The organism is Pseudomonas sp. HR1, from assembly GCF_030175875.1.
GTDB lineage: Bacteria > Pseudomonadota > Gammaproteobacteria > Pseudomonadales > Pseudomonadaceae > Chryseomonas > Chryseomonas oryzihabitans.
The window spans coordinates 677,533-734,104 of record NZ_JASNRF010000003.1 but is presented as its reverse complement, the minus strand read 5'-3'; the positions used below and the strand labels follow the sequence as shown (position 1 = coordinate 734,104).

The following is a 56,572-nucleotide window of genomic DNA, read 5'->3' as shown; positions in this document are numbered from 1 at the left end:
TGCTGCGACCCTGCACCTGGCCGCGGGTCGCGATCACCGGTACGTCGGCGGGCAGTACGGCATCCAGCGCCTTCTGGAAGGCCGGGCCGTCGCTGACGAACACCAGCCCCGGCTGCAGCAGACCGCAGACATGGCGCAGCTTGGCGTGGTCCTGGGACAGCAGCGCATAGCCGGGTGACACCGGGCAGAAGGGAATGCCGGCATAGAGCGCCGCCATGGCCAGTTGCAGGTGCTCGGGGTCGTTGCCGGAGAGAATCGCCAGCGGACGCTCGGCGCAGAGGCCGAACTCCAGCAGCGCGGCGGCCAGCTGGCGCACTCGCTGCAGCATCTCGCCATAGGAAAATTCGCGCCAGGCGCCGCCGGCGTCCCGCGCGGCGAAGAAGGTGCGGTCCGGTGCCACCGCGGCCCAGTGCAGCAGGCGTTCCAGCAGCCGCGGCGGCGGTGGGGTCAGGGCTTCCTGGGAGGCCATGTAGAGCAGCCCCCCGCGCTCTTCCACCGTGACCCCGGGGTGGCCCAGGGTCACCGGGCGATAGCGCAGCGGCTGATCGGCGGGCGCGCGGGTTTGCGTGACGTGACTCACCTTGAATTCTCCTCTGGGCTGGCGCCCGGAGGCGCCTCTTATTGTTGTTGCAACAGGAGCTAGGGACTGCGGACGCTAGATCGGGTAGTGACGTGGCCCCGTCTGCAGCGTCACCCAGCGCAACTGGGTGAAGTGGTCGATGGAGACGCGCGAACCGAAGCTGCCGTAGCCACTGGACTTGACGCCGCCGAAGGGCATCTGCGCCTCGTCGTGCACCGTGGGGCCATTGATGTGGCAAATGCCGCTCTCCACCCGCTGGGCCAGCGCCAGGGCGCGGGCGGTGTCGCGGCTGAAGATGGCGGACGAGAGACCGAATTCGGAATCGTTGGCCAGGCGCAGCAGGGCTTCGTCGCCCTCGGCACGGATCACCACCGCGACCGGTCCGAAGGATTCCTCGGCATAGAGCTGCATCTCGGCGGTGACGCCATCCAGCAGGGTCGGCTGGAGGATGCTGCCGTCGAGCTGGCCACCACAGACCAGCCGGGCGCCCTTGCCCACGGCGTCGTCGATCATGGCCTTGATGCGGGTGCCGGCGCTGGCGTCGATCAACGAGCCCAGCACCGAGTCGGCTGCACTGGGATCACCCGCCTTGAGAGTGCGCACCTTGGCCGCCAGGCGCTCGACAAAGGCGTCGGCGATGCGGCTGTCGACCAGCAGGCGCTCGGTGGACATACAGATCTGCCCCTGGTTGAAGTAGGCGCCAAAGGCTGCCGCGGCGACCGCGGCATCCAGGTCGGCGTCTTCCAGCACCAGCAGCGGCGCCTTGCCGCCCAGTTCCAGCACGGCGGGCTTCAGATGGCGCGCCGACAGCTCGCCAACGATGCGACCGACCCGGGTGGAGCCGGTGAAGTTGACCCGCCGCACCGCCGGGTTGGCGATCAGCCGTTCGACGATGGCCGGGGCATCCTCCGGGGCGTTGGTGACCACATTGACCACGCCGTCGCCCAGCCCGGCGTCCTGCAGCACCTGGCCGATCAGCCGGTGCACGCCCGGACTCTGTTCGGAGGCCTTGAGCACCACGGTGTTGCCGCAGGCCAGCGGCATGGCCAGGGCGCGGGTCCCCAGGATCACCGGCGCGTTCCAGGGCGCGATACCCAGCACCACGCCACAGGGCTGGCGCAAGGCCATGGCGAAGCTGCCGGGAACGTCGGAAGGGATGACTTCGCCCTGGATCTGGGTGGTCATGGCCGCCGCCTCGCGCAGCATGTTGGCGGCCAGGTGGACATTGAAGCCGTACCAGTTGGCCATGGCCCCGGTCTCCCCGGCCAGGGCGACGAATTCGCCACTGCGCGCCGCCAGGCCATCGGCTGCCGCCAGCAAACGGCGGCGGCGCTCGCCCGGCGGCAACGCGGCCCAGGCGGGAAAGGCGGCCTGGGCCGCAGCCACCGCGGCGTCGGCATCGTCCAGGGTGGCGGCGGCCACCGTGGAGACCACCGCGCCAGTCACCGGATGGCAACGCTGATAGCTGCGACCGTCGCCGGCCGGGCGGCTGGCGCCGCCGATGAGCAGGGATACCTCGACCATGACGCTACCTCTTGTTGTTGTATGTGGGGCGGTGGCGATCTAGCGCTTGTAGGTCTGCAGACCGGGCTTGATGCTCTTGTCGTCGAGGAACTGCTTCATGCCCTGCTCGCGACCGCCTTCCGGATCCTGCAGGCGCGACTGGTCGAGCTTGGCATAGAGGTAGTCCTCGTTCTGCTCCCAGGTCAGTTCGCGGCAGCGCTTGAAGCCGACCTTGGCGGCGCGCAGCACCACCGGATTCTTGTCCAGCAGCTCGCGGGCCAGGGCGGTGGTCACCTCGCGCAACTGGTCGCGCGGCACGCTCTGGTTGACCAGGCCCATGGCCGCGGCCTCGGGACCGCTGAAGGTCTTGCCGGTCATCACATAGTAGAGGGCGGTGCGATGGCCCACGGTATCGGCCAGGGCCTTGCTCACCAGGTTGCCCGGCGGGATGCCCCAGTTGATCTCGGACAGGCCGAAGGTGGCCTCGTCGGCGGTGATGGCCAGGTCGCAGGCCACCAGCGGACTGAAGCCGCCGCCAAAGCACCAGCCGTTGACCATGGCGATGGTCGGCTTGGCGTACATGCGCAACAGCTTCCACTGCCACTGGGAGGCTTCGCGGCGAATCTTTTCCTGCAGGATCTCCGGGCCGGCATCGGTCTCGCGGAAGTATTCCTTGAGGTCCATGCCCGCGGTCCAGGCCTCGCCGGCACCGGTCAGCACCAGCACGCCGGCACTGGCGTCCTGCTCCAGGGTCTCCAGCACCTCGACCATCTCGCGGTTGAGGGTGGGGCTCATGGCATTGCGTTTTTCCGGACGATTGAGCGTCACCCAGGCGATACCGTCCTCGATGTCCACTTTGACCGTCTGCCAGCGTCCGTCGTAACTGCCCATGGCGTGTGCCTCTTGTTGTTGGGTGGGTATGACACTGAAGCTACGCCAGGGAATTAGTTAAGTCAATTAACTATTTTTGGCAAAACGATGACCCTGCCAAAAGCGGTTAGCCCAGCGCCTTGCTCGCCGATACGCTCAGGCCCGCTGACGTCGGCCGTCCTTCGGGGCGGGTCAGCAGGAGCAGCAGCCCCGCCGCGACGAAGACGCCAGCAAAGACCAGGTACAGCCGCAGCGGCGGCCACCCATGGTCGAGGAGCAGTCCTGCCACCACCGGCGAGAGAATGGCGCCCAGGCGACCAATCCCGATACCCCAGCCCACCCCGGTGGCGCGCACCTCGGCGGCATAGGCCAGTGCCGGCAGCGCATAGAGTCCGGCGACGCAGCCATTGGCAAAGAGCCCGATCAGCAGGCCCATGGCCAGGGCGCCCAGGTAGGAACTGCCCATATGGGCGAAGGCCACCAGCAGCAGCGCGGTGGTCAGCATGAAGCCGCCCAGCGCCCGGGACAGCGGCAGGCGAGCGAACAGCAGACCCACCAGGGCGGCGCCAAAGATGCCGCCCACGCTCAGCAGCACGCCACCGGCCACCCCCTGCTGCTCGGAAAGCCCCAGGGTGGTCAGCAGCTTCGGCGTCCAGCTCATGATGAAGTAGAAGCCGAACATGGCCAGAAAGAACAGCGTCCACACCAGCAGGGTGGTCCGCCGCAAGGCCGGAGCCAGCAGCCGGCCAACGGTGCCGGCGGCGCCGGGGCTTGCCACCTGCGGTGGCAGCGCGGCGAGCTCGGGCTGCCCGAGTCGCCGGGCCAGGCGATTGACCTGTACCAGGGCCCCGAACGGCCGCCGCGTGAGCAGAAAATCCAGCGATTCCGGCAGACCAAGGAGCACCAGTGGCAGGGCGCCCAGGGTGATGAGGCCACCCGCGCCGAAGACCGCGCGCCAGCCCCAGTGCGACAGCAGCCAGACCGCCAGCAAGCCACCCAGGGTCGCTCCCAGCGCATAGCCCATGCCCTGCAAGCTGACCGCCAGGCCCCGCCAGCGGCGCGCCGAATATTCGCTGGCGATCACGTTGCTGCTGGCCAGCACTCCCCCCACGCCCAAGCCGGTAAGGCCGCGCAGCAGTGCCAGTTGCAGCGGCGACCCCGCCAGCGCCGAGAGCAACATGCCGCTCCCCGAGAGCAGCAGGCAGACCAGGATCAGCCGGCGGCGCCCCCAGCGATCGGCCAGCGGCGCCAGCAGCAGCGAACCGGCCGCCATGCCGACCAGGCCGGCGCTGAGCAGCAGCCCGACCTGAGCACCGGAGAGTCCCCACTCGCGGGAAACCGAGGCCGCGGTAAAGGCCATCACCAGCACATCGAAGCCATCGATCATGTTGAGCAGGATGCACACCAGCACGGCCAGGTACTGGAAGCCGCGCATGGGCCCCCGGTCGACGATCTCGCGCAGATCGGTCATAGCCCACCTCGCGCAACGAACAGGTGACGGCGACCGCGCGGGACGCGCCCGGGATTGGACGGAAAGACAGCGAGGCGTACTGACATGGCGAGCATCCTTGGGTTCTTGTTGTTGGAATCTCAGCCCGCTAACGCTGGCAAATATGGATCCAATCCACAAGATGCCGCTTTCCAATCGAATCCAGGCGCCAGCCTCTGTCCTGCCCGGAAAGCGCTGGCCGATCAAGGCTATTCCCTTCCCTTAAGGCCCAGATCACTGGCCAATTACTGGGCGATTATCGAGCAGCAATCGCCCTCGACGACCTGGCAGCCGCATTGACACCCCTAAAGACCTCAATCGATTATTGGATCCAATACACAACAACAAGAGGTCTCGTTCATGTACCCGAAGAACGCCTGGTACGTCGCCTGCACCCCCGACGAAGTGCAGGACAAGCCCCTGGGCCGCCAGATCTGTGGCGAACCCCTGGTCTTCTATCGTGACGCCAAGGGCCAGGTGGTGGCCCTGGAAGACTTCTGTCCGCACCGCGGCGCGCCGCTGTCCCTGGGCTTCGTCCGCGACGGCACCCTGGTCTGCGGCTATCACGGCCTGGAGATGGGCTGCGGCGGCAAGACCCTGGGCATGCCGGGGCAGCGGGTCGGCGTCTTTCCCGCGGTGCGCCCCTATGCCGCCGTCGAGCGGCACGGCTTCGTCTGGGTCTGGCCGGGCGACCAGGCCAAGGCCGATCCCGCGCTGATCCCCCACCTGGAATGGGCCGAGAGCCCGGACTGGGCCTATGGTGGCGGCCTCTATCACATCCAGTGCGACTACCGCCTGATGATCGACAATCTCATGGATCTCACCCACGAGACCTATGTCCACGCCTCCAGCATCGGCCAGAAGGAGATCGACGAGGCGCCGCCGGCCACCCGCGTCGAAGGCGACGAGGTCATCACCAGCCGGCACATGGAAAACATCTCCGCCCCGCCCTTCTGGCGCATGGCCCTGCGCGGCAACGGCCTGGCCGATGACGTCCCGGTGGATCGCTGGCAGATCTGCCGCTTCACCCCGCCCAGCCACGTCATGATCGAGGTAGGCGTGGCCCATGCCGGCCATGGCGGCTACGACGCCCCGGCGGCGGTCAAGGCCGCCAGCGTGGTGGTGGACTTCATCACCCCTGAGACCGAGACCTCCATCTGGTACTTCTGGGGCATGGCGCGCAACTTCAAGCCGGACGATGCCGAGCTCACCGCCAGCATCCGCGAGGGCCAGGGCAAGATCTTCGGCGAAGACCTAGAGATGCTCGAACGCCAGCAGCAGAACCTCCTGCGCTATCCCGAGCGCGGCCTGCTCAAGCTCAACATCGACGCCGGCGGCGTGCAGTCGCGGCAGATCATCGACCGCCTGCTGGCCGCCGAACAGGCCGCCACCGGCATCCCGGTCCGGCAGATCGCCTAGGAGACCTCCCATGCTCGACCTGATCGTCACCGCCGTGCAGCGCGAGGCGCCCACCATCCTGGCCTTCGACCTGGCCCGCGCCGACGGCGGCCCCCTGCCCGGCTTCGCCGCCGGCGCCCATCTGGAGATCGCCCTGGGCGACGGCCTGCTGCGCCACTATTCGCTGTGCGCCACGCCCGAACCCGCCCCGACCCGCTATCGCATCGCCGTGCTGCGCGTCCCCGACTCCCGCGGCGGCTCCCAGGCCATGCATCGCCTGCAGGTGGGCGATCGCCTGCTGGTCAGCGAGCCGCGCAATCTGTTCGCCCTGGTGCCGAGCGCGCGCCGCACCCAGCTGCTGGCCGGAGGCATCGGCATCACCCCCCTCCTGGCCATGGCCGAGCAGCTCTATCAGCAGGGCGCGCGTTTCACCCTGCGCTATCTGGTGCGCGACCGCGAACACGCGGCCTTTATCCCCTGGCTCAAGGCGCGACCCTATGCCGAGCAGGTCAGGGTGCATTTCGACCAGCACGATCCGGCGCTGAGACCCAACTTCCAGCACCTGCTCGGCCCGGCGGCGCCGGACGACCACCTCTATGTCTGCGGCCCGGCCGGCTTCATGGCCGCGGTGGTGGACGCCGCCCAGGCCCAGGGCTGGCAACCCGGCCAGATCCATCGGGAGTATTTCGCCGCCGATCCCGCCGCCCAGGGCGAGCAGCGCCCCTTCGAGGTGGAACTGGCGCGCAGCGGGCGCCGCGTGCAGGTACCGGCCGAGCGCAGCGTGGTCGAGGTCCTGGCCGATATGGGGGTCGTCCTGCCGGTGTCCTGTGGTCAGGGCCTCTGCGGCACCTGCCTGACCCCGGTGCTGGCGGGCGAACCCGAGCACCGCGACCTCTTTCTCTCCGCGGCCGAGCACGCCGCCAACGACCGCTTCACCCCCTGCTGCTCCCGCGCCAAGGGCGAGCGGCTGGTGCTGGATCTCTGACGACCCGAGCCCACCTAGCCTCCCCCTCTCCCCCTGGGAGAGGGCCGGGGTGAGGGAACCGGCCTACACCAACACCCGCACCGCCCCCGCCTCCCCCTCTTCCCCACCGAACCAGCGTGCATAGCCCAGGGTCGCCTGGGCGTGCTCGCGCATGATGCCCTCGGCACGGGCGCCCTGGCCGCGCACCAGGGCATCGAAGACCGCATGGTGCTGCAGATGGGCGAAGTTGAAGCGGCGGTATTCGCGCTCGAGATTGTCGGCATCCACCGCCAGCGCGCTCACCGAGGCGAAGGGCAGATGCTCGTGGCGGCCCAGGGCCAGGCCGATGGCCGGATTGCCGCTGGCCGCGACGATGGCCTGGTGAAAGGCCCGGTTGAGATCGTGGTACTCCTCCAGATCCTCCAGCAGCACATGCCCCTTGGCGAACAGCAGATCGCCCCGGCGCAGGCAGTCTTCCAGCCGGGCGCGCGTCGGCGCGTCCAGGCCACGCTCGGCGGCCTGGCGCGCGGCCAGGCCCTCCAGCACCCCGCGCACTTCCACGGCGCCCTCCAGATCGGCACCGGTCAGCGCCCGCACCTGATAGCCGCGGGCACCGCTGCGCTCCAGCAGGCCTTCCTCGGCCAGGGTGCGCAGGGCCAGGCGCACCGGCATGCGCGACACGGCAAAGCGTTCGGCGGTGGGAATCTCCGCCAGGCGTTCGCCCGCGCCCAGTTCGCCGGACAGGATCATCTGCCGCAGCGCGGCCAGTACCCGCTGTCCCGGCTTGCTCATGGCTGTCCCTCTCCTTCATTGATCTCGGCCAGCAGCCACTGCCGAAAGGCCTGCAGCGACGGCAGCCCCTCGTTGCGCGGCGGATAGACCAGGTAATAGCTGCGGCGACTGACCAGCGCCGGCCCACAGGCCAGCAACTCGCCCTGGGCCAGTTCGTCCTCCACCAGTACCCGCGGCACCAGGCCGATGCCGATGCCGGCGCGTACCGCCTGGATCAGGTGCGAGGTCAGCTCGAAACTCGGCCCCGGGCGCATCGCCCGATGCGGCAGCTCGTGATGCCGGAACCATTCGCCCCAGGCCTGGGGATTGTTGGCCACGCCCAGCAGCAGCTGGTCGGCCAGGGTGGCAGGCGTGGCGTCCGGCAATTCCGCCAGGGTCGCCGGGCTGGCGATCACCACCAGGTGCTCGGCTTGCAGCGGATGGGCACGGAGCCCCGGCCAGTCCCCGCTGCCGACGCTGATGGCGGCATCGATCTCGCTGGCGGCGAAGTCCACCGCCTGGATGCGCGAATGCAGGTGCACCAGCATGCCGGGGTGGGCGGCATAGAAGTCGCCTAGGCGCGGCAGCAGCCACTTGGAACCAAAGGTCGGCAGCACCGCCAGGCGCAGGGTGCCCTGGCCGGAGGCGAAGGCCATGGCCTGCAAGGTGGCGCTGCGGATCTGCCCCAGGGCCAGGCCCAGTTCGCGACTGTAGGCGCGACCGACATCGGTAAGGACGATCTGCCGCCCCTCGCGGCGAAACAGCGTCAATCCCAGCAACTGTTCCAGGGCCTGCACCTGGCGACCGACGGCGCTCTGGGTCAGCGACAGCTCCTCGGCCGCCCGGGTATAGCTCTCATGGCGCGCCGCCGCCTCGAAAGCCAGCAGCAGCGACATGGAGGGCGTCAGGCGACGGTGATTCATTCAGGATCTTCCGGCATAGGCGGCGGAATCTTCGGTTGTGGCGCCGCCGCGCTGTGGTGAGAATGCCTACTATAGCCAGAAAAGGTCGACGCCATTCCTTCGCTCGCTGAAGGAGACGGCCGTCCGCCGCCAGAGAGCCCGCCTGATGAACATGATCGCCCGCCTGCCGGCCCCGGCGCCCCTTGCCGCCGCCTACACCGACTTCCTGACCACCCTGGCCGCCAGCGGCTTCCAGGGCGAGATCGCGCTGGATCATGCCAGCCGCACGGTCATGGCCACCGACAACTCCATCTACCAGCGCCTGCCCCAGGCGGCGGTCTTTCCCAAGGACAGCGCCGACGTCCAGCGCCTGGCCCGGCTGATGGGCGAGTCGCGCTTCCAGGGCGTGGTCCTGACCCCGCGCGGCGGCGGCACCGGCACCAACGGCCAGTCCCTGACCGACGGCATCGTAGTCGACCTCTCCCGCCACCTGAACCAGATCCTCGAGATCAACGTCGCCGAGGGCTGGGTGCGGGTGCAAGCAGGCGTGGTCAAGGACCAGCTCAACGCGGCGCTCCGGCCCCATGGCCTGTTCTTCGCCCCGGAGCTGTCCACCTCCAACCGCGCCACCATCGGCGGCATGATCAACACCGACGCCAGCGGCCAGGGCAGCGTGACCTACGGCAAGACCCGCAACCACGTGCTGGAGCTGGATGCCTACCTGATCGGCGGCGAGCGCTTGCAGAGTCGCCCGGTGGACAACGCCGAGCTGGACGCCCTCTGTGCTCGCGACGACCGCACCGGCGCCGTCTATCGCTGCGCGCGGGACATTGCCGAGCAGCAGGCCGAACTGATCGAGGCGCGCTTTCCCAAGCTCAATCGCTGCCTGACCGGCTACGACCTGGCGCACCTGATCGAGGCGGACGGCCGCTTCAACCTCAACAGCGTGCTCTGCGGCGCCGAGGGCTCCCTGGCCTTTATCGCCGAGGCCAAACTCAATGTCCTGCCGATTCCCAAGTATTCGGTGCTGGTCAACGTCCGCTACGCCAGCTTCATGGACGCCCTGCGCGACGCCCGCGCCCTGATCGAACTCAAGCCGCTGTCCATCGAGACGGTGGATTCCAAGGTGCTCCTGCTGGCCATGCAGGACATCGTCTGGCACAGCGTGGCGGAATATTTCCCCGAGGACGTCACGCGCCCCACCCTGGGCATCAACCTGGTGGAATTCAGCGGCGACGATCCCGAGGAAGTGGATGCCCGCGTCCAGGGCTTCCTCGAGCACCTGCGCCAGGATCCTACCGTCGAGCGCCTCGGCCACACCCTGGCCGTCGGCCGCAATGCCGTGACCCGGGTCTACACCATGCGCAAGCGCGCGGTGGGCCTGCTCGGCAACGTCCAGGGCGAGATCCGCCCGCAGCCCTTCGTCGAAGACACCGCGGTACCGCCCGAGCGGCTGGCCGACTTCATCGCCGAATTCCGCGCCCTGCTCGATGGCCACAACCTGCAATACGGCATGTTCGGCCACGTCGACGCCGGGGTGCTGCACGTGCGTCCGGCGCTGGATCTCAAGGACCCGCGCCAGGCGGCGCTGGTCCGGCCGATCTCCGACCAGGTGGCCGCCCTGACGCAGAAATACGGCGGCCTGCTCTGGGGCGAACACGGCAAGGGCGTGCGCTCGGAATACGCGCCGGCCTTCTTCGGTGACCTCTATCCGGCCCTGCAGGCGCTCAAGGGCGCCTTCGATCCGCACAACCAGCTCAATCCGGGCAAGATCGCCACCCCGCTCGCCAGCGGCGCCGAGTTGCTCAAGGTCGATGGCGTGACCCTCCGCGGCGAACTGGACCGCACCCTCGACGAGCGCGTCTGGCAGAGCTACGGCACCGCCATGCACTGCAACGGCAACGGCGCCTGCTACAACTACGATCCCGACGACGCCATGTGCCCGTCCTGGAAGGCCACCCGCCAGCGCATCCATTCGCCCAAGGGCCGCGCCGCCCTGATCCGCGAATGGCTGCGCCTGCAGGGCCAGGCCGGCATCGATGTCCTGGCCCCGGCGCCGCGCGGTGCGCTGAACTGGCTCAAGGCCCTGCCGCAGCGCTGGCGCAATGGCCGCCAAGCCGAGGCGGACTTCTCCCACGAAGTCTACGATGCCATGGCCGGTTGCCTGGCCTGCAAGTCCTGCGCGGGACAGTGCCCGATCAAGGTCAACGTCCCGGAATTCCGCTCGCGCTTTCTCGAGCTCTATCACCGTCGCTACCTGCGCCCGCTGCGCGACTACCTGATCGGCTCCCTGGAATTCAGCCTGCCGCTGTTCGCCCGGGCGCCCGGCCTGTACAACGCCGTGATGGGCGCGACGCCGATCCAGCGGCTGTTCGCCGAGCGCATCGGCATGGTCGACAGTCCCCTGCTCAGCCGCTTCGACCTGGTGCCGGTCATGCATCGGTGGCAGGTGCAGATCGCCACGCCGGAGCGGCTGCTGGCGCTGAGCGAGGACGAGCGCGCCAGGACCGTAGTGGTGGTACAGGATGCCTTCACCCGCTACTTCGAGACGCCGCTCACCGCCGCCTTCCTCGAACTGGCGGCCCGGCTGGGTCAGCGGGTGTTCCTCGCGCCCTATCGCGCCAACGGCAAGCCGCTGCAGGTGCAGGGTTTTCTCGGCGCCTTCGAGCGCACCGCACGGCGCAACGCCGCTCAACTCGCCAGCCTGGCCGGCTTCGGCGTCAAGCTGGTCGGCCTCGATCCGGCCATGACCCTGGTCTATCGCCAGGAATACGCCAAGGTCCCCGGCATCGCCCGGATGCCCGAGGTCCTGCTGCCCCAGGAATGGCTGCTACAGGTGTTGCCGAAAGAGCAGAAGGTGGTCGGCGACAAGGTCTATCGCCTGCTCGGCCATTGCACCGAGAAGACCAACGCCCCGGCCAGCGTCAGCCAGTGGCAGCAGGTGTTCGAACGCCTGGGCCTGGGCCTCAAGCTGGAAAGCACCGGCTGCTGCGGCATGTCCGGCACCTACGGCCACGAGGCACGCAACCTGGCGACCTCCAAGGTGATCTACGACCAGTCCTGGGCCCGCGCCCTGGCCGTCCCGGCGGACCAGGGCGAAGCCCTTGCTACCGGCTATTCCTGCCGCAGCCAGGTCAAGCGCATCGACGACCGCCGCCTGCGGCACCCGCTGGAAGCGGTGCTGGATGCGGTGCGGGGCTGAACGCTCCTGCCCTATCCCTGATCGCGGCCATGGGCCGCTCCTACAGCGGTATCCGTGCCTGTAGGAGCGGCCCATGGCCGCGATCAGAACCCTAATGCAGAAGCAGCCATATCGGCGGAGCACCGCGGCCATGATTAATCAGTAGCGTGGAAAACCGCGCAGCGTTTTCCACAGGCATGCGAACAGGCCTACGAGCAAAAACCCTCGACCCAAGCAAGCTACATAGAGAAGGAAAAACCCGAGAAAGCCCGACCAGATAAATCGCGCCCAAACGAAAAAGCGGCCACTAGGGCCGCTTCTCGATGGTTGCTGGCGTTCAGGACCAGACAACCTTTGAATGGCGCAGCGGACGGGACTCGAACCCGCGACCCCCGGCGTGACAGGCCGGTATTCTAACCGACTGAACTACCGCTGCGCATTACCTCGAGTGGTGGGTGATGACGGGATCGAACCGCCGACCCTCTGCTTGTAAGGCAGATGCTCTCCCAGCTGAGCTAATCACCCGTTTGCTCTCGAAGTGGGGCGCATTCTACGGACGGGTTTACGACCTGGCAACCCCTTTTTCAAAAAAATTTTCCCAGCACTTCCAAAGGCTTAGCGCTGCCCTCCGGCGCACCTAAGAAAGCGCGCATTCCCGACGACCATCGCGATCCGGGGTTGGCCTCCGGGGCGGGCGACGCGGATAATGCGCGCTTCGTTTTTGGGAGTGACACCATGTGGTTCCGTAATCTGCTCGTCTACCGTCTCACCCAGGAAGTCGCCTTCGAGACCGAAGCCCTCGAAGCCGCCCTCGCCGCCAAGCCGGCTCGTCCCTGCGCCAGCCAGGAATTGTCCACCTATGGATTCGTCGCCCCCTTCGGCAAGGGCCCGGACCTGCCGCTGGTGCACGAAAGCCAGGGCTTTTTCCTGATCGCCGCGCGCAAGGAAGAACGCATCCTGCCCAGCAGCGTGGTCAAGGAGGCCGTGCAGGAAAAGGTCGACGAGATCGAAAACCAGCAGATGCGCAAGGTCTACAAGAAGGAGAAGGAGCAGATCAAGGACGAGATCGTCCAGGCCTTCCTGCCGCGCGCCTTCATCCGGCGCCAGACCACCTATGCCGCCATCGATCCCAAGCAGGGCTGGATCCTGGTCGACGCCTCCAGCGCCAAGCGCGCCGAGGACCTGCTCTCCACCCTGCGCGATGCTCTGGGCTCGCTGCCGGTCCGCCCGCTGGGCGTCAAGCAGGCCCCCATGGCCACCTTCACCGACTGGGTCAAGGCCGGTGACGCCACCCATGGCCTCTACATCCTCGACGAGTGCGAACTGCGCGATGCCGGCGAAGACGGCGGCGTGGTGCGCTGCAAGGGTCAGGACCTCACCAGCGAAGAGATCCAGAACCACCTGGGCGCCGGCAAGCTGGTCACCAAGCTGGCCCTGGCCTGGCAGGACAAGCTGGCCCTGCTGCTGGACGACAAGGTCACCATCAAGCGCCTGAAGTTCGAGGACCTCCTGCAGGACCAGGCCGAACAGGACGGCGGCGAAGACGCCCTCGGCCAGCAGGACGCCAGCTTCGTGCTGATGATGATGACCCTGGCGGAATTCCTGCCACAGCTGATCGAAGCCCTGGGTGGTGAAGAATTGCCACAGGGGCTCTAAGCTCACCTCAAGGCCGGCGCAGACCGGCCTTTTTTCTGCCTATTGAAAAGGGAGTTTGCCATGCGTGCCCTGGCCGCCTTCAGCCGCTTCGTCGGCAATACCTTCGCCTTCTGGGTGCTGCTCGCCGCCCTGCTGGCGTTCTTCGCCCCCACGGTGTTCAAGCCGCTGAGCGTGGCCATCGTGCCGCTGCTGGGGGTGATCATGTTCGGCATGGGCCTGACGCTCAAGGTCGAGGATTTCGCCGCCGTCGGCCGTCACCCCTGGCGGGTGCTGCTGGGCGTGGTAGCCCACTTCGTCATCATGCCGGGCGTGGCCTGGGCGCTCTGTCAGCTGTTCCACCTGCCGCCGGAGATCGCCGTCGGCGTCATCCTGGTCGGCTGCTGCCCCAGCGGCACGGCGTCCAACGTCATGACCTGGCTGGCCAAGGGCGACCTGGCGCTTTCGGTGGCCATCGCCGCGGTGACCACCCTGCTCGCGCCCCTGCTGACCCCGGCGCTGATCTGGCTGCTGGCCTCCACCTGGCTGCCGATCTCCTTTGGCGGGCTGTTCTGGTCGATCCTGCAGGTGGTGCTGCTGCCCATCGCCCTGGGTCTGGTCGCCCAGCGTCTGCTCGGCCAGCGCGTCGGCGCCCTGGTCGAGGTGCTGCCGCTGGCTTCGGTGGTGAGCATCGTGGTGATCGTTGCCGCGGTGGTGGCCGCCAGCCAGGCGCGCATCGCGGAATCCGGGCTGCTGATCATGGCGGTGGTGATCCTGCACAACGGTTTCGGCTTCCTGCTCGGCTATCTCACCGGCAAGTTCTGCAAGCTTCCGGTGGCCCAGCGCAAATCCCTGGCACTGGAAGTCGGCATGCAGAATTCCGGGCTCGGCGCCGCCCTGGCCACGGCGCATTTCTCGCCGCTGGCCGCGGTCCCCAGCGCCCTGTTCAGCGTCTGGCACAACATCTCCGGGGCGCTACTGGCCACCCTCTTCCGCCGCTTCAAGGACGACGACGCGCGTCCCTGAAGTCTCGTGCCACACCTGCCGGAGCAGCGCCTGGCAGGTGTCCTCGGTGAAGGGCTGCGGCCGGGCGATGCCGTAGCCCTGGGCATAGTCGACCCCCAGGGCAGTCAGCGCCGCCACCACCGCCGGGTTCTCGGCGAACTCGGCGATGGTCTTCTTGCCGGTGAGATGGCCCAGCTGATTGATCGCCTCGACCATGGCGCTGTCCACGGCGTCTTCCAGCAGGTGGCGGACAAAGCTGCCGTCGATCTTCAGGTAGTCCACCGGCAGGTGCTTGAGGTAGGTGAAGGACGACATCCCGGCGCCGAAGTCGTCCAGCGAGAATCTCACCCCCAGGCCACGCAATTCGTCCATGAACAACCGCGCCGCATCCAGATTGGCCACGGCGCTGGTCTCGGTGATCTCGAAGCAGATGCGCGCCGGCGCGATCTGCCAGCGCTGCAGCTGCTGCCTGACGAAATCGGCCAGACCCGCCTCGCCCAGCGAGTGCCCGGACAGGTTGATGGCCAGGGTGTCGAGCAACCCGTCGGGCAGCTCGGCGAAGCGCGCCAGGGCCGCGGCGATCACCCAGCGATCCAGATCGGGCATCAGGCCATAACGCTCCGCGGCCGGGATGAAGGCGCCCGGCGCGATCAGCCGCTCGCCCTCTTCCAGTCGCATCAGCACCTCCACGTGGCGATCCGCGACGGTCTCCTGGCCCAGCCCCAGGATCGGCTGGAGATATAGCCGAAACCTGTCCTCGGCCAGCGCCCGGTGCAGGCGCTGCACCCAGGCCATCTCGCCATGGCGCTGATCCAGCTCCACATCGCCCGGGGCAAAGACCTGGATGCGATTGCGCCCCTTGTCCTTGGCCGCGTAGCAGGCCAGATCGGCCAGGCGCAGCGCCTCCTCGGGCGCCAGGGCCTGGCCTCCCAGGTGCACCACGCCGATGCTCAGGCCGACGCGAAAGCCCTGCCCGGCCGCTTCGAATTGCAGGCTACCGACGCAGCAGCGCAGGCGCTCGGCCACGGCCTCGACCTGCGCCGGCGTACGGCTTTCCAGCAGGACGCCGAATTCGTCGCCGCCCAGCCGCGCCAGGCAATCCTCTTCGCCCAGTTGCTGAGCGAGCAATTCGCACAGCTGGCGCAGCAGGCGATCGCCATGGAAATGCCCGGAGGTGTCGTTGACTATCTTGAACTGGTCCAGATCGATGAACAGCAGCGAGGCACAGGCCAGGTCCTCGCGGGCCAGCAGGCGCTCCAGCCGGGTCTCGAATTCGCGGCGATTGAGCAGCCCGGTCAGGGCATCGTGACTGGCCTGCCAGGCCAGATCATGCAGAAAGGCGCGCTCGCGGGTCTGGTCGTGCATCACCAGCACCACCCCGGTGCCGGACTCGCCCCGCGGCAGGGGGGTCACCGTCAGGGCCACCGGCACCCGGGTGCCGTCGATACGCACCAGCTGATGCGCCAGGGGCTCGTTGCCCGCCAGCCAGTCCTGACTGCGCAGGCGTTCGGCCAGCGGCTGGGTCGACGCCGGCTGGTCCTCGGTCTGGATGTCGAACAGGTGGGTGACGGGCGTACCCGCCGCCAGCCCCGGCCACGCCAGCAGGCGCTCCGCGGCCGGGTTGTGATAGAGCAGCCGACCCTGGGCATTCAGCGCCAGCACGGCATCGCCCAGGGACGCCAGGATGACCTGGATATGTTCCTTTTCGGCCTGCAGCGCCTGCTCGGAGCGCCAGCGCTGTTGCACCAGGCTGTGCATGCGCCAGATGGCCAGGAGCACCAGCAAGGCGCCGACCAGGACGTTGGCGATGAACAGGGCCGCCACCAGCTGCCGCGACGCCACCCCCAGGCGCTCCGAGAAGGCCACCGTTTCCGGCATCATCCGGTCGTGCAGGTCCAGCAGCTGGCGTTTCAGCGGAATCAGCGCCGGTCCCGGTCCCCGCAGCTTGATCAACTCGAAGCCGGTGCGGGCCAGGGCCTGGAATTCGTCCATGTAGGGATCGGTGATCTGCCAGCGGGCGATCACCCCTTCGAAGGGTTCCACATGTCGAGCCATCTGGAAGAGCGCGATGAGGCCATCGATGTCGTCCGGGCTGTTGCCTGCCAGGCGCAGCAGCCGCGCCGCTTCGGCCCGGTCGCCGGCACTATCGAGTTCCTGCCGCGCCGCCCGGTCGAGGTCGTTGACGCTGATGGACGCGAGGTAGGCGTGATAGAACTCGGGCCGCCCCTCGTCCAGGTAGGCGCCGAGCGCCAGCATGGCGTTGCCGAGGCTCTTGCTCCACAGGCTTTCCGCGGACACATAGGCGCGCACCGTCGACAGCAGCTGCAGGCTGACGATGGCGACCAGCGCCTGGCAGGACAGGATGATGACGAAGGGCCAGACGACCCGCAGCGTGCGCAGCGCAGAGGAAGACGACAGTGAAGACATACAGCGATCCGCAAAAGGAGACGGGCGAATTCTTGCCATTGAGCAGGCATGTCGGCCGTTTCGCGGAAAACTGTTGGCCCGGGAAGACAGCTACGCTGGATTACCGGCGCCAGATAAGCGACGCAGAGGGGGTGCCGCCCTACCGCTGCCGGCGGCTGCCGACGAACGGTAGTCGAGGAGCCACCGCTAGTTGAAGGACGCCTCCAGACGCGCCTTCACCTCGGGCCATTCGCGATCGGTGATGCTGTACATCACGGTGTCGTCCAGACGTCCGTCGGCCAGGCGCCGGTGATGGCGCAGCAGGCCTTCGCGGACCGCCCCCAGCTTCTCGATGGCGGCCTGGGACCGGAGATTGGTCGCGGCGGTCTTGAGCTGCACCCGCACCAGCTGCCAGTGCTCGAAGGCATGGCGCAGCATCAGGTACTTGATGTTGCCGTTGAGTCCGCTGCCATGCTGCTCGCTGTCGAGCCAGGTCCAGCCAATCTCGGCGGCGGGCAGCGCCGGCAGGAAGTCGGCGAAACGGGTGGTGCCCACCAGCCGGTCGGCGATGCGCACGGCAAAGGGCAAGGCGCGTCCTTCGCGCTGCTCGGCCAGGGCCTGGCGATACCAGTCCGGACGCAGGGGCCCGCTCAGGTAGTGCAGCGCTTCGCGATTGCGCTCGGCCAGGCTGACCAGCTCCAGGACGTCGCCTTCCGCCAGGGGGTCCAGGCGCAGCGCACCACGTTGCAGGGAAATGGGCTGCGCTTGGAACATGACGGTCTCTCGCTCTTGAATCAGCCCGCCAACCTAACAGGGCCGGCCGCCCGGCTCAACCCACTGGCATCCCCCAACGCACCAGAACTGACGTCTGGCACCCCAAGGTGCGACACTTTGTCCGGGCGCGATGGGCGCCTGGAACGTCTGGAGTCGCCATGTCCCTGCCCAGCGGACTGATCATCACCGTTACCCTCGGCTATCTGGCCCTGCTCTTCGCCATCGCCTTCTATGGCGATCGCCGGCCCCCGCTCAGGCCGCGCCTGCGGGCCTGGGTCTACAGCCTGTCGCTGGCCGTCTACTGCACCAGCTGGACCTTCTTCGGCGCGGTCGGCCAGGCCGCCGACCAGCTCTGGTCCTTTTTGCCCATCTACCTGGGCCCCATCCTTTTCCTGCTGCTGGCGCCGCAGCTGGTCAAGAAGATGGTGCTGATCAGCAAGAAGGAAAACATCACCTCCATCGCCGACTTCATCGCCTCCCGCTATGGCAAGTCGCAGACGCTGGCCATCGTCGTCGCGCTGATCTGCCTGGTCGGCGTTCTGCCCTACCTGGCGCTGCAGCTCAAGGGCATCGTCATCGGCGTCAACCTGCTGACCGGCATCAATGCCGAGTCCCTGAGCACCCGCGCCCAGGACACCGCGCTGTTCGTCTCCCTGGTGCTGGCGGTCTTCGCCATCCTGTTCGGCACCCGCAACCTGGACGTCACCGAGCACCACCGCGGCATGATGCTGGCGATCGCCTTCGAATCCCTGGTCAAGCTCGCCGCCTTCATCGCCGTCGGCCTCTGGGTCACCTATGGCCTGCACGACGGCTTCACCGATCTGCTCACCCGCTCGCAGCAGGCGCCGCAACTGCAGGAATACTGGCGCGAAACCCTGGACTGGCCGGGGCTGCTGATCCAGACCGGCGTGGCCTTCATCGCCGTGATGTGCCTGCCGCGCCAGTTCCACGTCACCGTGGTGGAAAACACCGACACCCGGGACGTCAACCTGGCGCGCTGGGTGTTTCCGCTCTATCTGGCGCTGGCCGCGCTGTTCGTCATCCCCATCGCCCTGGCCGGCCAGTTGCACCTGCCCGGCGGTGTGCTGCCGGACTCCTTCGTCATCAGCCTGCCGCTGGCCCAGGAGCGTCCCTGGCTGGCCCTGCTGGCCTTTCTGGGCGGCGCCTCGGCGGCCACCGGCATGGTGATCGTCGCCTGCGTCGCCCTCTCCACCATGATCTCCAACGACATCGTGCTGCCCTGGCTGCTCAAGCGCCGCGGTCAGGTCGAGAGTCCCCATGCGGTGTTCAGCCACTGGATGCTCACGGTGCGCCGCGCCAGCATCGTGGTCATCCTGGTCCTGGCCTATTGCAGCTATCGCTTGCTGGGCTCCAACGCCAGCCTGGCCACCATCGGCCAGATCGCCTTCGCCGCCATCGCCCAGCTCGGACCGGCCATGGTCGGGGCGCTGTTCTGGAAGGCCGCCAATCGCCGCGGCGTCTTTGCCGGTCTCACCGCCGGAGCCCTGCTCTGGGGCTATCTGATGGTGCTGCCGGTGGTGGCCACCAGTCTGCAATGGTCACTGGAGGCCTTTCCCGGCCTCGCCTGGTTCGAGCAGCCCGCGGGGGAGCGGACGCTGCAACCGACCACCGTCGGCGCCCTGGTCTCCCTGGCCGGCAACTTCCTGCTGTTCGCCCTGGTGTCGCTGCTCTCGCGCACCCGGGTCTCGGAATACTGGCAGGCCGGGCGCTTCATCGCCCAGTACGCCCTGCCCCGACCGCGCAATCGCGCCCTGCTGGCGGTCAAGCTGGAAGACCTGCGGCTGCTCGCGGCGCGTTTCGTCGGCGACGAGCGCGCCCGCCTGAGCTTCAGCCGCTTCGCCGAGCAGAGCGGCCTGACCTATCACCCGGGGATGAACGCCAACAGCGAATGGATCGCCCAGACCGAGCGGCTGCTGGCCGGGGTGATCGGTGCCTCTTCCGCCCGCGCGGTGGTCAAGGCCGCCATCGAAGGCCGCGACATGCAGGTCGACGACGTGGTGCGCATCGCCGACGAAGCCTCGGAGGTGCTGGAGTTCAACCGGGCGCTCTTGCAGGGCGCCATCGAGAACATCTCCCAGGGCCTCAGCGTGGTCGACCAGTCGCTGCGCCTGGTGGCCTGGAATCAGCGCTACCTGGAGCTGTTCGACTATCCCGACGGCATGATCCAGGTCGGTCGCCCCATCGCCGAGATCATCCGCTACAACGCCCTGCGCGGGCTCTGTGGCCCGGGCGATCCCGACGAGCACGTCGCGCGCCGGGTGGAGCGGATGCGCCAGGGGATTCCCCACACCTCGGAGCGGACCTTTCCCAATGGCCGGGTGATCGAGCTGATCGGCAGCCCCATGCCCGGACGCGGTTTCGTGATGAGCTTTACCGACATCACCGCCTTCCGCGAGGCCGAACGCGCCCTGCGCGAAGCCAACGAGGGCCTGGAGCAGCGTGTCGAGGAACGCACCCGCGAACTGTCCCAGCTCAACCAGGCCCTGGAGGAAGCCAAGGCTCACGCCGAAGCGGCCAACCAGTCCAAGAGTCGTTTTCTCACCGCGGTCAGCCATGACCTGATGCAACCTCTGAGCGCCGCGCGCCTGTTCACCGCCGCCCTCGCCCACCAGGACGGCCTGGCCCAGGAAGCCCAGGAACTGGTGCGCAACATGGACAGCGCCCTCAGATCAAGCGAAGACCTGATCGCCGATCTGCTGGATATCTCGCGCCTGGAGAACGGGCGCATCCTGGCGGCGCCGGCGCCCTTCTCCCTGGCCACCCTGTTCGAAGCCCTGGGCGTCGAATTCAAGGCCCTGGCGCAGAATCAGGGCACCAGCCTGCGCATCCGCAGCAGCCGCCTGGTGGTCAACAGCGACAGCAAGCTGCTGCGCCGGGTGCTGCAGAATTTCCTCACCAACGCCCTGAGATACGCCCACGGCCGGGTATTGCTCGGCGTGCGCCGTCAGGGCCAGCACGTGAGCCTGGAAGTCTGGGACAGCGGCCCAGGCATTCCGGCGGACAAGCTCGAGCTGATCTTCGAGGAATTCAAGCGGCTGGACAGCCACCAGACCCGCGCGGAAAAGGGCCTGGGCCTGGGCCTGGCGATCGCCGACCGTCTCTGCCGGGTGCTCGGTCATGAACTCTCGGTACGCTCCTGGCCGGGCCATGGCAGCGTCTTCAGCGTCAAGGTACCCCTGGCCCCCGCCCTGGCCATCCAGGCCGCAGCCGCCAGCGAGGCGGCCCAGCCCCTGGCCGGCGATCCGGTGCTGTGCATCGACAACGAAGACAGCATCCTGCTCGGCCTGCGCAGCCTGCTGGGCCGCTGGGGCTGCCAGGTCTGGACCGCACGCAGCCGCGAGGAGTGCGCGGCCCTGCTCGCCCAGGGCGTGGTGCCGCGGCTGCTCATCGTCGACTACCACCTGAGCGATGCCGACACCGGCCCGGATGTCGCCGAATGGATTCGCCAGACCCTGGGCCAGGACATCCCCGGCATCGTCATCAGTGCCGATGGCCGCCCGGAATGCCTGGACAAGGTGCGCCAGGCGCGCCTGGACTTCCTGCCCAAGCCGGTGAAGCCGGCTTCGCTGCGTGCCCTGCTGAGCCGTCAACTGGCCTTGTCCGGTTGAGCGAAACCGGGGCGGCTGAGCACGCTGCCGACCGGTCTTTCGTTCAGCGTCGATTAAGGTTGCCGAGGCCCAGCGAGACGGAACAATCCACAGCTTCTGTTGATAACTTTGTTGAAAACATGGTGGAAAAGAACCCGGAGCCTTGCTCTGCGGGCTCCTCAAACAAGTTGATCATTTTTTAATCACTTTAATAAGTTCAACATAATCAACAACTTAATTTAAAAGCAGGATTTCCGGCAGGCAAAACTCCGGGCGAAAGAGGGCTTGACAAGCGCTAGCACAACTTGTGCACAACTCCGGATGAAAATGACCAACGGAGACCTGTCAGCCGTCGCACAATTGTCAAGTATTCGTGAAACAAATTTTCGCGCCACCTTGCCGAGGGCAGTAGCCGGAGGCAGCCCGCAGGCTAGAGCCGACAGCCAGGACAGAGGGCAGGCCAAAGGCTAGCCTTGTCCTCTGCCGGTCATCGGGTAGACTGCCTGCTTTTGCTCAGGGCTGTCGTGGCGACGCCCACCCTGTCAATCAGGCATGGACGCGCCAGCCCTTCTGGAATCAGCTCAGTCACATGAACGTCTTCATCGCCGGTCAACACGGCCAACTCTCTCAGGCGCTGCAAAAACTGCTGGCCACCAAGGCCCAGGTAACCGTCATCGGCCGGGCCCAGGTGGATTTCACCCAGCTGGACGCGCTCCATGACCGCGTCCTGGCCGCAAAGCCCGATGTCATCATCAATGCCGCCGCCTATACCGCCGTGGACGCCGCGGAGAGCGACGCCGAGACCGCGACCCTGATCAACGAGCGGGTGCCCCAGGTCTTCGCCCGGGCGGCGCAGCAGCTGGGCATCCCCATGGTCCACTACTCCACCGACTACGTCTTCGATGGCACCAGGGAAGGCCGTTACCGGGAAGAGGATCCGACCTGTCCGCTCAATGTCTATGGCCGGACCAAACTGGCTGGCGAGAACGCCGTGCGCGAACACGCCGAACGCCACCTCATCCTGCGCACCAGCTGGGTCTATTCCTGGCAGGGCAACAACTTCCTGCGCACCATGGTGCGGCTGCTCAGCGAGCGCGACGAACTGAACATCGTCGACGACCAGATCGGCGCACCCACCTGGACCCGGACCATCGCCGACGCCACCGAGCGCCTGCTGGCCCACAGCAACCAGGACGATGGCCTCTGGGGCACCTATCACCTGACGGCCAACGGCACCACCTCCTGGTTCGGCTTCGCCGAGCAGATCGCCAAGCGCCTGCGCGAGACCGGTCAGCTGAAGGCTCGTCTCAATCCGATCCCCAGCAGTTCCTACCCTACCCCGGCGCATCGCCCCATCAATTCGCGGCTGTCCACCGAAAAGCTGGCAGCGGTGCTGGGGCAGCCGCTACCCGACTGGCAAGCGGCTTTCGCCCAGTGCTGGAGCGAGCGCGAACTTCAGGTGAGCGGCTGAAACGGGCCGTCGGTCATACTTCTGGGATCTCCTCCAGAACTACCCCCGCCCCTGGAAGTCAATGGCACTGACCCCGCTCACGCCAGTCAGGTACGTCATGGACAACCCTTTCCAACTCATCGCCGCGGCTTTCGAGCAAGACTTTCGGGTCAATTTCCGCATCGAACGCCTCGACGGCAGCGTCAGCCTGACGCTGTCCGACGATAGCGGCGTCAAGGTCAAGCGGTTGATCAGCAAGCAGCAATTGCATGACCACACCCGCCTCGCGCGCCTGATCGACAGCATCCGGCTGGGTATCGCCATCGACGAGGGCCATGGCGTCACGGCCCTGCTGGCCGGTGGCACTGGCGGTGCGCCCCGTCTGACCGTCGCGAACTGAGCAGGGATCCGCGCTATGCATACCATGGAAGGCTCCACCCCTCGTCTCTTGCAGGCGGCGAACGCCGCTCCGCTGCTCGACAGTCTGGAAACGGCGGCGCCCGAGCGGCAGCCGGCGCCCACCTCGCTGTATCAGCTGACCTGCGCCCGTCTCGACGAACAGCTGGCACCGCTCAAGGTCTGGCCGACCCTGCCGGATCGTACCGGACGGTTTTCCTTTACCCTGCTGGACAGGTGCGGACGCATCCTCTATCGCTCGCCGACCTTGCGCCAGGCGCTGTATCGGGAAGAAGAGCTGCTCAATGGTGTGATCGCCAATGCGCGGCTGGCTGCCGTGCAGGCCGGACAGGGCTTTCCGTCCTGGGGAGTGGTGGACGTCGCCTGCCCCATGTACCAGCTGCCTGCGACTCAACTTCCCTGCGCGGGATGCCGTCTGCTGAAGTGCAAGAGCTAACGAAGGCGTTGCGGGATTAACCCTAACTACTTGATTGCCATCTTTTAATCTTCAACGTCCGAGACCAACGAATGCCGAGGGCATCCGTACTGCAAGTCTCGCGCTGAAGCTTTGAAGCCGTGGTGTTACTCGGAATATCTCAGCATATTGGCGCCCGTGGCCCGCAGCACCGCCATGGATTGCGGCGCCAGCGCACCGGCCCGCAGCGACACGTCCTTGCGCACCTCGTCGATCACCGTTTTCAACAGCTGGCTCTCGCCCAGTTGCCGGGCGCTGACCACCCGGTTCACCCGCGCATCGTCACACTGCTGATCCTGCACCGTCAGCACAATACTGCCGTCAGGGCGAGGCGCCGTAACCGAGCATTTATAAGTACTGAAAGCGGCAGTCAGTCTATCTATGGCGTTTTCCATTCTTCCCCCTCTTATTTGTCTAGAAGTGCATGGACGATCAAATACGACGCAACTGACAGTGATAGAAACAGCAAAGTTCTTGCGTCTTACTTGAATAAGACGAGCAATGGCGCTAGCGCCTGATTTTGTGAGCCAGCTCTTCTAATCCGTATTAGGTACGGAACTTTTGGCGAGGCTGAATCGAAAAGGTATGACCATTCGTCCGCCTTGGGCTGCGTTTCGGGTGCCATGCCTGGCCACCTTATAGAGGCGCCTGGCTCGTGCCGGGATGGCTCTGGCCGGTGGAACCTTTGCTCCAGGCGCTCACTCGAAAGGGCTGAAACGGATACCCATCGCCTACCAGGAGCGCGCCATGACCGACAAAACCCCTCCCGTGATCAAAGACGAGCTTGCCGCTGACATCGATGAGCAGGCACACAAGCAGAACGCTGACCGGGTCCGTCGTCATCTGGGCGAGGCCGAGCAGGCACTGACCGACGAATTTCACACCCTGCTGGCAGACGCCGAGCAGCTGCTCAAGCACACCGCGAGCATGGCCGGTGAGCAGGCGGACGAGCTGCGCGCCAAGTTGAGTTCCAGCCTCGAACGCTCCCGCGACGTCCTCAAGACCAAGCAGGACGATCTCTATCGCCAGGGCGTCGCGGCCAAGGAGACCACCGAGGAGTACGTGGTCGACAATCCCTTCAAGGCCCTGGGCATCGCTGCCGGCGTCGGCTTCCTGATCGGTCTGCTGGCCTCGCGCCGCTAAACCTGGGGGACTGCCATGGACACCTCCTCTCCTCCACGGGAGCTGCCTGACGAGGCGCCCAAGCCATCGGTCAAGCGTCTCGCCGGCGCGGTGGTAGGGCTACTGCAGAGCCATCTGGAACTGCTGGGCATCGAGGTTCAGGAAGAGAAGGTCCGGACCTTCCAGCTGTTCCTCTTTACCGGCCTGAGCCTGATCTTCGGCTTGCTGGTGCTGGTCGGCGTCTCGGCGGCGGTCATCATCGCCTTCTGGGATACCTATCGCATGGCCGCGACTCTGGGCCTGTGCGCCTTCTATGCCGTGGCGCTGGCGATCTGCATCCTGCGGGCCCTGAGCCTGGTCAAGGGCGCCGCGCCCTTCCATGCCACCCTGGAAGAACTCAACCGCAACCGGGAGCGCCTACTGCCATGAACCAGCCGCTTACCTCTGCCACCAGCCAGGCCAAGCGCAAGGAACTGGTCCGGCTGCGCATGGAGATGTATCGCCAGCAGCTGATCTACAACGCCCAGCCCCTGCACAACCCCATCAGCCTCATCGGCGATCTGGTGCGGCCGAATCGGGACAAGGTCGCCAGCTCGGCGAAGAAGCCGCTGATGCTCGGCGCCACGGTATTCCTGTCGTTGTTCGGCAAACGCCTGGGCGCGGTGGGCCGTCTGGCCCGCATCGGTCTGGCCCTCTATCCGATCGTCAACCGATTGCAGGCTCACCATCGTGAACAACGGCAGGCGGAACATCCGCTGCCACCGCCGCGCTAGGTAGAGAATGGCTCCCTCGGGAGCCATTCTGTCATCTGGCACCCTTATCGCATGGTCAAGCCGAACGCCACTCAAACGATAAGGATGCCCTGTGTTTTCCGGCCACCCCACTGCCTTCTTCCAACCCTTCATCGACACCGCGACCGGGCGCATCGCCGGCGTCGAAGCCCTGGGGCGCCTGCGCCAGGATGATGGGTGCCACACCTCCGTCGGCCCGCTGTTCGCCGATCCCGGCACCCCGACCCTGGACCTGCTGCACCTCGACCGCACGCTGCGGGACGATGCGCTGCGGCGCTTTGCCAGCGCACCGGATGACTGGTTTCTCAGCCTCAATCTCTCGCCGCGCTGGATCAGCCAGCTGGAAAAAGGCGCCGAATTGCCCAGCCTGGCGCAGCTGGAGCGCTCCGGCATCGCCCCGAGCCGAATCGTCTACGAGATCACCGAGGCCGCTGGCGATCTGCCCAGCCTGACCCAGGCCGTCGCCCGCTATCGCGAACTCGGCATCCGCATCGCCATCGACGATTTCGGTTCCGGCTATTCGCAACTGGATCGGGTGCTGGATCTGCAGCCGGACATCCTCAAGCTGGACATGCGCCTGTTCCAAGCTGCGGCCCGGGGTGGCACCCGCGGCGATGCGGTCAAGGCGCTGGCGCAAATGGCCGAGAAGACCGGGTGCTGGCTGATCGCCGAGGGCGTGGAGACCGAAACCGAACTCGACTTCGCCCTGGAGTGCGGTGCGCGCTACGTCCAGGGCTTCCTCTTCGCCGAGGCCACCGCCGAGCTGGGCACCAGCGACAGCCATCAGCAGCGCTTCGCCGCCCTGCGCAGCCGCTTCGTCGATGGCAAGCTGGATCAGCAGACCCGGCTGCTGGAGCTGCGCCAGCAACTGGCCGACTTCGTCACCCAGCTCAGGCCCTGGGCGGAACACGGCGGCCCCCTGAGCGCCCTGCCCGATCCCCAGGCGTTTCCCGGGCTGCTGCGCATCTACCAGTGCGACCGCACCGGCACCCAGATCACCCCCAACCTGGAATGGAACGGCATGTTCTGGCGCGAGAATCGCCGCTACCTCAACCACAACTGGTCCTGGCGACCCTACTTCTATGCCCTGCTGGCCGAAGGCTGGAACGAGCGACGCCTGGCGCTTTCGACGGTCTATCGCGATGCCACCACCAACCAGTACTGTCTGACCGCCAGCCAGTTCCTGGAGAGCGGCCAGCGCCTGCTGCTGATCGACTTGGACGCCAGCCAGTTGCCGGGCTTTGCCAACTGAGCGGTGATGATCGTATGTTGCCGAGGTCAGAACGCAGAAGCGCCGAACGGCTACCGCCGGCGCTCCCCTTATCGGTGATAGCTCGAGGACGGCCTTGGACTGGCAGACACTTCTTATCCGCGAACGGCTGGGCAAACCCCTGCACAGCCCGGATGAACTGGGGCGTAGCCCCTTTCACAAGGACCACGATCGCATCATCTTCTCCGGCGCCTTCCGCCGGCTGGGGCGCAAGACCCAGGTTCACCCCGTCACCAGCAACGATCACATTCACACCCGCCTGACCCATAGCCTGGAGGTCAGCTGCGTCGGCCGCTCCCTGGGCATGCGCGTGGGTGAGAGTCTGAGGGGCGCCCTGCCCGAGTGGTGCGATCCGAGCGATCTCGGCATGGTGGTGCAATCCGCCTGTCTGGCCCACGACATCGGCAATCCGCCCTTCGGCCACTCGGGCGAAGACGCCATCCGCTACTGGTTCACCCAGGCCGCCGGCCGCGGCTGGCTGGACGACATGAGCGAGGCGGAACGCCAGGACTTCCTGCATTTCGAAGGCAATGCCCAGGGCTTCCGGGTGCTGACCCAGCTCGAATACCACCAGTTCGACGGCGGCACCCGTCTGACCTACGCCACCCTCGGCACCTACCTCAAGTATCCCTGGACCTCGCGCTATGCCGCGGCGCCCGGCTACAAGAAGCACAAGTTCGGCTGCTACCAGAGCGAGCTGCCGCTGCTGGAACAGATCGCCGAGAAACTCGAGCTGCCGCTGCTGGGTCCGGAGCGCTGGGCACGGCATCCGCTGGTCTACCTCATGGAAGCCGCCGACGACATCTGCTATGGCCTGATCGATCTGGAAGACGGCCTGGAGATGGAGTTGCTGGACTATGCCGAGGTCGAGGCCCTGCTGCTGGGCCTGGTCGGCGACGACCTGCCGGAAACCTATCGCCAGCTCGGCCCCAAGGATTCGCGGCGGCGCAAGCTGGCCATCCTGCGCGGCAAGGCCATCGAGCACCTGACCAACGCCACCGCCCGCGCCTTCGTCGACCAGCAGGACGCCCTGCTCGCCGGCACCCTGGGTGATGATCTGGTCGAGCACATGGCCGGTCCGGCCAAGCTCTGCGTGCAGCGCGCCAAGGCCCTGGCCCGGGAAAAGATCTTCCACGACAAGCGCAAGACCCTGCACGAGATCGGCGCCTACACCACCCTGGAAATCCTGCTCAATGCCTTTTGCGGCGCCGCCCTGGAACAGCACCGCGGACGCGAGCCTTCGTTCAAGAGCCGCCGCATCCTCGACCTGCTGGGCAACAGCGCGCCCGATCCGTCCTGGACGCTGCACCAGGCCTTCATGCGGGTGATCGATTTCATCGCCGGCATGACCGACAGCTACGCCACCGCCATGGCGGCCGAGATGACCGGGCGTTCGAACCCGATCTAAGGAGCGCCACGATGGCCACCGCACCCCGCACGCGCAAGGGCTCAGGCAGTCGCTGGCTGGCCGCCCAGGGCTGGAAGGCCTTTCCCTTTCAGCGCGAGGTGGCCAAGGCCATCGCCGCCGGCGAATCCGGCCTGCTGCACGCCACCACGGGTTCGGGCAAGACCTACGCCGTCTGGCTGGCCGCCCTGGATGCCTTCGTCGCCCCCAAGCCGATCACCGCCAAGGGCCTGCCCAGCAAGCGCAAGCAGGCGCCACCGCCGCTCACCGTGCTCTGGCTGACGCCCATGCGCGCCCTGGCGGCGGACACCCTGCGCGCCCTGGAGCGGCCGGTACTCGACGAAGAACTGGAGTGGACCCTGGGCCTGCGCACCGGCGACACCGGCAGCAGCGAGCGTGCGCGGCAGAATCGGCGCCTGCCGACGGCACTGGTCACCACCCCCGAAAGCCTGTCGCTGCTGCTGTCCCGCGAAGACGCCCAGGAGGCCCTGGGCCAGGTTCGGCTGGTGGTCATCGATGAGTGGCACGAATTGCTGGGCAACAAGCGTGGCACCCAGACGCAACTGGCCCTGGCCCGTCTGCGCCGCTGGAATCCCGGATTGCAGACCTGGGGCCTGTCGGCCACCCTCGGCAACCAGGCCCATGCGCTGGATGTGCTGCTGGCCGGCGCCCCGGGCCATCTCGTCCAGGGGCGCCAGGACAAGCGCCTGCAGGTGGATACGCTGCTGCCCGAAGGCGGCGTCGAGCGCTTCGCCTGGGCCGGGCACCTGGGCATGCGCCTGCTGCAGCAGGTGATCCGCGAACTGGAGGACAGCCCCACCACCCTGGTCTTCACCAACACCCGCGCCCAGACCGAGCTCTGGTACCAGGCCCTGCTGCAGGCGCGCCCGGACTGGGCCGGCCTGATCGCCCTGCATCACGGCTCCATCGAGAAACAGGCCCGTGAGTGGGTGGAAGGCGGTCTCAAGAATGGTCAGCTCAAGGCGGTGATCTGCACCTCCAGCCTCGACCTCGGGGTGGACTTCCTGCCGGTGGAGCGGGTACTGCAGATCGGCTCGCCCAAGAGCATCGCCCGCCTGCTGCAGCGCGCCGGCCGCAGCGGCCATGCCCCGGGCCGTGCCTCGCGTGCCACCCTGGTACCCACCTACAGCCTCGACCTACTGGATGCGGCGGCCACCCGCCGCGCCATCACCGCGGGCGAGATCGAAGCGCGCACCGCCCCGGTCAAGCCCCTGGATGTCCTGGTGCAGCACCTGGTGACCGTTGCCCTGGGCGGCGGCTTCGAGCCGGATGACCTGCTGCCGGAGATCCGCAGCGCCTGGGCCTATCGCGACCTCAGCGAGGGCGAGTGGATCTGGGCCCTGGCCTTCGTGCGCAACGGCGGCGCCTCGCTGTCGGCCTACCCGGACTATCGCCGCGCCGAGCCCGACGCCGAGGGCATCTGGCGCGTCCCCGACAAGCAGTTGGCCAAGCGGCATCGACTGGGCATCGGCACCATCGTCAGCGAGACCAGCCTCAATGTGCAGTTCTGGTCCAAGGGCGGCGGTGGCAATCGGCTGGGCAACATCGAAGAAGGCTTCATCGCCCGCCTGCGGCCCGGCGATCACTTTCTCTTCGCCGGGCGCACCCTGGAGCTGGTGCGGGTGGAGAACATGACGGTGTACGTGCGCCGCGCCACGGGGCGCAAGGCCGCCATACCGCGCTGGAGCGGCAGTCGCATGCCGCTTTCGGACACCCTGGCCAAGCACGTCCTGGCGCTGCTGGAAGACGCCGAGGCGCAGCGCTACGAGAGTCCGGAGATGCGCCTGCTGCAACCGCTGCTGGACGTGCAGCGGCAGTGGTCGGCGCTACCGAGCGCCCACTACCTGCTCGCCGAGACGCTGGAATCCCGCGAGGGCTCGCACCTGTTCCTCTATCCCTTCGCCGGCCGTCACGCCCATCTGGGGCTGGCCAGCCTGCTGGCCTGGCGGCTGGCGCAGCGGCGTCCCTGCACCTTTTCCATCGCCGTCAACGACTACGGCCTGGAGCTGGTCTCGCCGGTCAGCCTGGACTGGCAGGCGCTGCTCGATGCCAGTCTCTTCACCACCGACAACCTGGTCAGCGACACCCTGGCCAGCCTCAATGCCGCCGAACTCGCCCAGCGCCGCTTTCGCGAGATCGCGCGCATCTCCGGGCTGATCTTTTCCGGCTATCCGGGGGCGCACAAGAGCAATCGCCAGCTGCAGGCCAGCAGCAGCCTCTTCTACCAGGTGTTTCGCCAATACGATCCGGCCAACCTGCTGCTCGGCCAGGCTCAGACCGAGGTCCTGCGTCAGGAGCTCGATGCCGATCGCCTGCAGCAGACGCTGATCCGCACCGGCGCCCTGCCGCTGCGCCTGGTGGTGCTGGACCATCCCTCACCCTTCGCCCTGCCGCTCATGGTCGAGCGGTTGCGCGAGAGTCTGAGTTCGGAAAAGCTGGCCGACCGCATCACCCGCCTGGTCGGCGATCTGGAGCGCGAAGCCGGGCCGGACGAGCGGGCGCGCGCCTTCGACCCCGAGTCCCTGGTGCAGCCCAGCCACGACAGCGATCTGACACCCCGCCGCGGCGCTAGCCAGCGGCGTCCTCGCGTACAGAAATCCGGTCGTCCTCGATAACGATCCGCCCCTGGCGATAGAGATGGCCGATGGCCTTCTTGAAGTTGCCCTTGCTGACGCCAAACAGCTGATGGATCAGCGCCGGCGGACTGCTGTCGCTGAGCTCCAGGACCCCACCGCGTGCCTTGGCCAGGCCGATGATCTGCTCGGCGAGATCGCTTCCGGCGGCAGCTCCCTGAGGCTGCAGGGTCAGGCTGATCTTGCCGTCCGCCCGCACCTCGCGAATGAAGCCCCGCTCCCGCTGCCCCAGGCGCAGTGGCTTGAAGGCCTCGTTGCGATGCACCAGGCCCCAGTGCTTGTTGTCGACGATCACCTTGTAGCCCAGGTCGGTCCGCTCGACCACCAGCAGGGGTACCGGCTGACCCACCTTGTAGCGTGGCGGTTCACGATCCAGGTAGCGATCCAGGCGCGCGGTGGCAACGATCCGCCGGGTCCGGGCATCCAGGTGCACATGCACCACGCAATGATCGCCCACCTGCAGCGGACGCTTCTCCTCCGAATGCGGCAGCAGCAGGTCCTTGGGCAGGCCCCAGTCGAGGAAGATCCCCACCCGGCCGACCTCCACCACGCGCAGACTGGCGAAACCGCCGACCTGCACCTTCGGCTTTTCGGTGGTGGCGATCAGGCGGTCTTCGCTGTCCAGGTAGAGGAAGACGTTGAGCCAGTCGCCCTCGGCGCAGGGTTCGTCGCGAGGAGCATAGCGGCGCGGCAGCAGCACCTCGCCGTCATTGCCGGCATCCAGGAACAGACCGATGGGGGTGTTGCGCAAAATCTGCAAGCTGTTGAAGCGACCCAGCAAGGCCATGAGTGGAGACTCCTGTAGAAAGCGGTGCATTTTACCGCGATCAGCAGAGTCACCGCTTGGTCGCGACCCTTCGTCGCTGAATGGTCACGAGGCGTGGCTGGCAGCCGGGTGAGTGCGAATCTTGACCCGATCGGCCTTGCCCCCACCGCTCGGCACACTGCCGTGCGGGAGACCTGATCAGGCTGTTTGAGGAGGAACGCCTCACGGCAGGTGGAGGCGGCGGGCGTCTTGAAGGCGATGCCTGGTGATCGCTTTGGCTCGCCTCTGGCAAGCGTCCGACTCAGGCGGTAAGGCAGTCGTCGGCGAGGGGAATCTCGATGAACAGACCCACGGTGTCAGCCTCGACCCGCATGGCGGCCACCACCGCATTCAGCAAGAACGGATTGGTCGCCTGTTCATTGGTCACGATGCGCTGGGTAAGCTTGATCGACTGGTGGGCGTGGTAGACGGCTACGAGAATTTCATTGAGGTTCAGGCGACGGAGCTCGACCCGGTATCCGGCGAGTCCGTGGCCCAAGGCGCGTCCTGCGCTTTCAAGCCCATTGTTCACGGTAAGTCCTTGGACCGTTGCGGTCCGGGGTAATGATTCGAACAAGATAATAGCACCAGGCCATTATCCTTATTGCGCAGGCCATCACCGTTTCGCTACCACTGGCCGAAGAGACTGAACGCGCCCATGAACGTGCGCCTGCCGGGTGCTGCCCAGCGCTTCGCGCGGCGCCCCTTTCGTGCCCGGGAAACGATTCAGCACGGTGCCTTTGCCACAATCGACCGGTCCCGGTGCCAGAGCGCGCCACGCCTCCCCCCTTCAACCACCGTTCGCCCGCTTCAGCCCGCACTTCGACCATGGTCGGTAAAGTCAACATCGAGCTGCTCAAAGGTCTTGTTTTGCGCAAGCCAGTCTGAGACCATCCTTCGCTGTCAGGTGAGGCTGTCTCCACGGAGCGGCTGACCTGTCGAGAACCTGGAGTACATCAGGGCCAGCTTTCGCGGCATGGGTTTCTCCTCGTTTCAAAACTGTCGTCCTTCGCGGACAACAACGTCATCTTATTCAAGGAGAAATCCATGTCTACTCGCCAAACTGGCACCGTCAAGTGGTTCAACGACGAGAAAGGCTTCGGCTTCATCACCCCCCAGAGCGGCCCGGACGTGTTCGTTCACTACCGTTCCATTCAGGGTAACGGCTTCAAGAGCCTGCAAGAAGGCCAGGCTGTTTCCTTCCTGGTCGTGCAAGGCCAGAAAGGCCTGCAGGCCGATGAGGTGCAGGTGATCTAATCACCCGCCTTCTCGAAAAAGCCCAACCCCCGGTTGGGCTTTTTTTTGCGCGGACGTTGGCCCCGCCAGCCTCTGCTATCGCCACTTAGGGATGAGGTGCGTCTCGTGAAAACCTTCGCTGCCCTGCTCTGCCTGCTCCTGCTCGCCGGTTGCGCCGCCTTTCCCGGCGATGAACTCTCTTCCCAGCCGTTCCGCGCGCCCCTGAGCGAGCAACCGCAGCGGCCCAAGGTGCTGGTGGAATTCAACTTCTATCGCGGCACTGTCGAGGACGCCAAGGACGCGACGTCGATCGCCGTCGCCCGCGAAGGCCTGAAGCCCCGGCTGCGCGAGGTCCTGGAACGCTCCAATCTGTTCGACCGCATCACCCTGGTGCCGGAGCCCGGCAGGCCCGACGACGCCCTGCTGCGCCTCAAGCTCTACAACAGCACCTCCTACGCCGCCGCCATCGCCAGTGGCCTGATCACCGGCGCCACCTTCTTTCTCGTCCCGGGTACCGCCAAGGACGACTATGTGCTGACCGCCGAATGGATCGCACCCGGTAGCGCTCCGTCCACCCGGGTGCGCAATGCCAGTTCGGTACGCACCTGGATGGGGGTCTGGTTCCTGCCCCTGGCCGCCAGCCATCAGGCCGGGACCGCCATCGAGGAAACCTTCGCCCGCCAGCTCGGCGACGCCCTGCGCCAGCTGCAGAGCGCCGGCGCCTTCGCCGACCGCTCCTCGCCCCAGGGGAACGGCGAAACGCCTGCACCGGTCACACCTTGACCGGCAATCACGTAGACGAGGATCCCATGGCCGAAGAAAAGCGCAAAGCCGACGAACGCGAACTGCCCAAGGACGAAAAGCCCCTGCGCACCGAACACGCCAAGACCGACGACGGGCGCAATCCCCCTTCGCCCAACAGTCCGGACCGCACCAAGGACGCCACGGGCTACAACTGATCCCGACCTTTCCGGAAACGACCGCCACGGCGGTCGTTTCTTTATCTGCGCCCTGCCCCGCGGGGTTGGCTCGCCCCTCCCTCCTTACTGCATAATGCCCACACTCCGACGTCTATCGGCCCCTTTTCTCTTCAACTAGGCCGGTACCCTGCCAAGGTGTGTGTCCCGATGCGAAAGACCTTCCGATCTCTGGGCCTGCTGCTGAGCTGCTGCGCCCTGGGCTTTTCCCTGCCCGTCAGTGCCGATACCTCCTACCTGCCGCCGCGAATCGAAAAGGCGATGCAGACCAACAAGATCCCCGGCAGCGACCTGTCGCTGGTGATGCTGCCCCTCGATGGCCCGGGCGAGAACGACTACTACAACGCCGACGTCTCGGTGAATCCGGCGTCGACCATGAAGCTGATCACCACCTTTGCCGCCCTGGAACTGCTGGGTCCCACCTACCAGTGGAAGACCGAGTTCTATACCGACGGCACCCTCAAGGACGGCATCCTCAACGGCAACCTCTATCTCAAGGGCGGTGGCGATCCCAAGCTGAACATGGAGCGGCTGTGGCTGCTCATGCGTGACCTGCGCGCCAACGGCGTCCTGAAAGTCACCGGTGACCTGGTGCTGGATCGCGGTCGTTTCGTGAAGCCCAATCTGCCGGCCTTCAACGACGACGGCGAAGACGAGAACAAGACCTTCCTGGTCGGTCCGGATTCGCTGCTGGTCAATCTCAAGTCGGTGCGCATGGTGGTGCGCTCGGCCGATGGCCGGGTCAGCGTCTCCATGGATCCGCCGCTGACCAACGTCAACATCGACAACCAGATGCGCGCCACCGGCAAGAGCGGTTGCCCGGCCTGGCCGGAGGTGCGCTTCAATCCGGTGCCCCAGGCCGATGGCAGTACCAGCCTGGTGGTCAGTGGCCAGTTGCCGGACGGCTGCAACGCCCAGAGCTATCTGTCGCTGCTCGACCACCCGGCCTATACCGCCGGCGCGGTGCGGGCCATCTGGCAGGAACTGGGCGGCAGCATCAAGGGCCGTACCCGCGAGGGCAGCGTGCCGCGCAATGCCGAGGTGCTGGCGCGGGCCTTCTCGCCCGATGTGGTCGAGATCATTCGCGACATCAACAAGTACAGCAACAACACCATGGCCCAGCAGCTGTTCCTCTCCATCGGGGCGCAATTCCGCACCTCGGCGGATGCGGACGACAGCAAGGCGGCGCTGCGGGTCATCCGCTCGTGGCTGGCGCGCAAGGGCATCAATGCCAGTCACCTGATCATGGAGAACGGCTCGGGGCTGTCGCGCACCGAACGGGTCAGTGCCCGGGAGATGGCCGAGATCCTGCGCGCCGCCTGGCAGAGTCCCTACGGCCCGGAGTTCATCTCTTCGCTGCCGTTGGCGGGCATGGACGGCACCCTGCGCAAGCGCATGAAGAATTCGCCGCTCACCGGTCAGGCGCATATGAAGACCGGCACCCTGAACAACGTACGGGCCCTGGCGGGCTTCGTACGGGATGCCAATGCGCGCAACTGGGTGGTGGTCGCCATCCTCAACAGCAGCCGCCCCTGGGGCGCTTCGTCGATCCTCGACGAGGTGGTGCTGGACCTCTATCTGCGCAGCCGCCAGGACGGCGCGGTCGCCAACTGACGCGCAAAACAAAACCGGCGTCTGCTCACGCAGACGCCGGTTTTGTTTACAGCACTCGGCAAGGCAGGCCGGAAAGCCGACGTTACCGCGCTGCACCGCATTGGGCAAGAACTTTGTCCAACGCACCTTTGTGGGGCATTTTCAGGCGGCCGTCAGGGCCTAGATCATGCCCAGCAGCAGCAGTACCAGCAGGACGACCAGAATGGCGCCCACGATGCCGGACGGGCCATAGCCCCAGCTGCGCGAATGCGGAAATACCGGAAGTCCGCCGATGAGCAGGACCAGCAGCACCAGAACCAGGATGGTCGAGAGAGTCATCTGCCATTCTCCATGAAGGCCAAGGGTCGACCGCCGCCGTAACAGGATGATACGAAGCGACGGGCTTATTCCATGGACCTGCGCCAGCGGCGGAAAATCCCGACGTCGTCAGCTAACCCTGCCCGCCCTCGCCGCCTCCCAGGTGCCAGCGCACAAAAAAGCCCGGATCAGAGATCCGGGCTTGGTCTTGTCGCAGCTGGCTGTCAGTGGGCCACAGCGCCACTGGCACCCAGGCCGGTCTGGGATCTCACGAACTGCGGATAGAAGCGTGCCCGCTCCTCTTCGGCAGCCGCCGACTTGTCGGTGATGGAGAAGAACCAGATGCCGATGAAGGCCACGGCGATGGAGAACAGCGCCGGGTATTCATAGGGGTAGATCGGCTTGGCATGACCGAGGATGGTCACCCAGATGGTCGGGCCGAGCACCATCAGGGCCACCGCGGTGATCAGGCCGAGCCAGCCACCGATCATGGCGCCCCGGGTGGTCAGACGCTTCCAGTACATCGAGAGCAGCAGGATGGGGAAGTTGCAGCTGGCCGCGATGGAGAAGGCCAGGCCCACCATGAAGGCGATGTTCTGCTTCTCGAAGAGGATGCCCAAGGCGATGGCGACCACACCCAGCGCCACGGTGGTCATCTTGGAAACGCGGATTTCGTCCTTCTCGTTGGCTTTGCCCTTCTTGATCACGCTGGCGTAGAGGTCGTGGGAGACCGCCGAGGCACCGGCCAGGGTCAGACCGGCGACCACCGCCAGGATGGTGGCGAAGGCCACCGCCGAGATGAAGCCGAGGAAGATGCTGCCGCCCACGGCGTTGGCCAGGTGCACCGCCGCCATGTTGTTGCCGCCCAGCAGGGCGCCGGCGGCGTCCTTGAAGGCCGGATTGGTGCTGACCAGCAGGATGGCGCCAAAGCCGATGATGAAGGTCAGGATGTAGAAGTAGCCGATGAAGCCGGTGGCGTAGAACACGCTCTTGCGCGCTTCCTTGGCGTCACTGACGGTGAAGAAGCGCATCAGGATGTGCGGCAGGCCGGCGGTGCCGAACATCAGCGCCAGACCCAGGGAGAAGGCCGAGATCGGATCCTTCACCAGACCACCGGGGCTCATGATGGCTTCACCCTTGGGATGCACGGCGATGGCTTCGGCGAACAGGCGGTTAAAGTCGAAGCCGACGTGCTTCATCACCATGAAGGCCATGAAGCTGGCACCGGACAGCAGCAGCACGGCTTTGATGATCTGTACCCAGGTGGTGGCCAGCATGCCGCCGAAGAGGACGTAGAGCACCATGAGGATACCCACCAGCACCACGGCCAGGGTGTAGTCCAGGCCGAACAGCAGCTGGATCAGCTTGCCGGCACCGACCATCTGGGCGATCAGATAGAGGGCGACCACCACCAGCGAGCCGCAGGCGGACAGGGTCCGGATGTCCTTCTGCTTGAGGCGATAGGAGGCCACGTCGGCGAAGGTGTACTTGCCGAGGTTGCGCAGGCGCTCGGCGATCAGGAACAGGATGATCGGCCAGCCCACCAGGAAGCCGATGGAGTAGATCAGGCCGTCGTAGCCCGAGGTGAACACCAGCGCGGAAATCCCCAGGAAGGAAGCGGCCGACATGTAGTCGCCGGCGATGGCCAGGCCGTTCTGGAACCCGGTGATGCGGCCACCGGCGGCGTAGTAGTCGGCGGCGGAGCGATTGCGTTTGGAAGCCCAGTAGGTGATGCCCAGGGTGGCGCCGACGAAGGCGACGAACATCAGGATGGCGGAGATGTTCAGCGGCTGGCGCTGGACCGCGCCGCTGATGGCATCGGCCGCCCACAGCGAAGGCGAGAGTGCCAGTAGCCCGGCCGCGAGGGAAAGACGTCTCATGGCTGCACCTCCCGGAGAATTTCCGCGTTGAGCCGATCGAACTCGCCATTGGCCCGGCGCACATAGATGCCGGTCAGGACGAAGGCCGAAAGGATCAGACCGACGCCCAGGGGGATGCCCCAGGTCATGGCGGTTTCCGCATGGATACGGGTCGCGAGAACCTTGGGCGCGAAGGCGATCAGGAGGATGAAGGCGGAATAGAGTCCGAGCATGATGGCGGAAAGCGTCCAGGCGAAGCGCCCGCGCTTGGTCACCAGTTCTTGGAAACGCGGACTGGCTTCAATCCGCCGGTAGGTGCTGTCATTCATTATTGTTGTTCCTTACAGCATGACGGGAGCGTCGAGCTCTACTCTAGGCCCGCCCGTTAAGGCTTCCAGACGACTTTAGTCGTACCCCTCCAGACCTCAGTAATCCCAGAGCCGACGCCAGCCCTGCAGCGGGTGGTGACCCTCGCCATCGAGCACCGAAACGCTTGCCGTCATCCCCGCGCTGAGGTGGATATCCGCGGGGACGTCCAGCAGCTCAATGCGCACCGGGATGCGCTGCGCCAGGCGCACCCAGTTGAAGGTCGGCTCGACGTTGGCCAGCAATTGGGTATCGCTGGCGGCGTTGCGATCGGTGATGCCGCTGCTGATGCTCGCCACCCGCCCCTGCAGGGGCGCCGCCTGGTTCATCAGGCGCACCCGTACCGCATCGCCGGGGTGGATGTGGGGAATCTTGGTCTCTTCGAAATAGGCCATGACATAGAAGGAGCGGGTATCCACCAGGGCCATCACCGCCTGGCCGGTCTGCACATAGTTGCCCTCGGCGAATCTGAGGTTGGTGATCCGCCCTTCCCGCGGCGCCAGCACCCGGCTGCGATCCAGGTTGATCTGGGCCAGGTTCACATCGCTCAGGGCTTCCTGGTACTGGCTGCGGGCGACCGCAACGTTGACCTGGGCGGTCTCGCGATCCTCGGCGCTGATGGCGCTGGTGCCCAGCCGTTGGCGCCGGGCGGCCTCGCTCTCACGCAGGCGCAGCTGCTGCTGGCGCGTCTCGGCCACCGCCTTGGCATGGGCGAGGTTGGCCTGGTAGCGCTGCTGATCGATCTGCAGGAGCAGATCGCCGGGCTTCACCAGCTGGTTGTCCACCACCGCCAGGCGCGTCACCCAGCCCGATACGTCGGGCGCGACCACCACCACATCGGCGCGCACCCGCGCATCGCGCGTCCAGGGCGTATAGAGATAGAAGTGCCACAGCCAGGTGCCGGCCAGGATGGCGAGTAGTACCACGATCAGGGTTATCGCCACACGCAGGGTCTTGTGCATCGCCTTGTCGATCCTCTTGTTATGGGGCTCAGGTGGCCAGCACGGCCACGAGGGCGGCCAGCCACAGCACGAACAGCGCGCAACCGAACAGGGCGCTGTGCCAGAGATGGCGGCCCAGGCCACTGCGCTGCAGCAGCCACAGCGACAGCGCCGTCAGCAGCAGCGCCAGGACGCCATAGACGAACAGCGGCCCCAGGTAGACCCCGCCGATGGCCCATTCATGCAGATTCATCCGCGTCCTCCTCCGCTACCGCCTCTAAACAACAGCTGCGCCAGGTCTGCTGGAGCTGGCCGATGGCGCCGCGCGCCAATCGATGCGGCTCATCGTCCGGCGCCTGGTGCAGCGCCTGCCGCAGACGCTCTGCCGCCGCGTCCAGCGCGCCCGGCCGCAGGTTACCGAAGCCCACCGCCAGCTGTTCGGCGAAGCGGCCGAGAAAGGCGTCCCGCGCCCGGGCCACCTCGCCCTGGGCACCTGCCAGGCAGGCGCGCAGATGCAGCAGCTCGTTACCCAGGTCCAGCGCCAGCAGCCCCTGCTCCCAGCGCCCCCGCTCGCTGGCCGACAGCTGCTCGATATGTCGCGCCAGCAGCAGCAGGCGATCCGCCATGCGCCCGCCGAACCAGGTCTCGGCATTGGCCAGAGGGACGGTGGTCAGGCGCTGCAGGTCATAGGTGGTGGCCTCGAGGATGCGGCGGCTAGTGCGCCGCGGGGTGCGCAGGCTGATCAGCCGGAACATCAGCACGGCCGAACCGACGCCGATCAGCAGACTCTGCAACTGGTTGAGCAAGGCGCCCATCTCCACCTGGCCGTGGTTGCTGGGCGAGACCAGCACCAGCAGATGGATGGCGAAGGCCGTCGCCGTCCCCACCACGCCCGGCGGTCCGGCCATTCCCAGGGCGGCAAAGAACAGCGGCACCCCCAGCACCAGGCACAGCAGCGGATAGCCGCTGATCTGCGGCAGCAGCACCTGGCTGACCAGGATGGCGACTGGCGCGGCATAGAGGATGCCCCGCAGGAAGCCGAGGCCGATGGTGGCGGCGTTGTCGCGATTGGCGAACAGGCTGCAGATGACCCCGGCCATGAGCATGGCACCCGGTGCCGAGGGCCAGGCGCTGGCCAGCCAGAAGACGCCGACGACCAGCAGCGCACAGGCGCTGCGCAGGCCGTAGAGCAGCGCCGTCTGCACATCGCGATGGCGCGCCAGCGCCGAGGGCGCCACGGCGCTGAGCTGGGCCGTGTGGACGCTGTCCAGGGCGCGACCGGCCAGCAGGATCTTGTCCAGCAGGATGGCGAAACGGGCTAGCAGGTAGCGCTGATCGTTGTCCAGCTCCGGGGCGGTGCCCGCAGCCTCTCTCAGACGCTGCAGGAGGGCCTCCAGGGCAGGCGCCTGGGGGTCGGCCAGGGTCGCGAGCAGTTCGTCGCGCCAGGGCTGCAGGGCGGCCCTTCTCGGCTCGTCCAGGCCACGCCACTGCCGCATGGCACCGCGGGCGGTGCGCAGCAGGCTGAGCAGATCCCGCGAGAGCAGGCGCAACGCCCTGGCGCGTTGCCGGCCGCGCTGGCCTTCGAACCAGGCGTGGTCGCGCTGGGCATCCACCGCCACCACCTGGCCAAGCATGGCCAGCAGACCCTGGGTGGCATCCTGGGCCTCGGCCAGCTCCGCCCGCGCCGCAGCCACGCCCTGCTCCCAGGTGCGTCGCGCCTGGGCGGCCAGATTCTGTTCCACCCGCTGCGGCCAGAACAGCGCGCTGACCGCCGAGGCCACGACGATACCCAGGCAGATCTCGGTGCAGCGGGCCACCGCCTGGTCGAACACCGTGAGCGGATGGGCAATGGCGGGCAGGCCGATGATGGCGACGGTATAGCCGGCCAGCACGAAGCCATAGGCGACATGGTTGCGCAGCAGGGTCGAGGCTGCCGTGCAGAGGGCCATCCAGCCGGCCAGGGCCAGGAGGAACAGCCAGGGCGTCTGGGCGAAGAAGCCCATGAGCACCACCGCCATGCAGGTGCCGGCAATGGTGCCGAGCAGGCGGAACAGGCCCTTGGCCAGCACCATGCCGGACAGCGGCTGGGAGACGATCATCACCGTCATGCAGGCCCAGACCGGTTGTTCGAGGCTGAAACGAAAGGCCAGCCAGAGCGCCAGTCCGGCGGCGAACAGGGTCTTGCCGGCAAAGAGGAGTGCCGCAGGCGTGGGTGCGAGAAAGACCGTCCAGGGTAGGCGCACGTCGGCTCTTGGTGTATAGGGGATCCAGCATAGGCCGCGTGGCCCAGGCGAAGTTCCAGCCGATCGCCCGGACGAAAAAAAGGCGACCCGGGGTCGCCTGAAGTGCCTTGCGTGCTCGAGCGACGACGCTCCGTCGTCACCACTCCCCAGAGACTAGACGAGTTGCGGCCGGCGTTCTTGATCGAGATCAAGTTCGGCTGGATTGTGCCCGGCCATGCCGAGCAGGCGGTCGATCAGGGCGCAATCGGATTCGCGCCGCACCTCGGCGAACAGGGCCGCGGCCTCGGGATAGCTGCGGGTCAGCATGCCCAGCCACTGCTTGAGGCGACCGGGGGCGTAGCGCGGCGCCAGCTTGCGTTGCGCCATGACCCAGAAGCGTTGCACCCGCGGCAGGATCTCGGCCCAGCTCTGCGGCGCGGTCTCCTCTCCGCGCACCGCCGCGGCGATCTGCAGCGCCAGGTCCGGTCGCGAGACCAGGCCGCGCCCCAGCATCACCGAGGCCTGGCCGCTGACGCTGCGGCAACGCCAGTAGTCGTCCAGGGTCCAGATCTCGCCGTTGGCCAGCACCGGCACGGATACCCGGTCGGCCACCCGCGCCACCCATTCCCAGTGCGCCGGCGGCTTGTAGCCCTCGACCTTGGTCCGCGCATGGACCACCAGTTGCGCCGCGCCACCCTCGACCAGGGCCTCGGCGCAGGCCAGGGCGGCGTTCGGACTGTCGTAGCCCAGGCGCATCTTGGCGGTGACCGGAATGTGCGCCGGCACGGCCTGGCGCACGCTCTCGACGATCCGGTTGAGCAGCTCCGGCTCCTTGAGCAGCACCGCCCCGCCGCGGGACTTGTTGACGGTCTTGGCCGGGCAGCCGAAGTTGAGATCGATCACCGGGGCGCCCAGGGTGCAGGCGAAGGCCGCGTTGTCGGCCAAGCAGGCCGGATCCGAACCCAGCAGTTGCACCCGCATGGGGGTGCCCGATGGGGTGCGCGCGCCCTGCTCCAGCTCAGGTGCCAGCTTGGCGAAGGCCGCCGCCGGCAGCAGGCGATCGCAGACACGGATGAATTCGCTCACGCACCAGTCGAGTCCACCGACCTCGGTCAGCAATTCCCGCAGGATGTCGTCGACGAGGCCCTCCATGGGCGCCAGGGCGATCTCCATGCTCAGACGTCCTCGCCAGGTAGTGCCTGGCCATAACCGGCCAGGAATTCGGGTGGCATGCGCCTGGGCTTGCCGGAAGACAGCTCGATGCAGACGAAGGTCGTCCGGGCGCGCAGCAGGGTCACGCCATCGGCGGGACGCTGCAGCTGGAATTGCCGGGTCATGCGCAGACGACGATCCCAGTCCACCAGCCAGGTGCCCAATACCAGCTCATCGTCCTGATAGCCGCTGCTGAGATAGTCGATCTCGTGGCGCACCACGGCCATGGCACGATCCAGCCGCTGGAAGGTGGCGAGATCCAGGCCCAGGGCCGCCGAATGCTGCCAGGCGCACTGTTCGAGCCAGCTGACGTACACGGCGTTGTTGGCATGGCCCAGGCCGTCGATGTGCTCGGCACCGATGCGCAGCGGCAGGAGGTGGGGAGTCGGTCTGTCCCACTGCATGAAGAGACCCTCTCGCGGGCAAGGTCGAAAGACGCACGGCCTGACCGGACGGAATCCTGGCCAGGCCAACGGTCGCGGATACTGGCACGAATCCGCAGACAATAAAAAAGGGCCTGCATCGCTGCAGGCCCTTCTTCATATTTGGCGCACTCGGGAGGATTCGAACCTCCGACCGCTCGGTTCGTAGCCGAGTACTCTATCCAGCTGAGCTACGAGTGCGTTTCGGTGCGTTTAGCCAGAACACCGCTGGTACTGCTGAAGCCAGAGGCTTCGTCGATTTGGCGCACTCGGGAGGATTCGAACCTCCGACCGCTCGGTTCGTAGCCGAGTACTCTATCCAGCTGAGCTACGAGTGCGTTGAAGCTGCGTATTCTAGCTTCCGTTTCTGACGTGTCAAGCAAATTTGCTTGTTTATCAGGTACTTACCAATCGGTCAGTACAGCGGAGCCAGTTTGAAGCAAATGGCGGTGAGGGAGGGATTCGAACCCTCGACACCCTTTTGAGGTGTACTCCCTTAGCAGGGGAGCGCCTTCGGCCACTCGGCCACCTCACCGCAACGGGGCGAAACTATATCGAAGGTTTGCCCGTTTGCAAAGAGAAAAATTCAAAAAAAATCAGTGGTTTGGTTCTTGGTCCTTTTCCTTCTGGATGCGCTGGTAGATTTCCTCGCGATGAACCGCGACTTCCTTGGGCGCATTGACGCCGATGCGGACCTGGTTGCCCTTGACTCCCAGTACCGTCACGGTGACTTCATCACCTACCATCAGGGTCTCACCAACCCGACGAGTCAAAATAAGCATTCCATTCTCCTTAAGCTTTAACTCAGTCTGCACGTATGAACCGAAACGATCCCTGAATGGACCCTCTAGTCGCTATTGACCTCTGTCCATGCAAGTAAAGTTCCGCAGAACCCGCGTCGGATGAGGTCCCTGTGGCAGGAACCTCATCTGGCGGGTCACTCGGCGCCGCGTGCGGGGGCGTCGAGTTCGAAGGCGGTGTGCAGGGCGCGGACGGCGAGTTCGAGGTATTTCTCCTCGATGACCACCGACACCTTGATCTCGGAGGTGGAGATCATCTGGATGTTGATGCTCTCCTTGGCCAGGGCTTCGAACATCTGGCTGGCCACGCCGGCATGGGATCTCATGCCGACGCCGACGATGGAGACCTTGGCGATCTTGGTGTCGCCGACGGACTCCCGAGCGCCGATCTCGACGCCGGTGCGCTTGAGGATCTCCAGGGCGCTCTGGTAGTCGTTGCGGTGCACGGTGAAGGTGAAGTCGGTGGTGTTATCGTGCGCGACGTTCTGTACGATCATGTCGACTTCGATGTTGGCCGCGCTGATCGGGCCGAGGATCTTGAAGGCCACGCCGGGGGTATCCGGCACACCGCGAATGGTCAGCTTGGCTTCGTCACGGTTGAAGGCGATGCCGGAGATGATCGGCTGTTCCATGGATTCCTCTTCATCAAGGGTAATGAGGGTGCCCGGACCCTCCTGAAAGCTGTGCAGCACGCGCAGCGGCACGTTGTACTTGCCGGCGAACTCCACCGAACGGATCTGCAGCACCTTGGAGCCGAGGCTGGCCATTTCCAGCATTTCCTCGAAGGTGATCTTGTCCAGGCGCTGGGCCTGGGGCACCACGCGCGGATCGGTGGTGTAGACGCCGTCGACGTCGGTATAGATCTGGCACTCGTCGGCCTTCAGCGCGGCCGCCAGGGCCACGCCGGTGGTGTCGGAGCCACCGCGACCCAAAGTGGTGATGTTGCCCTGCTCGTCAACGCCCTGGAAGCCGGCCACGACCACCACCTTGCCGGCCTTGAGCTCGGCGCGGATGCGGGCGTCGTCGATCTGCTGGATGCGCGCCTTGGTGTGGGCGCTGTCGGTGAGGATGCGCACCTGGTTGCCGGTATAGGACACCGCCTGGACGCCGCGCTTGAGCAGCGCCATGGCCAGCAGGCCGATGGTGACCTGCTCGCCGGTGGAGACCATGACATCCAGCTCGCGCGGATCGGGTTGCTCCATGATCTGCTTGGCGAGGCCGATCAGGCGATTGGTCTCGCCACTCATGGCCGATACCACCACCACGATCTGGTCGCCCGCCTCATGGAAGCGTTTCACCTTCTCGGCGACCTGCTCGATACGCTCCACCGTACCCACCGAGGTACCGCCGAATTTCTGTACGATCAATGCCATTGCTTGCTGCCCGTCCGCAGAAAAATCTGATTCAAGTTGTTGAGGGAGGAAGCGGGCCGCCCTCCCCGGCGACCCGCAGCGCTCTTAGAGGCTTTCCTCGGCGTACTGCGCGGCGCAGGCCAGGGCCGCTTCAAGCTGGCTGGCATCGGTGCCGCCGCCCTGAGCCATGTCCGGACGACCGCCGCCCTTGCCACCGACCACGGCCGCGGCGCGCTTCATCAGCTCGCCGGCCTTGAGCCTGGCGGTCAGGTCGGCGGTGACGCCGGCCACCAGCACCACCTTGCCGTCGGCTTCGCCACCGAGCAGGATCATGCCGCTGCCGAGCTTGTTCTTGAGCTGGTCGACCAGCGCCAGCAGCGCCTTGCCGTCGAGACCGTCGAGGCGCGCGGTCAGCACCTTGGCGCCCTTGACGTCCTGCGCCTGGTCCACCAGATCACCAGCCGAGGCACTGGCGGCCTTGGCCTTGAGCTGCTCGATTTCCTTTTCCAGCTGGCGATTGCGCTCGACCAGCGCGGCCAGCTTGTCCAGCACGTTGTCGCGACTGCCCTTGAGCAGGCTGGCGGCTTCGCGCAGCTGCTCTTCGGCGCCGTTGAGGTAGGCCAGGGCCGCGGTGCCGGTGATGGCTTCCACGCGGCGCACGCCGGAGGCCACGCCGCCTTCGCTGACCAGCTTGAGCAGGCCGATGTCGCCGGTCTGGGCGACGTGGGTGCCGCCGCACAGCTCGACGGAGAATTCACCGCCCATGCCGACCACGCGCACCACGTCGCCGTACTTCTCGCCGAACAGCGCCATGGCGCCGCGGGCCTTGGCCTCGTCGATGGCCATGACCTCGGTGGTCACCGCGCTGTTCTTGCGGATCTCTTCGTTGACGATCGTCTCGATGCGCTTGAGCTCCTCGGGCTTGATGGCCTCGAAGTGGCTGAAGTCGAATCTCAGGCGCTGGTCGTTGACCAGGGAGCCCTTCTGGTGGACATGGTCGCCCAGCACCTGGCGCAGTGCGGCGTGCAGCAGGTGGGTACCGGAGTGGTTCAGGGCGATGCCCTGGCGGCGACCGGCATCAACCTGGGCCATCAGCGCGGTGCCGACGTTGAGGCTGCCCTTGGTCACCACGCCATGGTGCAGGAAGGCCCCCTGGGTCTTGGTAGTGTCGCGCACAGCGAAGCCGACACCAGCGCTTTCCAGGGTACCGGTATCGCCGACCTGGCCACCGGATTCACCATAGAACGGCGTCTGGTCGAGGATGACCACGCCCTCCTCGCCTTCGGCGAGGCTGTCCACCGGCTGGCCGGCGCGGTACAGGGCGACGATGGTGCCCGAGGCGCTGGTGGTGTCGTAGCCGAGGAAGCGGGTCTCGCCCTCGACCTTGACCAGGCTGTTGTAGTCCACGCCGAAGGCGCTGGCGGAGCGGGCGCGCTCGCGCTGGGCCTCCATCTCGCGCTCGAAACCAGCCTCGTCGAGGTTGAGGTTGCGCTCGCGGGCGATGTCGTTGGTCAGGTCGACCGGGAAGCCGTAGGTGTCATAGAGCTTGAACACCACGTCACCGGGAATGGTGTCGCCCTGCAGCTGCGCCAGATCCTGTTCGAGGATCTTCAGGCCCTGCTCCAGGGTCTTGGCGAACTGCTCTTCCTCGGTGCGCAGCACGCGCTCGATGTGCGCCTGCTGCTGGACCAGCTCGGGATAGGCCTGGCCCATCTCGGCCACCAGGGCGGCGACGATCTTGTGGAAGAAGGTGCCCTTGGCGCCCAGCTTGTTGCCGTGGCGGCAGGCGCGACGAATGATGCGACGCAGCACGTAGCCACGGCCTTCGTTGGACGGCAGCACGCCATCGGCGATCAGGAAGCTGCAGGAACGGATGTGGTCGGCCACCACCTTGAGCGAGGGGGCGTCGTCGTTGGCGCAACCGATGGCCTCGGCCGAGGCCGCCAGCAAGTGCTGGAACAGATCGATCTCGTAGTTCGAGTGCACGTGCTGCAGCACGGCGCTCACCCGCTCCAGGCCCATGCCGGTGTCGACGCTGGGCGCCGGCAGCGGATGCAGGACGCCATCGGCGGTGCGGTTGAACTGCATGAAGACGTTGTTCCAGATCTCGATGTAGCGATCGCCGTCTTCTTCCGGCGAGCCGGGCGGGCCGCCCCAGATCTCGGGACCGTGGTCGAAGAAGATCTCGGTGCAGGGACCGCAGGGACCGGTGTCGCCCATGGTCCAGAAGTTGTCCGAGGCATAGGGCGCGCCCTTGTTGTCGCCGATGCGCACCATCTGCGCCTCGGGCACCCCGACTTCCTTGGTCCAGATGTCGTAGGCCTCGTCATCGGTGGCGTAGACGGTGACCCAGAGCTTTTCCCGGGGCAGACCCAGCCACTGAGGCGAGGTGAGGAATTCCCAGGCGAAGGTGATGGCGTCGCGCTTGAAGTAGTCGCCGAAGCTGAAGTTGCCCAGCATCTCGAAGAAGGTGTGGTGACGCGCCGTGTAGCCGACGTTCTCCAGGTCGTTGTGCTTGCCGCCCGCGCGCACGCACTTCTGGCTGGTGGCGGCGCGGGTGTAGCTGCGCTTTTCCATGCCGAGGAAGCAGTCCTTGAACTGGTTCATCCCGGCGTTGGTGAACAGCAGGGTCGGATCGTTCGCGGGGATCAGCGAACTGGAGGCGACCCGGGTGTGCCCCTTCTCTTCGAAGAAGCGGAGGAAGGCTTCACGGATTTCGGCGCTTTTCATATTCATTCCAGACAATGGGCTTTTCGACGCGCGTGACGGGCATCCGACTGGATCGCAGATGAGACGAACGGAGCGGGCGCCGCAGACGCGGCACGTGCGGAAAACGGACACGCATGTCTGGGAGTATATCGACGCCTGCGCCCCGGTGTCGCCCCGGTTGCGCAGGAAAAACGTCGTCGGAAGACTTAGCGGCGGCGGTAGGTGGCGAAAGCGGCGATGACCGCCTCGATATCGGCGGCGCTGACGTCCAGATGGGTGACCAGTCGCAGGCGCGGCGCAGGACTGATGCGGATGCCGCGTTCGGCCAGGAAGGCCTGCAGGGCGGGCGCCCCGTCGCCCAGGGCGAGGTAGACCATGTTGGTCTGCACCGGCTCCACCTGATAGCCGAGTTCGGCCAGGGCGGTGCCGAGCTGCGCCGCGTGGGCATGGTCCTCGGCCAGGCGCTCGACCTGGTGGTCGAGGGCATGCAGACCGGCCGCTGCCAGCATGCCGGCCTGGCGCATGCCGCCGCCGACCACCTTGCGCCAGCGGCGCGCCTTGGCGATCAGGGCGGCATCGCCGCAGAGCACCGACCCCACCGGCGCGCCGAGGCCCTTGGACAGGCAGACCGAGACCGAATCGAAATGCTGGCTGATCTCGCGCGCCGGTACGCCGAGCTTGACTGCGGCGTTGTACAGCCGCGCGCCGTCCAGATGCAGGGCCAGGCCGTGCTCCCGGGTGAAGGCGCGTGCCGCGGCCAGATAGGTAAGCGGCAGCACCTTGCCGTGCATAGTGTTTTCCAGGGCCAGCAGCCGGGTGCGAGCGAAGTGGAAGTCATCGGCCTTGATGTAGCTGCGCACCAGATCGAGGTCGAGGCTGCCATCGGCGGCCATCTCTATGGGTTGCGGCTGGATGGAGCCCAGCACCGCGGCGCCGCCACCTTCGTACTTGTAGGTGTGGGCCTGCTGGCCGACCAGGTATTCGTCGCCCCGCTCGCAGTGCGCCAGCAGTCCGAGCAGATTGCTCATGGTGCCGCTGGGTACGAAGAGTCCGGCTTCCAGGCCCAGATCGCCCGCCAGACGCTGTTCCAGGCGGGTGACGGTGGGGTCTTCGCCATAGACGTCATCGCCCAGCTCGGCGGCCAGCATGGCCTGACGCATGGCCGAGGTGGGCTGGGTGACGGTATCGCTGCGCAGATCGATCATGAGGTCGCTCCTTAAGCCGGGACCACAATGAGTCCGGCCCGCAGGCCGACGGCGACCTTGGGATTGGGAAAGATGATGCGCGCCTCGGCTTCGTCGACGATCCAGCGCTCGCTGCCGTCTTCGGCCAGCAGCGAACCCTGGCGCAGCGGCGAGAAGTTGGCCACGTCGTCGGCCAGGTGCAACTGGAAGCGCGGACTGGACTTGTACACCTGGCGCGCCACACGGAATCTCAGCAAGGAGGAATCCGGCGGTGGCAGCTCGGCTTCGCGGCCTTCGATCAGCGCCTCGAGCAGCAGCCGCAGGCGACTCAGATCGAGTTCGCTGTTCTCGCCGAAGGGCCGCGCCTGGCCCAGCTCCAGGGTCAGGGCTTCGGCCTGGCACTCGGCATAGGTATAGGCGCTGAAGGTGATGCCTGGCTTGTCGTAGAGCAGCACGGCTTCGATACCGGCGGCTTCGAGACGCTGCAACTCGGCTTCCGAATGCTCACGCCCGGCGCTCCAGGGATAGAGGGCGAAACGCGGCAGCGCCGAGGCCCGCAGAGCGGTGTGCAGGTCGTAGTGCAGGCGCGCCCGATCCGGCTTGCTGAAGAATTGCGCGGACAGGCGTTCCAGGTCGTTGGCGCGTTGCGCCTCGGGACCTTCGGCCTGAGCATGGCGGCCATTGAACAGGCGATTCAGGTCCTGCTCGACATAGCGGGTGCCGCGGCGCATGGCGTCGGGATTGCCGAACATGAACAACAGGCGGCAGGCGGGACGCAGGGCACCGCTGGCGATGCCGCCGAGCAACTCGTCGAGCAGCTCCATGGGCGCCGTCTCGTTGCCATGGATGCCCGCCGAGAGCAGCAGGTCCATGCGGTTGTCGCGCGCCACCGGCGGAGTGACTTCCAGCACGCCTTCGGTCAGCCAGTGGAGACGGGTGCCGTCGGCAGTCAGTTGAATCTTCTCGGTCGGCTCGCGGCCGGCCAGGGTCAGGTCCAGCAGGCGGCCAAGCGCCAACCGATAACGTTCAGATGCAGCCATGCTCTACTCCGCTGAGCGACGTGTCGAGGCTAGATACTCAATGATCGTGGCCGCAACCGCAATCGGCGTCATGCACATGATTCTCATCACCGTCGTCGGCGAAGGTCTCCAGGGCGATGGACAGGCCCAGGGCATTGAGGGCCTGAGGGCGCAGCACCAGGACTGGGGTCTGCTCTTCGTCATCCTGGGAGTCGGCGAAGATGTTGAGGCCACCGGCGCCATCGGCTTCCAGCCAGAGGTCGCGACCGGCCAGGCGGATGGCCAGGCGCTGGACCTGCAGCGTCTGCTGCTCGTCGGCGGTGGGTTCGAGGATGAGATCGAGACGGTTGCTCATGGGGGCTCCGGACGTCAGGGCAATTGAAAGGGATAGACCGAGCCGAGGCCCAGCAACTCGGTCAGCTCGTCGAGGGCGGTGCGGACCTCACCCAGCAACTGGGGATCGGCGAGGTCAGTCGGTGCCAGGCGGTCGCGGTAGTGCCGATCCACCCAGTCGAGCAACTGGGCATGCAGCGCCGGGGTGAAGCGCACCCCCGGATTTACCGCGGCCAGCTCCTCAGGGGTGAGCGCCACCCGCAGCCGCAGGCAGGCGGGGCCGCCGCCGTTCTGCATGCTCTGCTTGAGATCGAAGACCTTGACCTCGCCCAGCGGGCCCGCGCCGCTGACCTGGGCCTGCAGATAGTCCCAGACCGCCGGATTCTGCCGGCACTCGTCGGGCACCACCAGCAGCGCGCCCTGCCCCGGTCGATCCAGCAGCTGGCTGTTGAACAGATAGGAGCGCACGGCGTCGCCGACACTGATCTCGCTGCGACGCACGCAGAGGCGCTGCAGCTGGCCGCCGCGTCGGGCGAGCTTGGCTTGCAGTTCGTCCAGCACCCGGTCGCTGTCGAGAAAGGCGTCCTCATGGTGGAACAGCACCTGGGCGTTGCCCACCGAGATGACGTCGTTGTGGAAGACGCCCTGGTCCACCACCGCCGGATTCTGCTGGGCGAAGACCACGCCCTCCTCGCTCAGGCCATGCAGCCGGGCGATGGCCTGGGAGGCTTCCAGGGTCTGGCGCGCCGGATAGCGATGAGGCTCGGGATAGCGCGGATCGAAGGCGCTGCGGCCGAAGACGAAGAACTCCACGCCCGGAGCGCCATGATCGCGACTGAAGCGGGTGTGGTTGGCCGCGCCCTCGTCGCCGAACTGGGCCACCGAGGGCAGCGGCGCATGGTGCTGGAAATGCGCGGAATCGCGAAACATCGCCTGGAGGATGCGCGCTGTTGTGCTGGGTTCGAGGCTGCGGTGGAACTTGCAGGCCAGGTTGGCCGGGGTGAAATGCACGCGGCCATCGCGGGTGTCGGCGCTGGGGCTGACGGTGGCGGCGTTGGCCGTCCACATGGCCGAGGCGGAACTGGCCGACAGGAGCAGCGGCAAGGCTTCGCGTGCGGCGCTTTCCAGTATCTGGGCATCGCTGCCGGCGAATCCCAGACGCCGCAGCGAGGCGATGTCGGGTCTTTCGTGGGGGGCCAGCACGCCCTGTTCGAAGCCCAGCTCCATCAGCGCCTGCATCTTGGCCAGGCCCTGGCGCGCGGCCTCGCGCGGATTCGAGCACTGCTGCTTGCTGGCCTGGGAGGCCACGTTGCCATAGGACAGGCCGGCATAGTTGTGGGTCGGACCGACCAGGCCGTCGAAATTGACCTCTCGAGCAGCAGGGGCGAGTTGACTCATAGCGGTAATCCTGGAGGCAATTGGCTAGGCAGGGTCAGGGCGTCGCTTTCCAGCGAGGCGACCGGGAAGGCGCAGTAGTCCGCGGCGTAGTAGGCGCTGGGGCGGTGGTTGCCCGAGGCACCGACGCCGCCGAAGGGCGCCGCGCTGGCCGCTCCGGTCAGAGGCCGATTCCAGTTGACGATGCCGGCGCGCACGCCCTGCCAGAAACGTTCGTAGAGGGCCGGGTCGTCGGCTAGCAGCCCGGCCGCCAGGCCGAAGCGGGTGGCATTGGCGAGGGCCAGGGCCTGGTCGAAGTCGTCATAGCGCTGGACCTGCAACAGCGGCCCGAAGACCTCTTCGTCGGGCAGGTCGGCGATGCCCGACACCTCGATGATCCCCGGCGTGAGCAGCGCCCGCTGGGCGTCCGGCTGGCGCAGCTCCAGCAGTGCCCGACCGCCCTGCGCCAGACGCTGGGCCTGGCTCCGCAGCAGGGCCTGGGCAGCGGCGAGGGAGATGACGGTGCCCATGAAGGGCGGCGGATCGGCGTCGAAGCGACCGATGCCGAGACCGGCGCTGACGGCCACCAGGCGCGCCAGTAGGGCATCGCCCCAGGCACCCTGGGGCACGAGCAGGCGGCGGGCGCAGGTGCAGCGCTGCCCCGCGGAGAGAAAGGCCGACTGGACGATGGTCACCACGGCGGCGTCCAGATCGGCCACCGGCGCCAACACCAAGGGATTGTTGCCGCCCATCTCCAGGGCCAGCAGTCGCTGCGGACGCTCCGCATTGAGCCGATGCAGCGCCGCTCCGGTGGCGCTGGAGCCGGTGAAGAGGATGCCGTCCAGGCCCGGATGCGCGGCCAGGGCCTCACCGGTGGTCCGACCGCCCTGCACCAGATTGAGTACCCCGGCCGGCAGTCCGGCGGCGATCCAGCACTCCAGGGTCAGAGCGGCGAAACGCGGCGTCAGCTCGCTGGGCTTGAACACCACCGTGTTGCCGGCCAGTAGCGCAGGCACGATATGGCCGTTGGGCAAATGGCCGGGAAAGTTGTAGGGACCGAAGACCGCCAGGACACCATGCGGCCGATGACGGGTGACGCTACGGGCATCCGCCACGCTGGCCGAGCGCTCGCCACTACGGGCCGCCTCGGCCTGGGCGGAGATGGCCACCTTGGCGATCATGCTGCCGAGTTCGGTATCGGCTTCCCACAGCGGCTTGCCGGTTTCCTCGGCGAGGGCCCGGGTCAGCGCGGAGCGGCGTTGCTGCAGCGCCTGGGCAAAGGCCTGCAGGATCTCCAGGCGCGCGGCCTGGCCGCGCCTTTCCCAGGCGGGAAAGGCCTGGCGCGCTGCGGCGATCGCCTGGTCGACGTCCGCTGCATCCGCGGCGGCGCCCTGCCAGAGCTCGGCGCCGTCGTAGGGATCGAGCGAACTGAACACCTCGCCCCTGCCGGGGCGCCACTGTCCCGCTATGTACAGGCTATCCATCGGGTCTCCTCAGGGCATCAGGCGCACGGCGCGCACCTGGGCGCCGGCCATCAACCGCAATTCGCGGGCGGTGGCCAGATCGACCACCAGGGTGCCCGAAGCCAGGCGCGCGCGGGCGCTGGTGATGCGGCAGTCCTGGCACTTGCGGTTGTGGATCAGATAGACCTCGGCGTCATCGCCAGGCGTGCCTACTGCCAGTACCAGGCGCTGGCTGTCGCGGATCGCGCGCACCTTGGCGGTCTCGGCTTCCAGGGTCGGACCGGCATCGAAGATGTCGACGTAGCCCTGGTAATTGAAGCCCTCGGCCTCCAGCAGGCGGCGAGCGGCTTCGGTGTCCGGGTGTACCTTGCCGATCACCTGGCGCGCTTCCGCCGACAGGAAGCAGGTATAGAGCGGAAAGCGCGGCATCAGCTCGGCGATGAAGCCGCGATTGCCGATGCCGGTGAGATAGTCCGCCTGGGAGAATTCCATCTTGAAGAAGTGGCGGCCCAGGCCCTCCCAGAACGGCGACTGCCCCTGGTCGTCGGACATGCCGCGCAACTCGGCGATGATGCGCTCGGCGAACAGCTCGCGGAATTCGGCGATGAACAGGAAGCGCGACTTGGACAGCAGGCGCCCGGCCGCGCCGCCGCGGCGATCCGCGCGCAGGAACAGCGAGCAGAGCTCGGAGCTGCCGGTCATGTCGTTGGCCAGGAACAGCGTGGGGATCTGCCGGTGGATGTCCAGTTCGCGCGAGGCGCTCACCGTCAGCCCGACACGGTAGTTGTACCAGGGCTCGCGCAGGCCCAGGGCGGCGGCGATCCCGGCGATGCCGATAACCTCGCCGTCTTCTTCCAGGGCGAAGAGATAGTCCGCATCGGCGGATTCGGCCTGGCGCAGAAAGCTGCGCTCGGCATTTTCCACCCGCTGCGCCAGGCGTTCTTCGCTGGCCGGCAGGGTGGTGAGACCGGCGCCGGCCGCCTGCGCCAGTTGCAGCAGCGCGGGCACATCGGCACGGGTAACGGGACGGACGATCATCGGACCTCCAAAGACGCTAGGGTCGGCTACAGCGCTACCAGACGAACCCGGTCGCCTTCGGCGATCTCCAGGGTGGCGATCTGCTCGGGGGAAAGGACGACGGGATCGCCAGGCGCCCAGCGCAGGGGCGTGGCCAGTGCCCGGAAGTTTTCCAGGCCGTCGTTGGCGATCAGGAACCAGGGCGCCTCCTCGCCGGCCGGGGCCCCTTCGCTCACCGGCGCCAGGCGGCTCTCGGCGATGGAGCGGATGGCCGTGGTGCGGGCGTGCAGGGTCGGACCGCCATCGAAGATGTCGATGTAGTTGTCGGTCTCGAAGCCCTCGCGGCTGAGGATGTCGAAGGTGATCTGGGCGCGGGGATGCACCTGACCCATGGCCTCCTGGGCGCTGTCGGGCAGCAGGGGCACATAGAGCGGATAGGTGGGCATCAGTTCGGCGAGAAAGGTGCGGCTCTTCTGCCCGGACAGGCGCTCGGCGGCGGCGTAGTCCATATCGAAGAAGTTGCGCCCTACCCCGTTCCAGAACGGCGATTCGCCGTCATCGTCCGCCAGCCCGACGATTTCCACCACCACCGTTTCGGCGAAGCGCGCCGGGTGGGCGGCCATGAACAGCAGGCGGGCACGGGAGTTGAGTTCGGCGTGGGGGGTGTCGAGCAGCGGGCGCTGGACATAGAAGCTGCTCAGCACGCTGTTGCCGGTCAGGTCGTGACAGAGCGACAGCACATGCACCTTGTTGTGGATCTTCAGCTCGCGCGAGGCGTGGATGAAGGTCTCGTTGCGAAAGCTGTAGAAGGGCTCGGAGAAACCGGCCGAGGCGACGATGGCCGAACAGCCCAGCAGCTCGCCGCTGGTGGTGTCTTCGAGCACGAAGAAATAGCTCTCCTCGCCATGAAAGCCCACCTCGGCCGCCAGCGACGACTCCGAGGTGCGGATCTTGTCGCGCAACCGCTCGGGGTTGTCGGGCAGCGAGGTGACGCCAACCGGGCTATCCGCGGCGAGCCGCTGGACCAGGGGCAGATCCGCCGCGCGCGCAGGGCGCATTACCAGCATGAGAACTCCTTGTGTACGGATCCATCCCTGGATGCCAGCGGTACGCGTCCCGCGTCCGGAGATTAGCCTTGGGTGAGACGCGCCAGGGCGCGATCCAGGCGGGCCAGGCCTTCGTCGATATCGGTCTCGGAGATGATCAGGCTCGGCGCCATGCGCAGCACGTCGGGACCGGCCTGCAGGATCATCAGACCCTCTTCGTTGGCGGCGGTGACGATGTCCTTGGCGCGCCCCTTCCAGCTGTCGTTGAGCACGGCGCCGATCAGCAGGCCTAGCCCGCGGATCTGCTGGAACAGGCCATAGCGGGCATTGAGCTGCTCCAGACCGGCGACGAAGCGCTGATGACGGGCGGCGACACCGGCCAGGGTTTCCGGGGTGGCGACGATGTCCAGCAGCGCGGCGCCCACGGCGCAGCCCAGCGGGTTGCCGCCATAGGTGCTGCCGTGCACGCCGGCGCTGAAGTGCTGGGCGACCTTCTCGGTGGTCAGCATGGCCGCCAGCGGAAAGCCGCCGCCGATGCTCTTGGCGGTGGTGAGGATGTCCGGGACCACGCCATAGTGCTGGTAGGCGTAGAGATGACCGCTGCGACCGACCCCGCTCTGCACCTCGTCGAAGATCAGCAGGGCGCCATGGGCATCGCACAGGCGACGCGCGCCCTCCAGGTAGGCCTGGTCGGCCGGCAGCACGCCGCCCTCGCCCTGGATGGGTTCGAGGATGACCGCGCAGGTCTTGTCCGAGACCACGGCTTCGAGAGCGGCCAGGTCGTTGTAGGGCACGTGGCGGATGCCTTCGATCTTGGGACCGAAGCCATCAGAATACTTGGGCTGACCGCCGACGCTGACGGTGAACAGGGTCCGGCCGTGGAAGCTGTTGGTGGCGGCGACGATCTCGTAACGGCTGCCGCCGCTGACGTCATGGCCATAGCGACGGGCCAGCTTGCAGGCCGCCTCGTTGGCTTCGGCGCCGGAGTTGGCGAAGAACACCCGGTCGGCAAAGGTGTGGTCCACCAGCTTGCGCGCCAGGCGCAGGGCAGGCTCGTTGGTGTAGATGTTGGAGACGTGCCAGAGCTTGCCGGCCTGCTCGGTCAGGGCGTTGATCAGCGCGGGATGGCCATGGCCCAGGGCGCTGACGGCGATGCCGCCGGCGAAATCGACGTATTCGCGATCGGCCTGGTCCCAGACACGGGAGCCCTCTCCTCGCACCGGAATGAACGCGGCGGGGGCGTAGGTCGGGACCATCACCTCATCGAAGGCGGCGCGTTGCACGTTGGGTTGAGAAGCGGACATCGGGGTTCTCCTGCCGATCACGGCGGTGACTGAGGGGGATTGTAGGACGGCCTCCAGGCGCGGCATTGCGCCCAGGCGACAACTATTTACGGGCGAAAACGCAAACGGGCATCCGATTCGCAGTCTAGCGATTCGGACGCCCGTTCTGGAAGGGCATGGACGTACCTTCGGGTACGCCCGGCGGATCAGTTGGGCGCGACGCGGCTGGTGCCGTTGACGGTCAGGATGCGCACCCGCTCGCCCACGCGGAAGATCTCGCCCTTGTTGACCGCCTGCACATAGGCGCGGGAGCCGCCGTCGTCTTCCTTCACGGTGATCTCGACCCCGTTGGCCTTGGTGAAGCCTTCTTCGGTGGCGGCACCCAGCAGGCCACC

50 protein-coding genes and 5 tRNA genes (2 of these 55 running past the window's edge) are annotated in these 56,572 nt (G+C 66.7%); 19 read left to right on the top strand and 36 right to left on the bottom strand.

Features of this window, described 5'->3' with window-relative positions; translation table 11 throughout:
- The 4 genes from QKY98_RS14805 to QKY98_RS14790 form a co-directional block, all read right to left on the bottom strand.
- Window positions 1-580: the start of a feruloyl-CoA synthase gene (locus tag QKY98_RS14805; RefSeq protein ID WP_284671143.1), read on the bottom strand. It extends 1,289 nt beyond the left edge of the window; 580 of the gene's 1,869 nt are visible here — the first part of the coding sequence; it begins with the start codon at window positions 578-580; the stop codon falls past the left edge of the window.
- A 75-nt stretch (window positions 581-655) separates the two neighbouring features.
- Window positions 656-2,104 (bottom strand): aldehyde dehydrogenase, encoded by a 1,449-nt coding sequence (locus QKY98_RS14800; protein ID WP_284671142.1) that lies wholly within the window; start codon window positions 2,102-2,104, stop codon window positions 656-658.
- Window positions 2,105-2,143: 39 nt separating this feature from the next.
- On the bottom strand, window positions 2,144-2,974 hold the full coding sequence (locus QKY98_RS14795; RefSeq protein WP_007159065.1) for a p-hydroxycinnamoyl CoA hydratase/lyase: 831 nt from the start codon (window positions 2,972-2,974) through the stop codon (window positions 2,144-2,146).
- Window positions 2,975-3,080: 106 nt separating this feature from the next.
- On the bottom strand, window positions 3,081-4,424 hold the full coding sequence (locus QKY98_RS14790) for an MFS transporter (protein WP_284671141.1): 1,344 nt from the start codon (window positions 4,422-4,424) through the stop codon (window positions 3,081-3,083).
- Between the two features lie 378 nt (window positions 4,425-4,802).
- On the opposite strand from QKY98_RS14790, the gene QKY98_RS14785 reads away from it, so the two are divergent.
- Both QKY98_RS14785 and QKY98_RS14780 read left to right on the top strand, forming a co-directional pair.
- A complete protein-coding gene (locus QKY98_RS14785; RefSeq protein ID WP_267397879.1) occupies window positions 4,803-5,861 on the top strand; it encodes an aromatic ring-hydroxylating dioxygenase subunit alpha in 1,059 nt (352 codons plus the stop codon).
- A 10-nt stretch (window positions 5,862-5,871) separates the two neighbouring features.
- A complete protein-coding gene (locus QKY98_RS14780) occupies window positions 5,872-6,825 on the top strand; it encodes a PDR/VanB family oxidoreductase (protein ID WP_267397881.1) in 954 nt (317 codons plus the stop codon).
- A 63-nt stretch (window positions 6,826-6,888) separates the two neighbouring features.
- On the opposite strand, the gene QKY98_RS14775 is transcribed toward QKY98_RS14780, so the two are convergent.
- On the bottom strand, window positions 6,889-7,596 hold the full coding sequence (locus QKY98_RS14775; protein ID WP_027596840.1) for a GntR family transcriptional regulator: 708 nt from the start codon (window positions 7,594-7,596) through the stop codon (window positions 6,889-6,891).
- Entirely contained in the window at window positions 7,593-8,498 is a 906-nt protein-coding gene (locus tag QKY98_RS14770; protein WP_027596841.1) for a LysR substrate-binding domain-containing protein, read from the bottom strand. Before QKY98_RS14770 ends, QKY98_RS14775 begins: the two co-directional genes overlap by 4 nt.
- A gap of 151 nt (window positions 8,499-8,649) precedes the next feature.
- Between QKY98_RS14770 and ydiJ the strand changes: the two genes are divergently transcribed.
- The gene (gene ydiJ, locus QKY98_RS14765) at window positions 8,650-11,679 is read left to right on the top strand and encodes a D-2-hydroxyglutarate dehydrogenase YdiJ (protein WP_284671189.1); all 3,030 of its coding nucleotides are present in this window, start codon (window positions 8,650-8,652) and stop codon (window positions 11,677-11,679) included.
- A gap of 338 nt (window positions 11,680-12,017) precedes the next feature.
- Here ydiJ and QKY98_RS14760 read toward each other — a convergent pair.
- A tRNA-Asp gene (locus tag QKY98_RS14760) sits at window positions 12,018-12,094 on the bottom strand.
- 13 nt (window positions 12,095-12,107) lie between these two features.
- Window positions 12,108-12,183 (bottom strand) — tRNA-Val (locus QKY98_RS14755).
- Between the two features lie 210 nt (window positions 12,184-12,393).
- On the opposite strand from QKY98_RS14755, the gene rdgC reads away from it, so the two are divergent.
- On the top strand, window positions 12,394-13,314 hold the full coding sequence (rdgC, locus tag QKY98_RS14750) for a recombination-associated protein RdgC (protein ID WP_007159072.1): 921 nt from the start codon (window positions 12,394-12,396) through the stop codon (window positions 13,312-13,314).
- Between the two features lie 60 nt (window positions 13,315-13,374).
- Window positions 13,375-14,316, top strand: a complete 942-nt coding sequence (locus QKY98_RS14745) for a bile acid:sodium symporter family protein (protein ID WP_169854170.1) — start codon at window positions 13,375-13,377, stop codon at window positions 14,314-14,316.
- On the opposite strand, the gene QKY98_RS14740 is transcribed toward QKY98_RS14745, so the two are convergent.
- Both QKY98_RS14740 and QKY98_RS14735 read right to left on the bottom strand, forming a co-directional pair.
- Window positions 14,266-16,722 (bottom strand): putative bifunctional diguanylate cyclase/phosphodiesterase, encoded by a 2,457-nt coding sequence (locus tag QKY98_RS14740; RefSeq protein WP_284671140.1) that lies wholly within the window; start codon window positions 16,720-16,722, stop codon window positions 14,266-14,268. The two genes, QKY98_RS14745 and QKY98_RS14740, sit on opposite strands and share 51 nt — an antisense overlap.
- 186 nt (window positions 16,723-16,908) lie before the next feature.
- Window positions 16,909-17,475, bottom strand: a complete 567-nt coding sequence (locus QKY98_RS14735) for a GNAT family N-acetyltransferase (protein WP_027596845.1) — start codon at window positions 17,473-17,475, stop codon at window positions 16,909-16,911.
- Between the two features lie 158 nt (window positions 17,476-17,633).
- Between QKY98_RS14735 and QKY98_RS14730 the strand changes: the two genes are divergently transcribed.
- From QKY98_RS14730 to QKY98_RS14715, 4 genes are all read left to right on the top strand, one after another.
- Window positions 17,634-21,104 carry a hybrid sensor histidine kinase/response regulator gene (locus QKY98_RS14730; RefSeq protein WP_027596846.1) on the top strand — a complete coding sequence of 1,157 codons (3,471 nt, stop codon included), beginning with the start codon at window positions 17,634-17,636 and terminating at the stop codon, window positions 21,102-21,104.
- A gap of 568 nt (window positions 21,105-21,672) precedes the next feature.
- The gene (rfbD, locus tag QKY98_RS14725) at window positions 21,673-22,554 is read left to right on the top strand and encodes a dTDP-4-dehydrorhamnose reductase (protein ID WP_284671139.1); all 882 of its coding nucleotides are present in this window, start codon (window positions 21,673-21,675) and stop codon (window positions 22,552-22,554) included.
- A 97-nt stretch (window positions 22,555-22,651) separates the two neighbouring features.
- Window positions 22,652-22,933: a DUF3509 domain-containing protein gene (locus tag QKY98_RS14720; RefSeq protein ID WP_007159078.1), complete on the top strand. Its 282-nt coding sequence runs from the start codon at window positions 22,652-22,654 to the stop codon at window positions 22,931-22,933.
- A 15-nt stretch (window positions 22,934-22,948) separates the two neighbouring features.
- On the top strand, window positions 22,949-23,386 hold the full coding sequence (locus tag QKY98_RS14715) for a hypothetical protein (RefSeq protein ID WP_027596848.1): 438 nt from the start codon (window positions 22,949-22,951) through the stop codon (window positions 23,384-23,386).
- Window positions 23,387-23,511: 125 nt separating this feature from the next.
- On the opposite strand, the gene QKY98_RS14710 is transcribed toward QKY98_RS14715, so the two are convergent.
- Window positions 23,512-23,799 (bottom strand): DUF3509 domain-containing protein, encoded by a 288-nt coding sequence (locus QKY98_RS14710; RefSeq protein ID WP_007159080.1) that lies wholly within the window; start codon window positions 23,797-23,799, stop codon window positions 23,512-23,514.
- Window positions 23,800-24,151: 352 nt separating this feature from the next.
- On the opposite strand from QKY98_RS14710, the gene QKY98_RS14705 reads away from it, so the two are divergent.
- The 6 genes from QKY98_RS14705 (at window position 24,152) to QKY98_RS14680 (ending at window position 30,628) form a co-directional block, all read left to right on the top strand.
- On the top strand, window positions 24,152-24,547 hold the full coding sequence (locus QKY98_RS14705) for an ElaB/YgaM/YqjD family protein (protein ID WP_037007227.1): 396 nt from the start codon (window positions 24,152-24,154) through the stop codon (window positions 24,545-24,547).
- Window positions 24,548-24,562: 15 nt separating this feature from the next.
- Window positions 24,563-24,955: a phage holin family protein gene (locus tag QKY98_RS14700; protein ID WP_037007225.1), complete on the top strand. Its 393-nt coding sequence runs from the start codon at window positions 24,563-24,565 to the stop codon at window positions 24,953-24,955.
- The gene (locus QKY98_RS14695) at window positions 24,952-25,299 is read left to right on the top strand and encodes a hypothetical protein (protein WP_027596850.1); all 348 of its coding nucleotides are present in this window, start codon (window positions 24,952-24,954) and stop codon (window positions 25,297-25,299) included. Before QKY98_RS14700 ends, QKY98_RS14695 begins: the two co-directional genes overlap by 4 nt.
- Window positions 25,300-25,390: 91 nt before the next feature.
- Window positions 25,391-26,569 (top strand): EAL domain-containing protein, encoded by a 1,179-nt coding sequence (locus QKY98_RS14690; protein ID WP_284671138.1) that lies wholly within the window; start codon window positions 25,391-25,393, stop codon window positions 26,567-26,569.
- 94 nt (window positions 26,570-26,663) lie between these two features.
- Window positions 26,664-27,995, top strand: a complete 1,332-nt coding sequence (locus QKY98_RS14685; protein WP_284671137.1) for a deoxyguanosinetriphosphate triphosphohydrolase — start codon at window positions 26,664-26,666, stop codon at window positions 27,993-27,995.
- A gap of 11 nt (window positions 27,996-28,006) precedes the next feature.
- Window positions 28,007-30,628: a ligase-associated DNA damage response DEXH box helicase gene (locus tag QKY98_RS14680; RefSeq protein WP_284671136.1), complete on the top strand. Its 2,622-nt coding sequence runs from the start codon at window positions 28,007-28,009 to the stop codon at window positions 30,626-30,628.
- Here QKY98_RS14680 and QKY98_RS14675 read toward each other — a convergent pair.
- Both QKY98_RS14675 and QKY98_RS14670 read right to left on the bottom strand, forming a co-directional pair.
- A complete protein-coding gene (locus QKY98_RS14675; RefSeq protein WP_007159087.1) occupies window positions 30,582-31,433 on the bottom strand; it encodes a CvfB family protein in 852 nt (283 codons plus the stop codon). The two genes, QKY98_RS14680 and QKY98_RS14675, sit on opposite strands and share 47 nt — an antisense overlap.
- A gap of 280 nt (window positions 31,434-31,713) precedes the next feature.
- Window positions 31,714-31,983 (bottom strand): hypothetical protein, encoded by a 270-nt coding sequence (locus QKY98_RS14670; protein WP_267397895.1) that lies wholly within the window; start codon window positions 31,981-31,983, stop codon window positions 31,714-31,716.
- A 515-nt stretch (window positions 31,984-32,498) separates the two neighbouring features.
- Here QKY98_RS14670 and QKY98_RS14665 point away from each other — a divergent pair.
- The 4 genes from QKY98_RS14665 (at window position 32,499) to dacB (ending at window position 35,278) form a co-directional block, all read left to right on the top strand.
- Complete coding sequence (locus QKY98_RS14665) at window positions 32,499-32,708, top strand: cold-shock protein (RefSeq protein WP_007159089.1); 210 nt, start codon at window positions 32,499-32,501, stop codon at window positions 32,706-32,708.
- 105 nt (window positions 32,709-32,813) lie between these two features.
- The gene (locus QKY98_RS14660) at window positions 32,814-33,470 is read left to right on the top strand and encodes a hypothetical protein (RefSeq protein ID WP_267397903.1); all 657 of its coding nucleotides are present in this window, start codon (window positions 32,814-32,816) and stop codon (window positions 33,468-33,470) included.
- Between the two features lie 26 nt (window positions 33,471-33,496).
- On the top strand, window positions 33,497-33,646 hold the full coding sequence (locus QKY98_RS14655) for a hypothetical protein (protein WP_007159091.1): 150 nt from the start codon (window positions 33,497-33,499) through the stop codon (window positions 33,644-33,646).
- A 168-nt stretch (window positions 33,647-33,814) separates the two neighbouring features.
- Entirely contained in the window at window positions 33,815-35,278 is a 1,464-nt protein-coding gene (dacB, locus tag QKY98_RS14650; RefSeq protein WP_284671135.1) for a D-alanyl-D-alanine carboxypeptidase/D-alanyl-D-alanine endopeptidase, read from the top strand.
- 159 nt (window positions 35,279-35,437) lie between these two features.
- On the opposite strand, the gene QKY98_RS14645 is transcribed toward dacB, so the two are convergent.
- From QKY98_RS14645 to QKY98_RS14535, 23 genes are all read right to left on the bottom strand, one after another.
- Window positions 35,438-35,596 carry a DUF3309 family protein gene (locus QKY98_RS14645; protein ID WP_007159093.1) on the bottom strand — a complete coding sequence of 53 codons (159 nt, stop codon included), beginning with the start codon at window positions 35,594-35,596 and terminating at the stop codon, window positions 35,438-35,440.
- Window positions 35,597-35,799: 203 nt separating this feature from the next.
- Entirely contained in the window at window positions 35,800-37,455 is a 1,656-nt protein-coding gene (locus QKY98_RS14640) for a cation acetate symporter (protein WP_037007224.1), read from the bottom strand.
- Window positions 37,452-37,763 carry a DUF485 domain-containing protein gene (locus QKY98_RS14635; protein WP_027602746.1) on the bottom strand — a complete coding sequence of 104 codons (312 nt, stop codon included), beginning with the start codon at window positions 37,761-37,763 and terminating at the stop codon, window positions 37,452-37,454. The genes QKY98_RS14640 and QKY98_RS14635 overlap by 4 nt, the downstream gene beginning before the upstream one ends.
- Window positions 37,764-37,859: 96 nt before the next feature.
- Window positions 37,860-38,762: an efflux RND transporter periplasmic adaptor subunit gene (locus tag QKY98_RS14630; RefSeq protein WP_027596856.1), complete on the bottom strand. Its 903-nt coding sequence runs from the start codon at window positions 38,760-38,762 to the stop codon at window positions 37,860-37,862.
- 28 nt (window positions 38,763-38,790) lie between these two features.
- Window positions 38,791-38,994 (bottom strand): DUF1656 domain-containing protein, encoded by a 204-nt coding sequence (locus QKY98_RS14625; protein ID WP_027602744.1) that lies wholly within the window; start codon window positions 38,992-38,994, stop codon window positions 38,791-38,793.
- On the bottom strand, window positions 38,981-40,984 hold the full coding sequence (locus QKY98_RS14620) for an FUSC family protein (RefSeq protein WP_284671134.1): 2,004 nt from the start codon (window positions 40,982-40,984) through the stop codon (window positions 38,981-38,983). Before QKY98_RS14620 ends, QKY98_RS14625 begins: the two co-directional genes overlap by 14 nt.
- 153 nt (window positions 40,985-41,137) lie before the next feature.
- A complete protein-coding gene (locus QKY98_RS14615; RefSeq protein ID WP_027596859.1) occupies window positions 41,138-42,136 on the bottom strand; it encodes a tRNA dihydrouridine synthase in 999 nt (332 codons plus the stop codon).
- 2 nt (window positions 42,137-42,138) lie between these two features.
- Entirely contained in the window at window positions 42,139-42,579 is a 441-nt protein-coding gene (locus tag QKY98_RS14610) for an acyl-CoA thioesterase (protein WP_007159100.1), read from the bottom strand.
- Between the two features lie 142 nt (window positions 42,580-42,721).
- Window positions 42,722-42,798, bottom strand: a tRNA-Arg gene (locus tag QKY98_RS14605).
- 60 nt (window positions 42,799-42,858) lie between these two features.
- Window positions 42,859-42,935, bottom strand: a tRNA-Arg gene (locus QKY98_RS14600).
- Between the two features lie 106 nt (window positions 42,936-43,041).
- Window positions 43,042-43,132: transfer RNA gene (locus QKY98_RS14595), tRNA-Ser, on the bottom strand.
- A 61-nt stretch (window positions 43,133-43,193) separates the two neighbouring features.
- Window positions 43,194-43,379, bottom strand: a complete 186-nt coding sequence (gene csrA / locus QKY98_RS14590; protein ID WP_007159101.1) for a carbon storage regulator CsrA — start codon at window positions 43,377-43,379, stop codon at window positions 43,194-43,196.
- 155 nt (window positions 43,380-43,534) lie between these two features.
- The gene (locus tag QKY98_RS14585) at window positions 43,535-44,770 is read right to left on the bottom strand and encodes an aspartate kinase (RefSeq protein ID WP_007159102.1); all 1,236 of its coding nucleotides are present in this window, start codon (window positions 44,768-44,770) and stop codon (window positions 43,535-43,537) included.
- 84 nt (window positions 44,771-44,854) lie between these two features.
- Entirely contained in the window at window positions 44,855-47,479 is a 2,625-nt protein-coding gene (gene alaS, locus QKY98_RS14580) for an alanine--tRNA ligase (RefSeq protein WP_284671133.1), read from the bottom strand.
- Between the two features lie 185 nt (window positions 47,480-47,664).
- The gene (gene ltaE, locus QKY98_RS14575) at window positions 47,665-48,663 is read right to left on the bottom strand and encodes a low-specificity L-threonine aldolase (protein WP_027602740.1); all 999 of its coding nucleotides are present in this window, start codon (window positions 48,661-48,663) and stop codon (window positions 47,665-47,667) included.
- 11 nt (window positions 48,664-48,674) lie between these two features.
- Entirely contained in the window at window positions 48,675-49,682 is a 1,008-nt protein-coding gene (astE, locus tag QKY98_RS14570; protein WP_027602739.1) for a succinylglutamate desuccinylase, read from the bottom strand.
- A 37-nt stretch (window positions 49,683-49,719) separates the two neighbouring features.
- Complete coding sequence (locus QKY98_RS14565; protein ID WP_007159106.1) at window positions 49,720-50,016, bottom strand: hypothetical protein; 297 nt, start codon at window positions 50,014-50,016, stop codon at window positions 49,720-49,722.
- 14 nt (window positions 50,017-50,030) lie between these two features.
- Window positions 50,031-51,392: an N-succinylarginine dihydrolase gene (gene astB, locus QKY98_RS14560; protein WP_284671132.1), complete on the bottom strand. Its 1,362-nt coding sequence runs from the start codon at window positions 51,390-51,392 to the stop codon at window positions 50,031-50,033.
- Entirely contained in the window at window positions 51,389-52,852 is a 1,464-nt protein-coding gene (gene astD, locus QKY98_RS14555) for a succinylglutamate-semialdehyde dehydrogenase (RefSeq protein ID WP_284671131.1), read from the bottom strand. Before astD ends, astB begins: the two co-directional genes overlap by 4 nt.
- 9 nt (window positions 52,853-52,861) lie before the next feature.
- Window positions 52,862-53,869: an arginine N-succinyltransferase gene (gene astA / locus QKY98_RS14550; protein ID WP_027602736.1), complete on the bottom strand. Its 1,008-nt coding sequence runs from the start codon at window positions 53,867-53,869 to the stop codon at window positions 52,862-52,864.
- A gap of 26 nt (window positions 53,870-53,895) precedes the next feature.
- Window positions 53,896-54,915 carry an arginine/ornithine succinyltransferase subunit alpha gene (aruF, locus tag QKY98_RS14545; protein WP_027602735.1) on the bottom strand — a complete coding sequence of 340 codons (1,020 nt, stop codon included), beginning with the start codon at window positions 54,913-54,915 and terminating at the stop codon, window positions 53,896-53,898.
- A gap of 62 nt (window positions 54,916-54,977) precedes the next feature.
- Complete coding sequence (locus QKY98_RS14540) at window positions 54,978-56,198, bottom strand: aspartate aminotransferase family protein (protein ID WP_027602734.1); 1,221 nt, start codon at window positions 56,196-56,198, stop codon at window positions 54,978-54,980.
- A gap of 185 nt (window positions 56,199-56,383) precedes the next feature.
- Window positions 56,384-56,572, bottom strand: partial view of an outer membrane lipoprotein gene (locus tag QKY98_RS14535; RefSeq protein ID WP_007159112.1) — the final stretch only. Its footprint extends 276 nt past the window's final position; only the last 189 of its 465 coding nucleotides appear in the window; its start codon lies beyond the right edge, outside the window; its stop codon occupies window positions 56,384-56,386.

Excerpts from the sequence above, each read along its gene's own strand:
- astB (WP_284671132.1), bottom strand. The coding sequence starts at position 51,392 with ATGAGTCAACTCGCCCCTGCTGCTCGAGAGGTCAATTTCGACGGCCTG.
- astA (WP_027602736.1), bottom strand. The coding sequence starts at position 53,869 with ATGATCGTCCGTCCCGTTACCCGTGCCGATGTGCCCGCGCTGCTGCAA.
- rdgC (WP_007159072.1), top strand. The coding sequence starts at position 12,394 with ATGTGGTTCCGTAATCTGCTCGTCTACCGTCTCACCCAGGAAGTCGCC.
- ltaE (WP_027602740.1), bottom strand. The coding sequence starts at position 48,663 with ATGATCGATCTGCGCAGCGATACCGTCACCCAGCCCACCTCGGCCATG.
- QKY98_RS14665 (WP_007159089.1), top strand. The coding sequence starts at position 32,499 with ATGTCTACTCGCCAAACTGGCACCGTCAAGTGGTTCAACGACGAGAAA.
- QKY98_RS14795 (WP_007159065.1), bottom strand. The coding sequence starts at position 2,974 with ATGGGCAGTTACGACGGACGCTGGCAGACGGTCAAAGTGGACATCGAG.
- csrA (WP_007159101.1), bottom strand. The coding sequence starts at position 43,379 with ATGCTTATTTTGACTCGTCGGGTTGGTGAGACCCTGATGGTAGGTGAT.
- QKY98_RS14680 (WP_284671136.1), top strand. The coding sequence starts at position 28,007 with ATGGCCACCGCACCCCGCACGCGCAAGGGCTCAGGCAGTCGCTGGCTG.
- dacB (WP_284671135.1), top strand. The coding sequence starts at position 33,815 with ATGCGAAAGACCTTCCGATCTCTGGGCCTGCTGCTGAGCTGCTGCGCC.
- QKY98_RS14715 (WP_027596848.1), top strand. The coding sequence starts at position 22,949 with ATGCATACCATGGAAGGCTCCACCCCTCGTCTCTTGCAGGCGGCGAAC.
- aruF (WP_027602735.1), bottom strand. The coding sequence starts at position 54,915 with ATGCTGGTAATGCGCCCTGCGCGCGCGGCGGATCTGCCCCTGGTCCAG.
- QKY98_RS14705 (WP_037007227.1), top strand. The coding sequence starts at position 24,152 with ATGACCGACAAAACCCCTCCCGTGATCAAAGACGAGCTTGCCGCTGAC.
- QKY98_RS14775 (WP_027596840.1), bottom strand. The coding sequence starts at position 7,596 with ATGAGCAAGCCGGGACAGCGGGTACTGGCCGCGCTGCGGCAGATGATC.
- QKY98_RS14655 (WP_007159091.1), top strand. The coding sequence starts at position 33,497 with ATGGCCGAAGAAAAGCGCAAAGCCGACGAACGCGAACTGCCCAAGGAC.
- QKY98_RS14585 (WP_007159102.1), bottom strand. The coding sequence starts at position 44,770 with ATGGCATTGATCGTACAGAAATTCGGCGGTACCTCGGTGGGTACGGTG.
- QKY98_RS14630 (WP_027596856.1), bottom strand. The coding sequence starts at position 38,762 with ATGCACAAGACCCTGCGTGTGGCGATAACCCTGATCGTGGTACTACTC.
- QKY98_RS14695 (WP_027596850.1), top strand. The coding sequence starts at position 24,952 with ATGAACCAGCCGCTTACCTCTGCCACCAGCCAGGCCAAGCGCAAGGAA.
- QKY98_RS14735 (WP_027596845.1), bottom strand. The coding sequence starts at position 17,475 with ATGTTCCAAGCGCAGCCCATTTCCCTGCAACGTGGTGCGCTGCGCCTG.
- QKY98_RS14785 (WP_267397879.1), top strand. The coding sequence starts at position 4,803 with ATGTACCCGAAGAACGCCTGGTACGTCGCCTGCACCCCCGACGAAGTG.
- QKY98_RS14615 (WP_027596859.1), bottom strand. The coding sequence starts at position 42,136 with ATGGAGATCGCCCTGGCGCCCATGGAGGGCCTCGTCGACGACATCCTG.
- QKY98_RS14710 (WP_007159080.1), bottom strand. The coding sequence starts at position 23,799 with ATGGAAAACGCCATAGATAGACTGACTGCCGCTTTCAGTACTTATAAA.
- QKY98_RS14540 (WP_027602734.1), bottom strand. The coding sequence starts at position 56,198 with ATGTCCGCTTCTCAACCCAACGTGCAACGCGCCGCCTTCGATGAGGTG.
- QKY98_RS14610 (WP_007159100.1), bottom strand. The coding sequence starts at position 42,579 with ATGCAGTGGGACAGACCGACTCCCCACCTCCTGCCGCTGCGCATCGGT.
- QKY98_RS14645 (WP_007159093.1), bottom strand. The coding sequence starts at position 35,596 with ATGACTCTCTCGACCATCCTGGTTCTGGTGCTGCTGGTCCTGCTCATC.
- QKY98_RS14640 (WP_037007224.1), bottom strand. The coding sequence starts at position 37,455 with ATGAGACGTCTTTCCCTCGCGGCCGGGCTACTGGCACTCTCGCCTTCG.
- astD (WP_284671131.1), bottom strand. The coding sequence starts at position 52,852 with ATGGATAGCCTGTACATAGCGGGACAGTGGCGCCCCGGCAGGGGCGAG.
- QKY98_RS14780 (WP_267397881.1), top strand. The coding sequence starts at position 5,872 with ATGCTCGACCTGATCGTCACCGCCGTGCAGCGCGAGGCGCCCACCATC.
- QKY98_RS14625 (WP_027602744.1), bottom strand. The coding sequence starts at position 38,994 with ATGAATCTGCATGAATGGGCCATCGGCGGGGTCTACCTGGGGCCGCTG.
- QKY98_RS14800 (WP_284671142.1), bottom strand. The coding sequence starts at position 2,104 with ATGGTCGAGGTATCCCTGCTCATCGGCGGCGCCAGCCGCCCGGCCGGC.
- astE (WP_027602739.1), bottom strand. The coding sequence starts at position 49,682 with ATGGCTGCATCTGAACGTTATCGGTTGGCGCTTGGCCGCCTGCTGGAC.
- rfbD (WP_284671139.1), top strand. The coding sequence starts at position 21,673 with ATGAACGTCTTCATCGCCGGTCAACACGGCCAACTCTCTCAGGCGCTG.
- alaS (WP_284671133.1), bottom strand. The coding sequence starts at position 47,479 with ATGAAAAGCGCCGAAATCCGTGAAGCCTTCCTCCGCTTCTTCGAAGAG.
- QKY98_RS14565 (WP_007159106.1), bottom strand. The coding sequence starts at position 50,016 with ATGAGCAACCGTCTCGATCTCATCCTCGAACCCACCGCCGACGAGCAG.
- ydiJ (WP_284671189.1), top strand. The coding sequence starts at position 8,650 with ATGATCGCCCGCCTGCCGGCCCCGGCGCCCCTTGCCGCCGCCTACACC.
- QKY98_RS14720 (WP_007159078.1), top strand. The coding sequence starts at position 22,652 with ATGGACAACCCTTTCCAACTCATCGCCGCGGCTTTCGAGCAAGACTTT.
- QKY98_RS14730 (WP_027596846.1), top strand. The coding sequence starts at position 17,634 with ATGTCCCTGCCCAGCGGACTGATCATCACCGTTACCCTCGGCTATCTG.
- QKY98_RS14745 (WP_169854170.1), top strand. The coding sequence starts at position 13,375 with ATGCGTGCCCTGGCCGCCTTCAGCCGCTTCGTCGGCAATACCTTCGCC.
- QKY98_RS14635 (WP_027602746.1), bottom strand. The coding sequence starts at position 37,763 with ATGAATGACAGCACCTACCGGCGGATTGAAGCCAGTCCGCGTTTCCAA.
- QKY98_RS14675 (WP_007159087.1), bottom strand. The coding sequence starts at position 31,433 with ATGGCCTTGCTGGGTCGCTTCAACAGCTTGCAGATTTTGCGCAACACC.
- QKY98_RS14700 (WP_037007225.1), top strand. The coding sequence starts at position 24,563 with ATGGACACCTCCTCTCCTCCACGGGAGCTGCCTGACGAGGCGCCCAAG.
- QKY98_RS14770 (WP_027596841.1), bottom strand. The coding sequence starts at position 8,498 with ATGAATCACCGTCGCCTGACGCCCTCCATGTCGCTGCTGCTGGCTTTC.
- QKY98_RS14740 (WP_284671140.1), bottom strand. The coding sequence starts at position 16,722 with ATGTCTTCACTGTCGTCTTCCTCTGCGCTGCGCACGCTGCGGGTCGTC.
- QKY98_RS14790 (WP_284671141.1), bottom strand. The coding sequence starts at position 4,424 with ATGACCGATCTGCGCGAGATCGTCGACCGGGGGCCCATGCGCGGCTTC.